Origin of the sequence: Mucilaginibacter rubeus, assembly GCF_014643835.1 — a bacterium.
Lineage (GTDB): Bacteria > Bacteroidota > Bacteroidia > Sphingobacteriales > Sphingobacteriaceae > Mucilaginibacter > Mucilaginibacter rubeus.
On the sequence record NZ_BMKD01000012.1, the window covers coordinates 1 to 57671 of the forward strand.

The following is a 57671-nucleotide window of genomic DNA, read 5'->3' on the forward strand; positions in this document are numbered from 1 at the left end:
GTAGGAGACTACTACGTTGATAGGTTACAGGTATAAAGGTGGTGACATCATAGCCGAGTAATACTAATTGCCCGAAGCTTTCTTCAAAGCAGAGATTAGAGGTTAGAGATTAAGAGATTAGTCGCTGCCTCTAATCCGAGACAAACAGATAATGAACAACAAAGCTGTTGTTTTCTCTTACATTCAATCACTTCTTTCAATAATATGTCATTTATGAGGCTGAAAGGCCAAAGGATAAAGGCGAAAGGTAAGAAACCTTTAACCTTTTACCTTTAAGCTTTCACCTTAATAAAAAGAAATTCAGGTGCCTATATCGGCGGTGTCTACCTCTTCCCATTCCGAACAGAGAAGTCAAGCCCGCCAGAGCCGATGGTACTGCGGTAAAACGTGGGAGAGTAGGTCGGTGCCACCCTTTATCACTTTCAATAGTGCTACATCGCAAAAGCCTTAGCTAATTACTAAGGCTTTTTGCGTTTACAAGCTTTTTCATAATTCTGCCTCAATCCCGCCAATCAACTATTTACGGATCAAGCAGAAAAATTATGGGGGAATTAAAAAAGTATTTACCCGGTGGCCCGGCGAAGGCATCGTCACCGGTAAAAAAACTGTCCCATTTTATAAGGCTGAACACTTGTTAAATTTCGCGCAATAATGATATTTATAAGCAGATTGTTACGAACGGGCCAAAACCTCCTTTCGGTCGACATGAACAGATTGCTATTGGTAATCAGTAAGTTATAAAACATCATTCCATTAGTAGAACACCCTGTTTTTAACATTGGAACACTGACAATATAGTATCACCACTTTGATTAAAAGGCGTGGTAATTGTATCACCTTTAAGATATACTCAATATTCGGGGCTTATAGTAGCTAACTGATAATTCGACAATAAAAAAATTACTCCAATTAAAAAAAGTAAGTTATATTCACGGTGTCAAATTAAGTGTTAATCTCACACTCAGTATAAACCAAATCAGTGATAATCATGATGTTTAAACAGGTATTTCATAAAGGCGCAAAAGTTAGGCAATCGATTGCGTGGTTCATTTTTCTTTTGGTTGGCTTGTCCGCCATGCCGGCTATGGCAGTTATTAAATCTTTCAAAAAATCGGCTGATGGCGTTACTTTCACGCTCGACAAAGGTTTGATGAAAGTGCTTATCCGCAGGGACGATATCATCGAAATAAAATATACCATCTTTGATGCTTTTGAGACCAAGCCATCATTGGTTGTGAATAATAAATGGGTTCAGCATTCAGCGTACCAGGTTACTGATGGGAAAACCGAGGTGGTTATTACTACGGCAAAGCTGAAAGTAAAGATCAATAAGGCCACCAATGCCATCACCTATACCGATTTGAAGGGTAACGTGATCACTGCCGAGGACAGCGACAATAAATCCATTACTCCGGCAACCATTGCGGGGATCAGCACTTATAACGTTACTACACAGTTTGCATCGCCGAAGGATGAGGCCTTGTTTGGTTTAGGCTGCCATCCCTTAGATTCTATGTCGATCAATTACAAAGGCCGTAACCAGGACCTGGCTATTAAATATCTTACAGGTGCTATCCCGGTGCTGTTATCAACAAAAGGCTATGGCTTAATGTGGGATAACTATTCGGCCAGTAATTTTTATGGTGCCGAAGCGGACAACACTAAATTTAAATATGTATCCGAAAGCGGTAAGCAGGTTGATTATTTCTTTTTTTACGGGCCGGGCTTTGACCATATCATCGATCTTTATCGTACCGCTACCGGCAAAGCGCCGATGTTTGGTAAATGGGCTTATGGCTTGTTTCAATCGCAAGACAGGTACCTGAGCGAGGACGAGATCCTTACTGTAAAGGATAATTACCGCAATAATCACATCCCTGTTGACGTGATTGTGCAGGATTGGTACTATTGGGACCCATTGCCGATAGGTTCACATGTAATGAAACCGGAACGTTACCCGCATCCGCAAAAATTGATTGATGCTTTGCACGCGGCCAATATCCACGCCATGATCTCTATTTGGCCGGTGTTTGGTAAAGGCACCCCTAATTATGATGCGCTGAACAAAATGGGAGGTTTAACCGATATCACCTGGGATAACGTGGTTACCCATACTTTTGATACTTATTACGATGCCCATAACCCTAAAGCCCGTGAGCTTTACTGGGACCAGGCCCGCGACAGCCTCATTAAACGTTACGGCTGGGATGCCTGGTGGATTGATCAATGCGAGCCGGATAATGGGGCGTTGCTTGACGCCCGCCGTCAAAGTAATTTTGCCATTGGCAAAGGCATCGACTATTTTAACACTTATTCATTACAGCATACTAAAGGCGTATACGAAGGCTGGCGCAGGGATATTCCGGGTAAGCGTGCTTTCTTTTTGGTAAGGCAGTCCTTTGCCGGCGAGCAGCGCAACGCGTCTACATTATGGTCGAGCGATATTGAATGTACTTTTCATGATTTTAAAGACCAGGTACCACAAGGTATTAATGCCTGTACCTCTGGCATCCCTTACTGGACGTCAGACATCGGCGGTTATCACTATCACTGGAAACCTGCCGATTGGTCGCAGCCGGATAAGCGCGAGTTATTTATCCGCTGGTTCCAGTTCGGTACGTTTTGCCCTATTTTCCGCATCCACGGTAAAGGTGAGCGCGCTATCTTCAGCAAAAACTGGGATGAAAATACAAGATCGATCCTGCTTAACTTTGATAAACTCCGTTACCGTTTGATGCCATACATTTACTCACTGGCAGGCCGTGTAACTAACGATAACTATACCATTATGCGTTCGCTAGCATTTGATTACCGCGGCGACAGCAAGGTTTACGGCATTCCTGACCAGTATATGTTTGGGCCGGCCTTTATGGTTAACCCGGTAACCGAGCAACTATATACTTCAAGTGATGCAGATAAAAAAGCCAAGGCCCGCCAGGTTTACCTGCCTGCCGCCAGCAAATGGTATAACTTCTGGACAGGCGAACTGCTTGACGGCGGCCAAACCATCAGCGCCGCGGCACCTATCGGGATTTTGCCATTATATGTAAAAGCAGGCTCAATTATACCAATGGGCCCGGATGTTGAATATGCTACCGAAAAACCAAACAGCAATATCGAGCTTCGGATTTACCCCGGCGCTAATGCCTCATTTAAGTTTTATGAGGATGAAAACGATAACTACAATTACGAAAAAGGACAGTCAGCTACGTTTACATTAAGCTGGAACGATAAAACACGTAAACTTAGCATATCCGATACTAAAGGTCATTTTCCGGGCCAGCTGAAAAGCCGCACGTTTAATATTGTGATGGTTAAAGGCGCTCATGGCTCGGATGTAGCTTTAACTGCCAAGGCTGATAAGGTTGTTAAATATGCAGGTAAAGCGATGGTAGTAGCGCTATAGCGCGTCATTGGGTCATTAAGTCATTGATCGAGTTAGCCTCACCCAAACCCTCTCCAAAGGAGAGGACTTTAAAAAATGCCGCTTTTTAAGTCTCCCTTTTTTGGGGAGACTTAAAGGGGCTAACGCGTTATCTATCCATGACATAATAAAAGAAGAGGTGTCATGCTGAGGTTCTCGAAGCATGTTGGGCAGGCCTCTGCGCGCGAGTCTTCGACGGGCTCAGACTGACAGGCCCCTTTTGTCATTTCTCCTTCAGAGGTAACCGGATTTAAATACTCACATTGAGATGTTTTTTATTATCCTTTCTTCACCACTTTCTTTCCCTTATTCGCTTTCATTTTTAAATTCAGCATCTCTACCAAAACAGAGAACGCCATGGCGAAATAGATGTAGCCTTTAGGGATATGCTGTTCGAAAGCTTCGGCCAAAAGCGAAACGCCAATCAGCAGCAGGAATGACAGGGCCAGCATTTTTACAGTAGGGTGCTTATTTACAAATGAGGCTACCCCGTTTGATGCCCACATCATAATGCCTACGGCTATAACAACGGCTAAGATCATGATCTCCACGTGGCTGGCCATTCCTACGGCGGTGATCACCGAATCGAGCGAGAAGACGATGTCCAGCAGCATGATCTGGATGATTGTGCCCCAGAACGAATGCTTTTTTACTGCGCCTTCGTTTTCTTCTTCACCTTCAATTTTATGGTGGATCTCGGCAGTACTTTTATAGATCAGGAACAGGCCGCCAATGATCAGGATCAGGTCGCGGCCGGAGATAGCCAATTTTTCAACCCATTCCGGGCTGGTAATACTCAAAACCGAACTTAGGTTAAACAAGGGGGCGGTAAGCGTCATTACCCAGCTAATGGATAATAGCAGCAGGATACGGGTGATCATGGCCATGCCCAAGCCAATCCGCCTGCCCTTGCTTTGCTGGGCGGCAGGCAATTTATCAGACAGGATGGAGATAAATATCACGTTGTCGATCCCTAAAACGATCTCCAAAAGCGTAAGTGTGATCAGGGAGATCCAGGACTCGGCCTGGGCAAACATTTCAAAACTCATAGGTAGCAGGTATTTGTTTCTCCCCAAAAATAACAAAACCCCTGCCGTTACTGGCAGGGGCTGGTAAAAATCTGATTTTATCCCTTATTCAACGGTAACCGACTTGGCCAGGTTACGGGGCTGATCAACGTTACAGCCGCGCATTACAGCTATGTGATAAGCCAGTAACTGCAGCGGGATGGTTGCAACTAACGGTACAAACGCCTCATTGGTTTGCGGAATTTCTATCACATAATCGGCCATGCCTTTTACTTCGGTATCGCCTTCGGATACAATAGCAATTACGTGGCCTTTGCGGGCTTTTACTTCCTGTATGTTACTGATCACCTTTTCGTACGATGAATGTTTAGTGGCGATGAATACTACAGGCATTTCGTCGTCAATTAAAGCGATAGGGCCATGTTTCATCTCGGCGGCGGGATAACCTTCGGCATGGATGTAGGAGATCTCCTTGAGCTTTAAAGCGCCTTCCAGGGCTACAGGGAATGAACTGCCCCTGCCCAGGAACAGGCAATTGGTCGAATCTTTAAACCGGGCCGCGATTTGCCGGATATGTTCGTTTGATTTCAGCGCCTCCTGTACCAGGTTCGGGATCTCGTTTAAGCCGGTTAAATATTCAACCATTTTGCTTTGGGTGATTTTACCCCGCTGCTGGGCTATATAAAAAGCTATTAGTGTTAATACGCTTACCTGGGCGGTGAAGGCTTTGGTGGATGCTACGCCAATTTCGGGCCCGGCATGGGTATAAACGCCCGCATGCGTTAAACGCGGAATAGATGCGCCGACCACATTGCAAATGCCGAAAATGGTAGCGCCTTTTTCCTTAGCCAGTTCAATGGCGGCCATGGTATCTGCTGTCTCTCCCGATTGGGAAATAGCTATCACCAGGTCTTTTTCGGTAATGATTGGGTTGCGGTACCTGAACTCGGAGGCATATTCAACTTCTACCGGCACACGCGCGTATTCCTCAATCAGGTATTCGCCTACCAACCCGGCATGCCAGGAGGTACCGCAGGCTACGATAATGATCCTGTCAACATTTTTAAGCTTCTCGGTGTATTCCTTAATGCCGCCCAGCTGGACTTTGCCCTGCTGAGGGTAAATACGGCCGCGCAGGCAGTCGCGGATGGAACGGGGCTGCTCATAGATCTCTTTCATCATGAAATGGTCGTAGCCGCCTTTCTCCAGCATTTCCAGCTTTAAGTCCAGTTCCTGGATATAGGGGGTTTGTACCGAATTGTCGATGTTTTTTACCAGCAGGTTTTCACGGTGTACATAGGCAATTTCGTTATCATTCAGGTAGATCACATTTTTAGTGTACTCCACAATAGGTGTAGCGTCCGAAGCTATGAAGTATTCGCCTTTGCCTACGCCAATTACCATCGGGCTGCCTTTACGGGCTGCAATAAGCAGATCGGGCTCATCGGCACTCATAATAACGATGGCATATGCGCCTATTACTTTGTTTAATGCCACGCGCACGGCGTCTTTCAAATCAAGGCCGGTTGCTTTTTGGATATCCTCAATAAGGTGTATTAAAACCTCGGTATCCGTATCGCTTTTAAAAACATGGCCTTTTGCCACAAGGGTTTCCTTGATCACGCCATAGTTTTCAATAATACCGTTGTGGATAATAGTAAGCCTCCTGTCGCCCGATGAATGGGGGTGCGAGTTACGGTCGCTCGGTTCGCCGTGGGTGGCCCAGCGGGTATGGCCCATTCCAATTGTCCCCTTCAGGTCAATCCCCTTCACAAAATTTTCAAGGTCCTCAACCTTGCCGGCCTTTTTATAAACTTTAAGGTCATGATCAAGCAGGGCAACACCGGCACTGTCATAGCCCCGGTATTCGAGCCTGTGAAGCCCTTTTATAACGATGGGATAAGCATCCCTGAATCCTATATAACCAACAATTCCGCACATAAAATAATCAAGTATAAATGTTAAACGCCGCAAAATAAACAGCTATATAACACATATCTGCAATAATTATTTTGATTTTTTTCGAAAATGAGGAAGTTTTAAAATACTTAAAAAAGTATTTTAAAAAGTGTATTTGCCTTAAACAAAAAAATCCCCTAAGCGGGGATTCTTTTGTTTATTGAGAGATATCTTACTTGCGAACCTTGGTATAAATGATGTTCATGCGGATGCTGTAACCCGGGGTTGACTTATCACTCCCTACTATCACCGTACGGGCTGCCGTTTGTGTTGACGGTGCCACGTCAATACCAGTTGTGGTGTTAATAAGTGTAGTATCAACCGGGGCAATGTAGGTACCGTAATCAACTGTTTTTTTACGGATCAGGTCCTGAACAAAAGCCGTAACCAGGAAGTGGTATTCTTTTTTGGTACGGTCATACCTGCCGCCAAATAAACTTGTTTGCGAACGCGGGTCACTTGCCGAGGCATCCTGTATCAGTGCCCGTTGTTTGGCTATATCCAGCTTGTACATGGTAAGCTTAGGTAAAGGCGCATAAGGTACACCTGAACCGGCACGTGGTGTTATTACAATTTCGGCACGGTTTAATACTATCGATGAGTCAACAAGCTTGTCGAGGCCCGGGAAACTAAGCTTAGCCCTTAAGCCTGCAAGCCCCTGGAGGTAAACCGTATTTTGCGATGTTGTTGTATTATTTAGTGCTGCCTGGATAGTAGTACTGTAGGTATGCGTAATTTCGGCAGCACGGTTAAAGAACGGCAGGGTTACCGATGCAGTATCAATAGTACTGCTTGTAGTACTGGTAGCAGCAGTAACAACTTTATAAAATACATCAATTTGCGATGAGGCCAGATTAAGCTGGATAATACCGCCGGCATCACTGGCCTGTGCCTTATCTAACGAAAGGTAAAGACCTTTTACAGTACTTTGAAAGGTTGTTGGTGATGCAAGTACAGCACCGCTTGCATTAAACAGGTTGTTATAGATAAAGGCTTTACTAAGCGGCACACGTAACTGAGGTGCTACGCGCTGAACGGTATCTAATGTATCGGTACGGATGCGGGCTATGGTGATACTATCGTGCGTACGGGCTGTGAAGGTCTTAGAGCCAAGCAAAGTGCCCAGATCGGCATCCCAGTGGTTATTACTGTAGTAGGTTTTGCTTTCTACCTTTTGTTGAAGCTGATACACGTTTATTTTATAGCGTGAAGCCAGCGAATCGCCATAAAAACCGTCAGAATATCTAAGCACAAGTACAGCCGAGTCAATTGTCAGAGTGCCTGCAGGAACAGTGTAAGCGGCGCCGTTAGGCAGGTTAACACCTAAAGCAACAATACTTTTTGTTGTGCCGAATACAGGATCGGTAAAGTTGGCAAGTGGTGTCCGGGTTTGACCCGAGGTAGCCACAGTATCATCCACAACAGTGTTAATAACGATGTTAGTATCAACTATCAGGTTGCCATTGATCTCGTTTTGATCATTGACGCCCAAACCAATACCATCCTGGCGTTTACAACTGTTCAAAATAAAAAGACTTATTAACAGGGTCAATAAGTCTAATCGGAAAAATTTCATATATAATATTAAGTCTTATGCAACATCCACCAATTCGTCGTTGGTAATTTCGTCGTAAAAATTGTAATAATTTTCGAAATCTGCGGTAGAATCAAATTCTAAAACCGATTTATTGCTGTTTTTAACATTATTTAACACATCTGCATCAATATCAGGGCTGCCCAAAACAATACCGTCTGAGTAGTGGATTGCACCGGCATACAAGGCCGAATTGGTGCCGCCTTTGTACGGCTCCACATGCTGCTCGTTCATATTGCTCATGATGGCTTTTGTAGCAAAATCATTGTGCAATTGCTCTTTAAAATCATTTTCATAAATAGAGTAAATGATTTTTGAGTGCTTAAATGTAGGATCGTCTTTGTAGGTTGTTTTCAGATAAGCAGGCACAAGCGCGCTCATCCAGCCGTGGCAATGGATCACATCCGGTGCCCAGCCTAATTTCTTAACAGTTTCCAATGCACCTTTGCAAAAGAAAATCATACGCTCGTCATTGTCGGCATAAAACTTACCGTCTTTGTCTGCAAATACATGCTTACGCTGAAAATATTCTTCATTATCCAAAAAATACACCTGCATACGCGCCGCCGGGATAGATGCTACTTTGATGATCAGCGGGTTATCATTATCGTCGATAATAATATTCATACCCGACAACCTGATCACTTCATGAAGCCTGTTCCTGCGCTCATTGATATTGCCGAAACGCGGCATAAGGATACGGATCTCGTAACCTTTCTCCTGCATGGCCTGCGGAAGTTGGCGTGTTATTTCAGCAATTTTTGTGAGTTCAAGGAAAGGGGACATTTCATGAGTTATAAACAAAAGCTTAGATTTACCCATCACTAAATCAGTATTTAAAATGTAAAGAAGTCAAAAAATTTGAGTTTGCAAATATAACTATTATTATATAAACTGCCAACGAATTATGCAAGTAACTTTTGGTTATTTTTAATCAATTGTACACCTTTGCCAAATTTTGTAACACCTATTACGTTGAAAATATTCAGCACTAAAAATGAGATAACCGATTATTTTAACCGTAAGCCGGTAAAAGTAATTGGCTTTGTACCAACCATGGGCGCATTGCATAAAGGGCACCTGGGTTTAATTGAACTGGCAAAGCAGCAAAGCACGCAGGTTGTTTGCAGCATTTTTGTAAACCCCACCCAGTTTAACGACCCTAAGGACCTTGAAAAATACCCCCGCCCTATTACTGACGATATCCGCCGCCTTGAGGAAGTTAACTGCGATATTTTGTTTAATCCGCAGGTTACCGAGATGTATGCTGATAATGAAAAATGGCATTTTGACATGGGCGATCTGGAATACCTGCTGGAAGGAAAATTCAGGCCCGGGCATTATCAGGGAGTTACTCAGGTAGTAAATAAGCTGTTCAATATTGTGAAGCCAGATATCGCTTTTTTTGGGCAGAAGGATTATCAGCAGTTTATGGTGATTAGTAAAATGGTTGAGGTGCTGGAGATGCCCGTTAAGCTGGTGATGTGCCCGATTGAGCGTGAGCCCGATGGCCTGGCCATGAGCTCAAGGAATATCCACCTGACCCCGTATGACAGGGAACACTCGCTCATTCTCTCCAAAGCACTTAACTGGGTTAAGGAAAACTTCGATATCAACAAAATTGACACCCTGCAGCAGCAGGCAGCCCAAATGATCAGCAACGAACCCGGCGTTGAGCTGGAGTATTTTGAAATAGTCGATGGCAAAACACTGCATCATGCCACCCCTGCATCCGAAACTATTGTTGCCCTTGTTGCAGCACGTGTAGGTAAAACAAGATTGATTGATAATGTGTTGATTGGGTAGCGTGTGGTTCATAGATCATGGTTCATGGTTTTTAGCAAAATTGCTGGTAGTGGGTTGGTTTAGAATAACCATAAACTATTTACAATCAGCTAACAATTACTATGAACTATCAACTATGAACCATGAACTAAATATTCCTAACTTTGCGCCATGATAATTGAAATATTAAAGTCCAAAATTCACCGGGTTAAGGTAACGCAGGCCGAGTTGAACTATGTGGGCAGTATCACTATTGATGAAGACCTGATTGAGGCTGCAAATATCATCCCCAATGAAAAGGTTCAGATAGTGAACAATAATAACGGCGCACGCTTTGAAACTTACGTCATCAAAGGCGAACGCGGAACAGGCACCGTATGCCTTAACGGCGCTACCGCCCGCCTGGCACAGGTTGGCGACATTGTGATCATTATGTCATACGCCTACATGGAGGTTGAAGAAGCCCGGAATTATGAGCCAATTTTGATATTTCCCGATTCAGATAATAAATTGATTAAGTAAATTAGCGGCGCCTAAGCCGCAATTTATGAAACCGCTTTTTACAATCGCCCTTTTTCTTCTTATTGCAACCGGGGCCTCTGCCCAGCGCCAAAACGTTTACTTTATAAAAAATAACGGTAAGTATGTTGGTATACGTGATAGTGCCGACTATATCCGTGTGGTGCGTGAGCCAGACTCGGCTTCAACGTTATATAATGTTTTTGAATTTTATCCCAGCGGCTCTCAAAAACTCATCGGAAAATCTGTAAAGATCGATCCGCCGCAATTTGAAGGGCAATGTGTTACCTACTATGCTAATGGCAAAAGGCAATCGGTTATTAGCTATAAAAACGGGGTAAAGGCAGGTGAGGATATGGAATTTTATCCCAATGGCAGGTTATACGCACAGTTTTCGTATCCCGAAGGTAATAAAGACCGTACAGCCGACAGGTCTGGCAATTACCTCATCATAGCCAATAAAGATTCATTGGGAAACGACCAGGTTTCTGAGGGTAATGGCTACTTTAAAGGTTACGATAACAAATTTGGTTATGTTGAAGAAGAAGGCCCTGTAAAAGGCAGTAAACGCGATGGACAGTGGAAAGGTGATTTTCAAGACTTCAAAACTACTTTTACCGAAATTTATGATAACGGGGTGTTAATATCAGGCACAGCTACAACTAAAGAGGGAAAAGTTAATACTTACCTGAAATCTCGTGGGTTGCCTCCGCAATTTAAAGGCGGACTTGAGCGGTTCGGCAGGTTTTTATCAAATAATATCAAATATCCCGATGATGCCCTGCGTAAGGGTATTGAAGGTACTGTGGTGCTTTCTTTCGTTGTGGAAAAGGATGGAACATTAACAGATATTAAAGTGAGTAAATCTGTTGCTCCCATTATTGATGATGAAGCTGTGCGGGTGCTCAATAACTCGCCAAAATGGGTTCCGGGAACACAATTTGGCGTTCCGGTTAAAGTTAGATACAGCGTTCCGGTTTCTTTTGCGATAGGCAGGTAAGCTTAATTAGCCGGGTACGATCCAATTCCCAACGATACTTTCAGGCTCGCATCAGTTGCCGTAGCTTTACGCAGGCGATAAACCATCCGGATGCGTACGCTTGGCTGCCGCACCAGTTCGTCTAAAAAGTGTGAGTTGTCAATGTCAAGTACTATGCTGTTGCCGGCGTTGGGTTGGATATCTTTACGTATAGCCACCATCACCTCTTCACTGCCATCATTTTTAGCCATGTATACCCTTAATGACGCTATATTGCCAATGTTATAATCTGATGGGTCGCTCGACTGCAGTTTGGCTGATATGATGCGTACCTCGCTTATCCTGCTGGCATTGTTGCCATCTTTAGTAAAATCCTGGTCAAAGCTGTTACCCGTGCTTATTGCGGTTTCAGGTTTATCAACTTTGGCCGACGCCGGGATAACCATAGTAGCGGTATACGGGAATGTTGATTTAACAACTGATTGCAGCATAGCACAGCTGCCCCAAAATAAAATAGCCGCAAGCAACGGAAAAACAGACTTCTTTATCATAGTCCTTAAATATAACGTATTTGCGCCCTGGCGCAATTACAGGTTCAATTGGAAATTACAGGCCGGGCTGTAAGTAAATATAGTGAGATTTTACGGAAATAGTAAGCCTATTGTTTTAAGAAAATGTGCTCCGAAACTTAAAAAAGGCCCGGTGTTATGGCGACAATATTAAATCTGAAAAAAAACATGAATGGTGTTTGTTAAAACTCTATCTTTGCACCCCGACGCTGAAGTCGGGATTTCTTGGCTTTCAGCGCATAGGAAAAACCGTTTAAAGGCTTAACAGCCTTTGACTTTTGACTTAGAACTTTTGACTTAAAAAAAGCCCTATGCCCAAAGACACCTCCATCAAATCCGTTCTGATCATTGGCTCCGGCCCAATCATTATCGGCCAGGCTTGCGAATTTGATTATTCCGGCTCACAAGCCGCTCTCTCGTTAAAAGAAGAAGGCATCTCCGTTTCTATTATTAACAGCAATCCGGCAACTATCATGACGGATAAAGTTATCAGCGATCATGTTTACCTTCTGCCGCTCACCTGCGAAAGCATTGAGAAAATTTTAACCGAACAGCAGATAGACGCTGTGCTGCCTACCATGGGCGGTCAAACCGCGTTGAACCTTTGTATCGAAGCGTCTGAACGCGGCATATGGGAAAAATATGGCGTTAAAGTTATCGGTGTAGATATTGCCGCCATTGAAAAAACCGAAAACCGCGAGGCTTTCCGCCAGCTGATGGTTGACATCGGCGTAGGGGTTGCCAAATCAAAGATCGCCAACTCTTTCCTTGAAGGTAAAGAAGGCGCGCAGGAAATTGGCTTCCCGCTGGTTATTCGCCCAAGCTATACACTGGGTGGTAAAGGCGCGGGTTTCGTTCACAAAAAAGAAGATTTCGACGCTGCCCTTAACCGTGGCTTACAGGCTTCACCAACCCACGAGGTATTGGTTGAACAGGCAGTATTAGGCTGGAAAGAGTACGAATTGGAGTTGCTGCGCGATAGCAACGATAACGTAATCATTATCTGCTCTATCGAGAACTTTGATCCGATGGGTATCCACACCGGCGACTCGATCACTGTAGCCCCGGCCATGACCCTGAGCGACCGCTGCTACCAGGAAATGCGTAACCAGGCTATCAAAATGATGCGCGCCATCGGTAACTTTGCCGGCGGTTGTAACGTGCAGTTTTCGGTAAACCCTGCAGATGAAGCGATCATCGCTATCGAGATCAACCCACGTGTGTCACGCTCTTCAGCCCTTGCATCAAAAGCTACCGGTTATCCAATTGCTAAAATTGCTGCCAAGCTGGCCATAGGTTATAATCTTGATGAAATTGAAAACCAGATCACCAAAACAACCTCGGCTTATTTTGAGCCTACTTTGGATTATGTGATCGTTAAAATACCTCGCTGGAACTTTGATAAATTCAAAGGCGCTAATAAAGAACTTGGCCTGCAGATGAAATCGGTAGGTGAGGTGATGGGCATTGGCCGCAGCTTTACAGAAGCCTTGCAGAAAGCCTGCCAAAGCCTGGAGATCGGTCGTGCCGGTTTAGGTGCCGATGGTCGTCAGAGCCGCAACCTCGAAGAGATCATGGCCAGTCTTGAGCATCCAAGCTGGGACAGGCTATTCCACATCTATGACGCCCTGAGCCTTGGTGTGCCAATCGAGTCGGTACGTAAAGTAACCAAGATCGACCGCTGGTTTCTGAACCAGATCCAGGAGCTGGTTAACCTGGAAACAGAGCTTCGCCGTTATTCATTGAACAACGTTCCCGAAGAATTCCTGTACACGCTAAAACAAAAAGGTTTCTCTGACGTGCAGATAGCCCACATTTTAGGCAACGTTACCGAGGAAGATGTGTACCAGCGCCGTAAGGCTTTAGGCATGCACCGCGTTTACAAAATGGTGGATACCTGCGCTGCCGAGTTTCCTGCTAAAACTCCATACTACTATTCAAGCTATGAAGGCGAAAACGAGTCGGTAGCATCTGACAGGAAAAAGATCATCGTATTAGGCTCAGGCCCTAACCGTATAGGCCAGGGTATCGAGTTCGACTACAGTTGTGTGCACGGTTTACTTGCTGCTAAAGAAGCAGGCTTTGAAGCCATCATGGTTAACTGTAACCCTGAAACAGTATCAACCGACTTTAACATGGCCGATAAGCTGTACTTTGAGCCGGTTTACTGGGAGCATGTACGCGAAATCATCGAGCTTGAAAAACCTTATGGGGTAATTGTTCAGCTGGGTGGCCAAACTGCGCTTAAAATGGCCGAGAAAATGCACGAGCACGGCATCCGGATCATCGGTACATCATTCAATGACATGGACATTGCGGAAGACCGCGGCCGTTTCTCCGACCTGCTGAAAGATCTTGACATCCCCTACCCTAAATACGGTGTAGCCGAAAGTGCGGAAGAAGCGCTTGAAGTTGCCCACAAGGTTGGTTACCCGGTACTTGTACGCCCAAGCTACGTATTAGGCGGGCAAGGTATGAGTATCGTGATCAATGACGAAGACCTGGAGAAAGCAGTGGTAAGCCTGCTGCGCAACCTGCCGGGCAACCGCGTGCTGATCGACCACTTCCTTGACCGTGCCGCCGAGGCCGAATCTGACTCGATCAGCGATGGTGAGGATGTACACATTGTTGGGATCATGGAACACATTGAGCCTGCGGGGATCCATTCCGGCGATTCATTCGCTGTATTGCCTCCGTTTGATCTATCGGACAATGTAATCCACCAGATAGAAGAATATACCAAAAAGATAGCTAAAGCGCTTAACGTACGCGGTTTGCTTAACATACAATTCGCGGTTAAGGATGATAAGGTATATGTGATTGAGGCCAACCCGCGTGCTTCACGTACCGTGCCTTTCATCGCCAAAGCTTATGATGTGCCATACATCAACATAGCCACAAAAGTTATGCTTGAGGCCAATAAGCTGAGCGACTTTACCATCGAACGCAAGCTTTGGGGTTATGCCATCAAAGAACCGGTGTTCTCGTTTGATAAGTTCCCTGAAGTTACCAAGGAGCTTGGACCTGAGATGAAATCAACAGGTGAGGCTATCCGCTTTATCCCTAACCTGCAGGACCCATACTTCAGACACCTGTACAAAGAGAAATCAATGTATTTGAGTAAATAATTAAAACATTAAATTGCAGCCTTTGTAGTTTAATTGCTAATAACGTGAACCTGCAACCCTAATTGCAGGTTCACTATTGTTGTATTTAGTTGCTATAGATTGAAAGTTAATACGGCTAATGGTCAGGAAATCAACCTGAAGAGTGTTGATCCTGAAGATATGGATGGTGTTTTAATGAAAATTGAAAAATCATTTAACATCAGTTTAAACGATACATCGGTAAACGATGTGCAAAACTTTGGTAAACTTTGCGACGTTGTTGTTGAAAAAGTAAAAAAAACAAATGATGGCTGTACCACACAGCAGGCGTTTTACAAACTCCGTAATGCCATCAATGCATCATCGGGGTATGATAAGGATATCATAAAGCCCCAAACCAAACTCGCTGATCTTTTTCCGCGCGATAGCCGTATTGAGGCTGTGGCCGCTATTGAAGAAGAGATGGGTTTCCAGATCCGGTTGCTTCAGCCCAAGCAATGGATAGTTAACCTGTTTTCCATGATATTGGTGGTTAGCTTTGTTTTGGCCTTTTATTACCTGGCCATAGGTATTGCCGGTATGGTAATAGCCGGGATAGGTTTAAGGCTGGCCGGACGTTTTGGCAAAGAGATGCATGTAAAAACCATCGGCGACCTGGCCGAAAAAATTGCCCGTGAACATTATATGAAATGCAAACGCGAAGCATCTGCAGTAAACAAAAACGAGGTTTCTGAAAAATTAAGGCAGCTCATTGTAACAAACGGGTAGGTGTTTATCCCGCTTGAATAGCTTTATTTATCTACCATTAATCCTTTTACTTCAAAGCTGACCCTTCGGCCGGGGTTGGTATTTACCTTATGCTGTTTTTTGCCGCTAACCGTATCGCCGGCCATGTGCTGCAGGTCGTCGGCAATAAATAGTTTGGCTGCTATCCCCGAAATGATTACCGTACGGCCCGCCAATTGCCTGGGGAGGTTTATCCCTGCATTGGTAAAATGGGCTGTTATAACCCGGTTGTTACCCGCATCCATTTCAAACCAGCCACCTTTTTCTTTGGTTACTTTAATAACCCTGCCGCTAACGGCCGTAGTGATCCGCGTTTTTTTCCCCATAAAAGCTTCCAGTTTGGAGGCGGGCATTAAGGCTATTGTGTCGGGCTTTTCGCCAAATATCATTCCGTGGGGCAGTGGTACATGTTTTTGCGCAATAGCTGTATTGGCTATCAAAATGGATATGAACAGCGTTATGAGTTTCATAGTAAATTAATAACAGGTATACACCAAAAATGTTGCCGGATTTTGATGGTTTTGCCCCCGTGTGGAAGCAGTTGACCGGTTTTATTTGTGTTTGCAGGGCGGCGGAGCCTTTTGGTGAGTAATAAGTATGTTAATATTTGTTAAAATGTTACTTTAAAGTAATTTGCTACGTATTGATAAGTTAATTTTGCTTACTTACTACATATAACTTTTAAACTAACTCGTGAAAAAGAGCTTTACCAAAACAATTTTATTTGCCGCGTTTTTATTTGCCGTTGCTTTGGCCGGCACAAGCTGTGGTAAAAAAGGAAACGTTACACCCGTAACCGTGCCTGATTTAACCACAATGGATGTGGTTACTACCGAAAGTGGAACCATAGCCTATACAGGCGGTTTATTTAATGGATCAACCGATGTAAGCCTGAGCAGCTACGGTATTTGTTACAGCGCCACCAATCAAACTCCTACCACTGCCGATAAGAAAACCACCGATACGGTAATTCTGTACGCTTATACTACAAAACTTACCGGTTTAAGCCCTAAAACAACTTATTATGCACGCGCATATGCTGTAAACAGCGCGGGTACTGGCTACGGTAAAGTGGTACAGTTTACCACCGGCGATGGTACAACATCAACTGGTGGCACAGTTAGCACATTGGCCGGTAATACGGCCGCCGACTTTGTTGACGGTTTGGGCGGCGCCGCTCTTTTCAACAGCCCACAGGGGATAACCGTGGGTGCCGACGGCAATATTTATGTAGCCGATTCATTTAACAGTGCCATACGCAAAGTTACTGCAGCAGGAGATGTCGCTACACTTTCCGGCAACGGTAGCATTGGCTATGTTGACGGCCCTATAGCCACCGCACAGTTTTATGCTCCGCAAAGTTTGGTTACCGATGCAACAGGCAATATGTATGTAGCCGATTATGGCAATAATAATATCCGTAAAATTACCCCGGCAGGTGTGGTAAGCACTTTTGCAGGCAGCGGCGATGCCGGATATGCCGATGGTACGGGCACCAAAGCAACGTTTAACAGTCCGCGCGGGTTAGCAATTGATGGCTCCGGAAATATTTTTGTGGCCGATTTGGGTAATAACCTGATCCGCAAAATAACCCCGGCAGGTGTTGTTACCACATTTGCAGGCAGCAGGGGCGCAAGTTACCTGGATAATGCAACCGCAACCAGCGCTACTTTCAATAAGCCTAACGGCATAGCTATTGATGCCAATAATAATATATATGTAGCCGAAACGCTTAATCATGCCATTCGTAAAATAACCCCGGCGGGCGTTGTTGCTACTTTTGTTGGCGGTAATAAACGGACCGGAGTTGTTGGCAACCCGTCGGCCATTGCGTTTGATAAAAGCTGGAATCTCTTCATAGCCGATCAGAATGGCAGGATTCTGGAGATTACCAAGGATAAAGTATTAAAAGTAATTGCCGGTAACGGAACAAGCGGTTTTGCGGAAGGTGTTGGCACTGCAGGGATCTTTAACTCGCCGCAGGGTATTGCAGTTGATGCCGGCAACAATGTTTACGTAGCCGACTATTATAACAACCGTATCCGTAAGATTGTGCTGCAATAAGATTTAATTGTTTAGATATTTTTTCAGCGCCATGGCATTTTATGTTATGGCGCTGTTTTTTGAAGGGTTATTCAGGAAGTAACAAGCTTTATTTTTACCATAGGACAGTTTCGTCCTTACCATGACTTAAATTAAATTAAGGTAAGTTACCCATGATAACTTAAAAAAAGGGGTGTCATACTGAGTGTTTAAATCCGTTGAATTCTGAAGGAGCGATGACATCTCCTCCACGTCATTGCTGAGTTACGAAGCAATCTCTTATAGGCAGACAAGGTGCTTAGTGGTATTGAACTTGCATCGTCGCGCTCTTGGCCGCGCGGGGCCAGATACTTTTGTCTTGACACAAAAGTATCCAAAAAGTCAAGTCAGCAGATAGGCTTCTTTGCGCTCACCAACTCCACAGCCCCGCCGGCCTTTGCCCTGAAAAGTGGTCAGAACCACGGGCTGCAATTATTTTGCCCCGCTGCGCTCGCGCTTTCCCAATGCTTCTGCAAAAACTTACTATGCCCCTTCCTGCGCTCAAGGCCACCATTGTTCTGCCCGCTTTCATCCGAAGCTTACCTGCTGACGGGAACATTCTTTATTTATTATGTCATGGGTAGCCTGTCGAAGCATAGCGGGCTGGGCCTCTGTGCGCGACCCTTCGACGGGCTCAGACTGACAAGCCCTCTTTGTCATCTAACCTTCAGAGTCCATGGATTTAAACACTCGGCATGACGTGCAGTGTAGTTCATTCACCTTCATGTAAACTTCCCTACCCCCCCTAATTCTTTTTAAAATCATATGCACCCCGCTCTACAAAATCAGCCACTTTTACGCGTACTCCCGTAACCTCGCCGTTTTGTACCATGAACGGAAATACAGCTTTCCCCAGTGTAGGGTCAGAAAAAGTCACATAAAAGCGGTTACCGCCCAGTGGTTTTAGCAAGGCATACATTTTAGGGTGATGCTCAAAGCGCATTTCGAGGTTGTTGCCCTCGCCCTGGGTAACCTCCATGCTGCCATAAAAATCGTTGCTGTACTTGCCAATATATTTGTTTGGCAGCAACATTGGTTTGGGGTTTAACAGGACAGAATCCCTCAACTTTTTATCTTCGGCCTGTTCGGTTGCGATATTGGCTTTGTATTGTTTTAAATAACCCTCGCTGTAATTGCGGAAAGGTTGTTTGAAGTAAGCATCTAAAATATCCCAGCGCAAGGCCTCAAACAACTGGTTCTGATCGGTATTGGTTAATATGATGATGCCCAGGTTATCCTGAGGCGAAAGCGTTACTGACGACAAATAGCCGTTAACCCCGCCATCATGCATCACCAGCCTGTGGCCCGAGTAATCCTGGATAAACCAGCCTAAGCCATAAAGCTCAAAGTTATTTTCGCCGTTCATATGATGAACACTGCTCACAATATCCTGTGGCACACGTGTTGCCTGGATAGCTGCGGAAGGGATCACCTGGCGCTGCCCAACCTTACCGTCGTTCAGTAAAGCAAGTGCCCATTTGCTCATGTCATTTACCGATGAGCTGATAGATCCCGCAGGTGCGATCCCATCTATCTGGCAATAAGGGATTGGCGTAAGCCTGCCGTCGACAATAGTATGCGGCACAGTGCGGTTTAAAGATGTTGGCAAATCCTTACTTAGGGCCAAAGTATTGCCCATGCCCAGTGGTGCAAAAATGGCTTCCTTTAAGTAAGCTTCCCATGAGTGCCCGTTGGTAACCTTCGGAATGATCTCGCCGGCCGTTAAAAATGCCGCGTTGGTATATCCCCAGCGTGTACGGAACGGATAAGTAGCTTTAAGCTTGCCCAAACGCTGAATTACCTCCTGACGTGTAAGGTTGGTATTGTAAAAAGTAAAATCGCCCTGAAATGTCCGGAAGCCGAGGCGGTGGCAAAGGAGGTCGCGCACTATTACCTGGTCGCTTGCGTTTTTGTCTTCCAGCTTAAATTCAGGTATGTATTTGGTTACCTTGTCATCTAATGAAAGTTTTTTGTTTGCCTCCAGCATGGCAAGCGCTGTTGCCGTGAAAGCCTTGGTATTGCTGCCTATCATGAACAGGGTATTTTCATCAACTTTGTTCATGAGGCCAAGCTCTTTAATACCATAACCTTTCATTAGCACAACCTTGTTATCTTTCACAATACAAACAGCTATGCCTGGCACGCGCCAGTTGGTTAAGGCCTTGCTGATATAGAGGTCTAAACTGTCTTTAATGAACTTGCTCCTGTCGGCCCGCTGGGCGTTTACCGATGCGAAAAATAACATGCAGGCAGCGAGCAATAGAGGTATTTTTTTCATTACAGAGGGCTTTAGAGTTCTTTATTGTGCTAATTTAACGCAAAATTTACAGTGACGTTATTTAATAAATAAAAATAACGCCGCTCTATTAATTCAAACTAAATGTATATGAAATTTTACCGTTCGGGATTATTTTTCCTTACTGCGCTATTGTTAATCTTACTGCAAAATACGGCCCTGGCGCAACGGGCCGCCGTTAACTGGACAAAAGACGGCTATCAGTATTACCGCATAACCGGCGGGCAGATCATCATGATCGATGCCCGCGATACCTCCAAAAAAACTGTTTTTATCACCAAAGAAGAATTGACGCCTGCAGGCAAAGCGCCTATCAGTGTTAAAAGGTTTACGGTGAGCGATGATAACAAAAAAGTGCTCATCAACACCAATACCAAAAAAGTATGGCGTTATGATACCCGCGGCGATTACTGGGTTTATGATTCAAACACCAAAAAACTTTGGCAGTTGGGTAAAAACCTGCCGGCATCATCACTGATGTTCGCCAAATTTTCGCCCGATGGCAGTAAAGCTGCTTACGTAAGCGGGCATAACATTTACATGGAAGATTTGGCCGATGGCTCGGTAAAACAATTAACTACCGATGGTACCCAAACGCTTATCAACGGTACTTTTGACTGGGCTTATGAGGAAGAGTTTGGCTGCCGCGATGGTTTCCGCTGGTCGCCGGATAGCAAATCAATTGCGTACTGGCAATTAGACGCCAGCAAGATCAAAACCTATTTAATGCTGAACACTACCGATTCGGTTTATCCCTATGTTGTGCCGGTTGAGTACCCTGTTGCGGGCGAAGATCCAAGCTCATGTAAAGTGGGCGTTGTTAACACCGCTACCGGTACAACTACCTGGATCAATGTACCCGGCGATGCTGTGCAGCATTACATCCCTAATATGGAATGGGCCGATAACTCAAACGAAGTTATTCTTGAACAACTAAACCGTGCGCAAAATGAAAGCCGCGTGTTTATAGGCAACGTGTCAAACGGTACCACCCGCGTAATCCGCGAAGAACACAACGATTCATGGATTGACGTTAAAGCACGTGTAGCCGGCGGCGACCCGGTAGGCTGGGGCTGGATTGAAAAAGGTAAAAGTTTTTTATGGCTGAGCGAAAAGGACGGCTGGCGCCATTTGTATAAAATAACCCGCGAAGGCAAAGAAAGCCTGATCACCAAAGGTAACTATGATGTGATTGGCATCGACATGATCGACGAAGCTCTGGGTTATGTATACTTTATTGCTTCGCCGGATAATGCTACACAGAAATATCTTTACAAAATAAAATTAAGCGGCGGCACGGCCGAGCGTGTTTCGCCTGCTGATGAACCGGGCACGCATAGCTATGATATTTCGCCGAATGGCAAGGTTGCGCTGCATAATTTCAGCAACAGCTATACCCACCCGCAAAGCGAGGTGATCAGTTTGCCAGCTCACAAGCATATCGGCGGTACCGTAATAGCCACTGATAAAAACGCTAAAAATAAACCCGAGTTTTTCAAAGTAAAAACTGTTGATGGCATTGAAATGGACGGCTGGATGGTAAAGCCAACCAATTTCGACCCCAATAAAAAATACCCGGTACTGTTTACCGTTTATGGCGAACCGGCCGGACAAACCGTAACGGATACCTGGGGGACAGGCCGTAACAGGCTGTATGAAGGCAGTATGGCCGATGACGGGTATATTTACATGTCGGTTGAAGGTCGTGGCGCTCCAGCCCCTAAAGGCACAGCCTGGCGCAAGGCTATTTACAAGAACATAGGTATCATCAACATCCGCGATCAGGCTATGGCTGCCAAAGAGATCATGAAATGGCCATTTGTCGATTCAGCCCGTATAGCAGTGCACGGCTGGAGCGGCGGCGGTTCATCAACCCTTAACCTGATGTTCCAGTATGGAGATATTTATAAAACAGGTATAGCGGTAGCGGCGGTAGGCAACCAGCTTACTTATGATAACATTTACCAGGAGCGTTACATGGGCGTACCAACAGATGATGCCGGCCGTGCAGTGTTTATCAAAGGTTCGCCGGTTACTTATGCTAAGAATTTGAAAGGCAACCTGCTTTACATTCACGGTACGGGCGATGATAATGTGCATTACAAAAATGCCGAGCTGCTGATTGATGAACTGGTGAAATACAACAGGCAGTTTCAGCTAATGTCGTACCCTAACCGTACGCACTCGATATCGGAAGGCGAAGGTACAACACAGCATTTGCGCACGTTATTTACACAGTATCTGAAAGCTAAATGCCCTCCGGGAGGAAGATAACATATTAACAGGCAAAGCCCTCATATAGTCCATTATATGAGGGCTTTTGCGTTTGCCGGGAAAAAGAATATGCTGCTGTATCATTACGCTTTTTTTGAGCGTAATCATTGATATGAAACAAATTACGAATCCTGCCAAAGTGTTAGGCTTGTTAGCCATTGTTTTAGTAACCGCTTTTTGGGGCTGCCATAAAGAGAGGGCAACAAACAGCGAGCTAAACATATCCGGAAAATGGATTGTTCCTGCTGCTTTTTCAAAACAATGGACACAATATGAATACGATTTTAAAACCGATCACACATTTGAAGGTACGGTGACCAGTATCGACTCGGTTTCCAAAAAGCTTATCGGAACAGCGTCAAAAAGGGTTGGAAAGTATAAGATCCAGAATTCGGTATTAACCTTGTATGATATAACCGATTATCAAAACAAAAACAATGTTTTTGGTCCGGTTTCCGAACTGGCGGCGGTTAGCAACGTCATTGCGGTAACGGCGAACTACACTATGGTTTTAAATGCCGGAGGGAATGTACTTACGTTGACATATATATGCGGACCGGCCGACGATTGTACCGCGCCGCAGGGTGTGAACTATTTTAAGCAATAACCGATTTATAATTCTGCGGGATATGAAAAATGCCAGTGACAAGTGTTACCGGCATTTTTTTGGAGATGTTTTAGTAAGTATCGGTAATTTAATAGTCTTCGGCATTTAAATGATCTATAAACGAGTCCCCATTTTTTGAGGGTGATTTTAACGGCTCGGTATCAAAATCACTCTTGCGGCCAAGCATAGTGAAGTTTTCGGCCACAATTTCGGTAGTGTATTTTTTTATGCCTTCCTTATCCTCAAATGAGCGGGTGCGGAGTTTGCCCTCAATATAAACCAGCTTTCCTTTTGAAAGAAACCTGGCCGCTACTTCTGCCAGTCCGCGCCACATTACAATATTATGCCATTCGGTTTGTTCAACCTTGCGGCCATCTTTGTTAAAAGTTTCGGAAGTAGCTAAAGGGAAACTCGTAACAGATACGCCACCTTCTAAATTCCGCACTTCAGGGTCTTTGCCTAAGTGGCCAACGAGTATTACTTTGTTTATTCCAGACATGCCATAAATTAACGCAAAATTATTTTACAAATTAAAAATATTTTTTAATAATATAAAAATGATTTTTGGTAAAGCTAACTCCGGCAGGTTCTGAACGTTGATTTTAACCCAGTTTTCGTGCGTTTTGAGGGGCTGGTTTTCAATTTTTATCAGCCTTACAAAAAGCCGCTGATGGGTAAGGATGTGTTTATGCACCGGCGAGATTTCAGTAGCTTCAATATCATCACCAAAAACAGCTAAAACTTCGGGGTGTTTCAATAGCGCTGTCAGGGTTAAAAGTGAGCTTGTTTCTACCATAGGTAAGTCAAACATATTGGCCCAGATGTCTTTATCGCCCCTTTTGTTCATCAAAACGGTATCGCCGTTGGTTACCAGGAAATAATTAAAAAAGCGCTCACGTACTTTTACCGTTTTTAATTTCACCGGAAGTGCGGCTACAGCATTGGTGTTGAAGGCCACGCAGCCCAGGCGGACAGGGCAAATACCACAGGCCGGATTTTTAGGTTTGCACAGCATGGCGCCAAACTCCATCATGGCCTGATTGTGCAGTCCCGGCATTTTCTTATTAAGAAAATCATTGGCAGTCTGTTGAAATGTTTTTTTACCCCCGGTTGAGTTGATTGGTTCATAGATACCCAGGTATCGCGCCAGTACACGATAAACGTTACCGTCTACCACGGCTTTGGCTTCATTAGCCGCAAACGAAGCGATGGCGGCAGCCGTATATTCGCCAATACCTTTTAGTTTTATCAGTTCATTATAGCTATCCGGGAAACGGCCGTTATGGAGTTCCTGTACCAGCCGGGCTGTTTTAAGCATGTTGCGCCCCCTGGAGTAGTAACCCAGTCCCTGCCACAGCTTCAGGATTTCATCTTCATGAGCAGCGGCAAAACTGCTTACATCAGGATATTTTTCCAGGAAGCGATAAAAATATGGCATACCCTGTTCTACCCGGGTTTGCTGCAGTATGATTTCAGATAGCCAGATCACATAAGAATCGGTAGTATTACGCCAGGGCAGGTTTCGTTTGTTGTTTAAGTACCATTGTACCACTTCGTCGGTAAAATTCATTGTTGTAAAAGTAATTAAGAAACAAGAAGGCAAGAAACAAGAAGGCAAGAATCAGGAATCAAGAGAGGAGGGCAGGAGGCATAGAGGGAGGGTCATGAGGCAGACAATCAAGAACCAACAAGAGGAGGGAGGGTTGGGAGATATGAAATTAAGATTCAGGAACCAGGAAGAAAGCCAGGAGGCCGGGGAGTTGATATTTAAAAATCAGAGATAAATATTGGCAACTAACCTGTGAAAGTACAAGCCCTTTACTACCAGTTGGATTGATAGATTTTCATACTTTTTTTCACACTTCTTTACACCGGCAAATTGATGTTTAACCAGTAATTTATAAGCCTCTCATACTCAAAATTGTAACGAAAATGTAGGTTTTACGGCCCTGGCAAAAAAAAACGGATAAATATTTCGCTGTTAACGGATAAAGCAATACTTTTGCAACCCCAAAACAGTTAAGTATTTATAAAATTAAATTAAGTAAATAAGATATGACTAAGGCAGAAATTATAACTGAAATCTCATCAAAAACAGGTATAGAGAAAGTAGACGTGCAGGAAACTGTTGAGGCGTTTTTCAAAGTTGTTAAAAGCTCAATGGTTGGCGGCGAAAACGTATATGTAAGAGGGTTCGGTAGCTTTGTGGTTAAAAAAAGAGCTAAGAAAACAGCACGTAACATTTCAAAAAATACTGCCATCATTATCCCTGAGCACTTTGTGCCAAGCTTTAAACCGGCCAAAACTTTTGTTGAGAAAGTAAAGTCAGGTAACAAAACCAGCAAAAAATAATTATAAGCCATCATGAATAAAAAACAAATAGTCGTTAGTGCAGCCGTAGTTGTTATTATGGGCTATTTGTATTGGTTGCCCGTAAAAGGTTTGGTAAAACCAAAAGACGATAAAAACGGCAAACCGGCCATGGCCGCCTCAGCAGGCGCTGTTAAACCGGCAGCTAATGTTACCGTTGATATGGTGTCGGCCCCTGCCAAAGCAGCTATTGGGGATGCATTGGCGGCTAAGATCAATGACCTTGAAGCCCAGCTAAAAAAAGCATCAGACGCAGATGCACCGGCTTTGCAAGTACAGCTTGCCAAGCACTGGGACGATGTTAACCAGCCCGCACCTGCGGCGTTTTATTACCAGGCATTAGCCCGTAAAGAAAACAAGGTACAAGACTGGATAAATGCAGGTAACCGTTTTAATGATGCATATAAACTTACACAGGATACTTTATTTCAACCTGCGTTTGTGAATGATGCTGCCGAAGCATTTCAAAATGCTTTGAAATTACAACCCGAAAGCCTTGAAGGTAAAACCGGGTTGGGCATAGCTTACGTTAATGGCGCAGCAGGCCCTATGCAGGGTATAGCGCTGTTGCTTGAGGTTGTTAAAAAAGACCCGAAAAATTGGAACGCTAACCTTAACTTAGGTATGTTCGCCATGAAATCGGGTCAGTATGAAAAAGCGGTAAGCAGGTTTAAAACACTGCTTGCGCAAAAGCAGGAACTGGAACCTACTTTCTATTTAGCCGAAAGCTATAAGCAATTAGGCATGAAAAAGGAAGCTATTGACGCTTACCAGAAATGCAAAGAAATGATGCCTGACCCTGTTTTCAGTCAGCGCATTGATGGATATATTAAGGAATTAAATAACTAACACACATTTTAAAATTATTATTATGCCGAGCGGTAAAAAACGTAAAAGACACAAAATGGCTACCCACAAACGTAAAAAACGTTTAAGAAAAAACAGACATAAAAAGAAATAAGCATTTATGTTAAGTCGATAGTTCTTAGTCTTAAGTACAAAGTCTTTTTTTCTGACTTTAAACTTTCGACCAACGACTTAAGACTAAACATTAGTGATTTTACCTGCCCCAAACCGGGGTGGGTACTTTTTATTTATTAGTGTTTTTTACCCACTTATTAACACACGGTTTTTACCGTTATAAGAAATGGAGTAGCAATTGATAAAGGAATTAATTATCGATTCATCCCCCAACGGGGCTACCATTGCATTATTACAGGATAAACAACTCGTAGAGCTTCACAAAGAACAGGTAAGCAACAACTATACAGTTGGCGATATTTACCTGGGCCGCATCAAAAAGATCATGCCCAGTTTAAATGCCGCCTTTGTTGACGTTGGCTATGAGAAGGATGCCTTTTTGCATTATCTTGATCTTGGTCCGCAGGTGCAGAGCCTGCTTAAACTAACCAAGCAGGTACGTAGCGGGGGATATCAGTCAAAGCTACTGGATGGGTTTAAGCTTGAGGCAGATATCAATAAAGGAGGCAAAATCTCCGAGATATTGACCAAAAACCAGCTTATCCCGGTACAGATAGCTAAAGAACCCATATCAACTAAGGGGCCGCGTTTAAGTTCCGACCTGTCGATAGCGGGCCGGTATGTTGTTTTAGTACCCTTTTCGGAAGCAATTTCTATTTCGAAAAAGATAAAAAGCAATACTGAACGTACACGCCTCCGTAAAGTAGTTGAAAGCATTAAGCCAAAGCATTTTGGCGTTATCATCCGTACAGTTTCCGAAGGTAAAGGGGTTGATGAACTACAGAAAGATCTGCTTGACCTGATCTCGAAATGGGAACAGTTTATTACCAAGCTGCCATCTGTTGAGCCTTCAAAAAAGGTATTGGGCGAAATTGGGCGTACATCAACTATCCTCAGGGATATTTTGAACCCCGATTTTCAGCACATTTATACCAATGACAATAGTATGTTCGAAGAAATTCGGTCATACATTCATGAAATCTCGCCCGATATGGAGAGCATAGTCCGCATGCACAAGCATAAGGAGCCTATATTTGACCATTTCGGTATCGAAAAGCAGATTAAAGGCGCATTTGGTAAAACAGTTAACCTTGCCGGTGGCGCTTACCTGGTAATTGAGCATACCGAAGCCCTGCACGTCATTGACGTAAACAGCGGTAACCGCACAGCCAGCAAAGAAAACCAGGAAGAGAACGCTTACCAGGTAAACAAAGAAGCTGCCAAAGAAATTGCAAGGCAGTTACGCCTTCGCGATATGGGTGGCATTGTGGTGATCGATTTTATCGATATGCACAAACCGCAGAACCGTAAGGAGCTTTTTGATTTTCTGCGTGCCGAAATGCAGTACGACCGTGCCAAGCACACCATTTTGCCTCCGAGCAAATTTGGATTGGTGCAGATCACCCGTCAGCGTGTAAGGCCCGAAATGAACATCGTTACCAGCGAGGTTTGCCCTACCTGTAACGGAACCGGAACGATAAGGCCAACCATTTTGCTGATGGACGATATTGAAAACAATTTCAATTACATCCTTACCGAGCAAAACGAAAAAGGAATAACTCTGTGTGTGCACCCATATATTGAAGCCTTTATTAAAAAAGGTATCTATAACCGCCAAATGAAGTGGTTTATCAAATATGGCCAATGGATAAAGGTTAAAAGTAACCCATCGTACCAGATCACGGAATTCCATTTCTTCTCATCAAAAGACGAAGAAATTAAACTGTAAAAATTCAGAAGTGCAACTGTTTGAAAATGGCACAAAATTAAAGATCTTTAAAAAGAGCAGGTGTTGGATGAGCATCTGCTCTTTTTGGTTTTTAGGGTACCTTAAATCCAATTCAAAACAGTGTTACCTGTCGTGGCTGTTGCTGTGTTCGGCATATGTATCAGGTGCAATAGCCTTATGGCAGCAGAGATGACGTCAGCGTTATGTTGGTTAGCATTTAGAATAAATAACAAACCTTGCTATTGCCAGTCTTTAATCATATCTTGCCCATCAATGATCAATTATCACATAACCAAACTCAATTGGTGGCGTCACAGCTTTGTGCAGCCGGTATCATAACGACTATCAGGTATTAGTCCTTTTTTCAGTATCCGTCTGGCAGTATCATTATATAGGTCCGTCTTTTTTATCTGTAACAAAAATTATAATAATGGCTTTTGAACTAAATAACGTTGTGCCCTGGGGCCGCACGTTTACCGAATATCAGCAAATGTTTAACCTCAGCGCCAATGATGTTACCAAAAAGATTGTCAGTATAGGTGATGGTCCGGCAAGTTTTAATGCGGAGATGCACGCAATGGGTAAGCAGGTTACCTCCATCGATCCTTTATATCAATTTTCGACTGATGATATCAGAAAACGGATTGATGAAACCTGTGTAGAAGTGATAGGCCAGGTGAGGGCTAACGCCGATAAGTTTGTTTGGAACAACATTAAAGATGTGGAAGAACTGCAGGAAATAAGAATGACCGCAATGAACCATTTTCTGCGGGATTTTGACCAGGACTGCTTTCGGCAAAGATATATTAAACATGCCATGCCCGCTAAAACCTCTTTCGCTGATAATGCATTTGAGTTGGGCCTAAGCTCTCATTTTTTATTGCTGTATGATAATCTGGGGTTAAAGTTTCATACGGAAGCGATACAGGAGATCATGCGCATATGCCCCGAATTGCGGATCTTCCCAATATTGAACCTCAATGCCGGGGCTCCCCTGTTTTTTGACGAATTACTTGAGGTGCTTGGCGGCGATTTTAATATTGATATACAAAAAGTGGATTACGAATTTCAAAAAGGAGGTAATCAAATGTTGGTTATTAAAAGCAAGACATAAGTAAATGTGAAAAATAGCCCGATTTGATCTGATGTTTTTTAAAACCAATACATTTATTTTTGAGATATGGAGATAATTGATAAAATAAAAGAGATTTTCGAGCCTAACTTCGAAGTTTTAAAGGTAACGAGATCAGGCCCTGATAGCTTAAACGCTGAAGCCTTTATTACTATAGAGGCGAAGCACGAGGGGAAATCACATAAACGTGCTTTTAGGGAGACAGAACTTATAGCGTTAAACGCCGAAGGCAAGTTAGCTGAAACCATAAGAGCGCTGTGCGCTGTAATGCTAACATCAGAAGAGTAAATACTTGTTTAAATACCGGTACGTTTCCTTCACACAGATAACGTTTAATTAATAATAGTTGTCGTATTGCTTCCGGCTTGGTTCGTGCCGGCAACCCTCCTGGTCGAAGGTGTGCTGGCTGCTTAACTCCGACCAGTAGGGGCATACAGTCTTTTCAGGCTGCCTGATGATGTACCAGGTCTGCCAACTCGTCCACATCGGTTTTATGTTTTTTCTTTTTGGGGTGCTTGGCTTCAAGATAGTCCTGGACGTGTTCTTTTTGTGGGCCGGCTGTTTCATCTGATTTTTTGCCACGGAAGTAAAACCAGATCCCCGCGCCTGCTGCCAAAACTCCTGTTATGCCGGCTGTGATCCATAATCCGGTATTGTTTTTTTGTGCAAATAGGTATTTCATAGCTTTTTCTTTATAGCTGAACAAGCCACATTTCATTTAGTTGTAATTAATTTAAAAAAACAATTATTTGCTCGGTGGTTAAAACTATTGAAATGTGGCGTTGTTAATCTGTTACATCTAATAAGAAAAGCTATGTCAAAAAGAGGCGTAAAAGTGGAAAGGAACTCTGTATCAGAGCAACCACACGAATTGAACTATGAAGCGCGCAAAGAAGGAACCACCGCAAAAAAGGTGGAAGCGGCAAAAAAATCAGCGGGCTCCAACCAACGTAGTGCGGTTGAAAAGAAATTGAATAAGTAAGGTATTAATTGGTGGTCTTGTACTGGTCGAAGTTCAGCGACAGCGTACTTCGACCAGTACAAGACAAGTTCTGGGCTTTTATTTGAGATTCATTAAAATATACTCTAAAAATGGCATTGATTTTACAGAAAAAATCACTTTAAAATAATGTGCTTCATCAATGCCCCAGCTTTTAGTTGCATCATGAAGTACCTCTATATATGCTTTTAGTTTTTCTTCGGTAAGCATGGGCATAATATTATGCACCAGTACAACTCCTTTCTTTTCTATCCAATGAAAATCACACAGGCAATCGTAAACGGCATTCCAGTTATGTCCAAAATAACCGGGAAATTTAAGCACCGCACTCAGCTCTTTTAACAGTTCATCTTCTCCGTCAATTTCAGGAAGGCAGGCTATGAATTCATCTTTATCAAAGTATAGACCAGGTTCATTTATAAAAAGAATGTTTTTCATATCGTAGATCGTTATCTTAAACCTATGCTTTCCGCTGTAGCAAGGCCGCGCTGTGTGGTTCGCATGCAAAGTATAAGTCATGTATCACCTCAGCAATCTATCGAAAAATCCCGTACTTTACTCCGATAAAATAGTCTGCTGTTTCAATATGTTTAAATCTCTTGGTTGGCTTACAGTTATAGTTTTGCTATCTACATTAACCTCCTGTAAAAAACCCGGCAATGCCTCAACTGCATTCTATTACTGGAAAACCGGCTTCAAGCTCAACGAACAACAAGCCGGCTTATTAAAACAAACCGGCAATAATGTCTATATCCGTTTTTTTGATGTAAGCTGGAATGATCAGGAACAACGTTCATACCCGAATGCCGTTGTGCAACTCAATGAGCTCCCGGCGGGCTTAAATATTACCCCGGTTATCTACATCACCAACAAAACCTTTGAAAACACTGCCGATACCGCTGTTGCTGCCCTTGCCGGCCATTGCAATAAACTAATAAATGAGCTGTCCGCAGAAAAGAAGATCAGCTATACCAAAGTACAGGTCGACTGCGACTGGTCATTAAGTACCCGGGACAAATACTTCAGCTTCCTTAAAGCATTTAAAAAGCTTAACCAAAAACGGCTGGAGGCTACCATCAGGCTGCACCAGGTTAAATTTAAAGAGCGTACAGGTATACCACCCGTTGATGCAGGCGTGCTGATGTTTTACAACATGGGCAAGCTCAACGCCGATCTGCAGCAGCCTAATTCAATTTACAATGAAGATGATGCCGGTAAGTATATCGTTTACTTGGGCAGCTATCCCCTGAAGCTGGATATCGCCTTGCCTTTATTTTCCTGGGCTATTCATATCAGGGAGGGCCGGGTGATCCAGGTATATGGAAAAATAGGGCGAAGGCAACTTACTGATCGGGCTCATTTTGAACCAATTGAAGGGCCGGCAAACTACCGGGCCACAACAAGCTTTTTTCTTGATGGAATTTATATCAAACAAAATGATATTTTTAAACTTGAAGAAACGGACAGCAATACATTGAATGCTGCCGCCATACAATTAACACAGCATCTGCCTAAACAAAAACATACAACCATCATCTACTATGAACTGGCCAATATCGACCTTTCAAAATTTAACCAGGAAACCCTTACGCAAATTTCTGCTCGTTTTTAGTTTTTGTACGCTAACGATAGCGGGCGTAATCTGGGCCTGTGCCGACTCGTATGAGGAAGAATATTCAGTTTTTTCCCCCGAATATTTTGTCAACAAGCAATACTCCCCCTTCTTTTACACGGGTAACGAAGTTTACTATGGCTTAGGCTATACTGATGGGAGCAATACCTGGTATAACGATATTATTGTTGACGAATGGTACGATCATTTTAACCATCAATTCAGCAAAGCGTCACTTCAGTACCTGCTTATTAAAGCCAGTGCCGGCGCTGTTGATTCCATTTCCCGTAAATCAGCTGGCGCGCTCAAAGTATTGCCCGCTAAATACCCCGTTATGAGTACTGGTACTGTATCGGCAAAAATGCTCAAAGCTTTTTATAGCTACCTTAAGCTGGCCAAAATAAGTGAGGTTTATTCGGTAAACGATCAATATTATTCGTGGGATAAGGTAAAGCCCAATCATTCGCCGGTAAAGCTGGCTTCAACGCTGATTAGTGCCTTCGATGCCGAAACAGATCCTTTTATCAAGGAGCGTTTATGGTTTCAAGCCGTTCGTTATTATTACTTCCTGGATAATTCGTCGTCGGCAATAACTGTTAGCTTGTTTAATCAGTTCAAAGATCATTTTCCTAAAAACCTCATTTACTACCGTACAATGGGCTATGTAGCCGGATATTATTACAGGCAAAAAAACTACGCCCTATCAAACTACCTGTACAGCCTTTGTTATGATTACACTTATAAATTAAAGATCCCGAGCTTCTGGAGCTTCCACCCGCAAAATGAAAGTGATTGGAATGCCACACTCAGGCTTGCCAAAACGCCGGAAGAGAAAATAACCCTGTGGCATATGATGGGGGTACAATATGATGCCGCAAGGGCTATAAAAACTATCGCGACTATCAACCCAAAATCCGAAAAGCTGGACCTGCTGCTAAGCCGTCTGATTAATATCAGGGAGGCCTCATCAGGAGATGGTAAACCTGCCGATTCGGTAATAAAATCCGATGACAACGGCAAACGCCTCGTGGAGAGCATCGCCCTTACAAATAATACAGCCAAGCCTTACTATTGGAACCTCGCGGCAGGGTACCTTAACTTTTTGGATAGCAACTACACCGCAGCCGGTAAGTTTTACGCTACAGCAAAAAGCCAGTTCCCTGCCGGTGACAAAATGATTGTAGCACAGGGCAAGTTGCTCGACCTGATGTTATATATCAAAAACCTTAAAAAAATGGATGCCGCTGCGGAGGCAAAATTAACGGAGCCTCTTAACTGGCTTGCCAACCTACGCGATAGTAAGATTAAGATCAAAGACCTGCGGTTTGATAATGCCATTTCGGTTTGTAACCTTGCCATATCGCAGCTTTATAAAAAGCAAGGCAACCCAATCAGGGAGGTATGCTTTAACAACAATGCACAGGGTTTTTATGCGGATAGCGTCAGGGTCCAGCATATGATCGATCTGTTGAATAAGTCTGACAAAACACCATTTGAGCAAGCCATGCTGCGGTATTATCCTATAACACTTAATAATTTATATTATCATAAGGCTATTGTGCTGGCTTATCAGCAAAAATTACCGGAAGCTATTGCCCGGCTTAAAAAAATGAAGCCCGAAGATTTTGTGCTTGCCGGCAACCCTTTTGCCGGCAGGTTAGTTGATTGTCATGATTGTGACCATGCGGCTATGAAGATGAAAAAGTTTACACCATTAGCCTTTTTAGAAACGTTATATACAATGGATACCGATATTAAAAACGGGAAAAATATTTATCGTAATGCTTTTTCTGTTGCTAATGCCTATTATAACATTACCTATTATGGTAACGCGAGGCTGTTTTATGAGGGGGATGTAGTTGCATCGGGCCCTACCGGTCGTTATTATTATGAGGGAGAAGAAAGGATGGATGATAAGCTAACCTCCATGCGTACAGCTATCAGGTATTATGAACTGGCACGGAAAAACGCCGCGACTGACGAGCAACGTGCCCTTTGTACATTTATGCTGAGCAAATGCGCGCTGAATGAAATCTACAATGACCCAAACTTTAAAGGTGCCGACAAGTTTGCCGATATAAAAGCCAGTCAGCCTGTTACCGGCGCGTATTACAATTATTTTGCCGAGCTGAAAGAAAAATATAATAAAACGGCCTACTATAAAGAAGTGCTGAAGGAGTGTGGCTATTTCAGGATCTATGCAGATAAGAAGTAAAGGTAATTGAGTAGTATTTGTCAATGTGTTTTGCTAATTAATTTAGTAAAAATCAAAATAATCTGCATATTTGCACATCTGTAATCTGCACATCTGATTAATAATGGCCAAATCCAAGATCGCGTATTTTTGTCAAAGCTGTGGCTTTGAATCGCCCAAGTGGCTGGGTAAATGCCCGTCATGCCAGCAATGGAACACTTTTGTTGAGGAGGTGATTGAAAAAGGCAATGCAGCGGTACCTGCCTGGAAGCCTGCATCAACCAGTCAGCAGCGGGCCAATAAACCCGTGCCCGTAACGGAGATCACTTATACCGAAGAGCATCGTATGCCAACTCCCGATAAAGAGTTTAACCGCGTTTTGGGAGGAGGGATAGTGCCCGGTTCACTGGTATTGATAGGTGGAGAGCCGGGCATAGGCAAATCAACCCTGATGCTGCAGCTTGCGCTCAATATGCCAAACCAAAAAGTTTTGTATGTATCGGGCGAGGAAAGTGAAAGACAGATAAAAATGCGGGCCGAAAGGTTAGCTTCGCCCGAAGGGGGAGTCATAGGCGAGGGGGCATATATACTGACGGAAACATCCACCCAAAACATATTTAAACAGATAGAATCATTAGAACCTGATATGGTAGTGATCGACTCTATCCAAACTCTGCATTCGGCACATATCGAGTCGACGCCGGGTAGTGTATCACAGGTGAGGGAGTGTACTGCCGAATTGCTTCGCTTCGCCAAAGAGACTTCGACGCCGGTATTTTTAATTGGTCATATTACCAAAGACGGTATGATTGCCGGGCCGAAGATATTGGAGCACATGGTTGATACCGTGCTGCAGTTTGAGGGCGACAGGCACCACGTTTACCGCATATTGCGCACCATCAAAAACCGTTTCGGCTCGGCATCCGAATTGGGTATTTACGAAATGATGGGGGAAGGATTACGGGAGGTGTCCAATCCGTCGGAGATCCTGCTTTCGCACCGGGAAACACCATTGAGCGGCATCACTATTTCGGCTACCTTAGAAGGTATGAGGCCGATGCTGATTGAGACCCAGGCCTTGGTTAGTGCGTCGGCCTATGGAACGCCACAACGTACTGCTACAGGCTTCGATACCAAACGTATGAGTATGTTGTTGGCTGTATTGGAAAAACGCTGCGGTTTTAGGTTGGGTGCAAAGGATGTGTTCCTGAATATTACCGGCGGTATCAGGGTTGAGGACCCGGCTATTGACCTTGGTTTGGCGGCGGCCATCATATCATCGCATGAGGATATGCCCATTCCGTTCAAAACCTGCTTTGCTGGGGAGCTCGGTCTCTCGGGTGAGATTAGGGCGGTGAACCGTGTTGAGCAGCGTATTGCCGAAGCGCAGAAACTTGGCTTTAACCAGATCTTTATCTCTAAATACAACCTCCCTGCCAGCGGTCAGGATAAAAAGCGGATGGATCTGTCACGCTATGATATCGACATTAAGATTGTGAGCAGTATTGAAGAGGTTTTTAGCTTATTGTTTGGATAGGGCCGGAAGCTTAAAGCCGAACGCCCAAAGCGAAAAGCGATTAACTTGCTTCCTGCTATTCCTGCTTTAAGCTTTAAGCATTCCGTTTTTAGCTTTTTTTGCCTAAAATTTCAGGTTTAATTTAAGCCAGTTCTGCACATCTTCCTGGCTGGAGATTTCGGCCGGTAGCTTATCGTGGATCAGTTTTTCCATTTTATTGCCGGTGTTGGCAAAACGATAATCCCATATCATCATTAACTTGTTGATCAGGTATACCATTTCGTTCCCTTCATTTTTATTGAACGCAGTATGATCGGGCCTGCCATTTACACGTGGATCATTCGGGATGTAAGTAGTCCATTGGTAATCGGTGTAGTATAGATTTCTTTTTGAAAAAAGGATCATAAGCCGGCAAATTTCTTTAAATGTACATATAATAAAATGAATGCGACCGGATTAAGCCTTTTTAAATGGGGTTTAGGGGTTCTTTACGCTAACGCTTTTTAAACCTGCCACAATTAACATGTAGAAGTGAGCGAAAAAAAAATCATTTTATCCGCCTGCTGATTGCATTACCTATTTTAAGAACGATTTTCTGCATAATAATATTGATATTATTTTTTCGTGATTTAATAGTAATTTCAGCGCAGATAATTTAAGTTGATGAAAAAATTACTACTCTTTACCGCCGCCTCGGTACTTGCGTGCAGTGCTATGGCACAGCAGGAACCACAAAAAGCAATTTACTATTCCATATCATTCCCAAACGCCGCCCATCATGAGGCTGAGATAAGCATGACCATTCCGCAGGCACCATCAGGGGCTTTCAGGGTACGGATGAGCCGCTCATCTGCCGGCCGGTATGCAACCCATGAGTTTGGTAAAAATATTTATAACGTTAAAGCTACCGATGTTGAAGGTAAGGAGCTGCCTTTAACCCAAATTGAAGGCGATGTTTACGAAGTGGGAGAACACCCGGCAGCGGTGAAAGTGAGCTATACACTTTTTGGCAACTGGACCGATGGTACTTATGCTTCTATCGATCCGAGCCATGCCCACCTGAATATGCCCGCCACGTTTATGTGGGTGGTAGGGCAGGATAAACGTCCCCTTACCTTTGAGTTTAACGACATTGATAAATACGACTGGAAAGTAGCTTCACAACTTAAACATGAAGGCTCAAATGTGTACAGCGCACCCAATCTGCAATATATGATGGATAGCCCTACCGAACTGTCCAATTACAACGTTAGCAGTTGGGAAGTAGTAAATACCGATGGTAAGAAAGAAAAAATAAACCTGACCATGCACTCAGACGATAGCCAGGGTGTGATTGATAACTTCGGCAAGATGATCCAGAAGCTGGTGTTGGAAGAAAAAGCCGTATTTGGCGAACTGCCCACTTATGATTTTGGCGAGTACACTTTTGTTAGCGATGTAAATCCTGCTGTATCAGGCGACGGTATGGAACATCGTAACTCCACTTCTATAACTATTCCGGCACCCAAGGTTGAAGGATTTGAAAATAACCTCATGGGTGTTTATGCTCATGAATACTTCCATAGCTGGAATGTAAAACGCATCCGCCCAAAATCATTGGAGCCTTTTAACTTTGAACACGCCAACATGAGCAGTGAGCTTTGGTTTGCCGAAGGTTTTACGCAATATTACGGCGAATTATTACTTACCCGCGCCGGCTTTGTAACGGTTGATGATTATACCAAAACCATTGCCGGTTTGGTAAACCAGATCTTAAACACACCTGCCGCTGCCAAATATTCGGCCGCCCAAATGAGCCGCTATTCGGTTTTTGCCGATGCTGGTGTATCTATAGATCCTAACAACAACGTTAACGATTTTACCAGTTATTACACTTATGGCGGCGCCATCGCTTTGGCGCTCGACCTTCGCCTCCGCAGCGATTTTAACATGACGCTTGATGATTACATGCGTGCTGTTTGGCTTACACGCGGTAAGGTAATGAAACCGTATACCATTCCCGATCTCCAAACCGATTTGGGCAAAGTAACCAACAACCCCAAATTTGCTGCTGATTTCTTTAAGCGTTACATTAACGGGACCGATAAAAACAATTACGAAGAACTATTGGCTAAAGCAGGCCTGGTACTGCGTAAAGTACAGCCGGGCAAAGGTTGGGCCGGTCCGCTGGCAGTTACGCCGGGCCGTGGCCGCGCCGGGCAGGTACGCGCCGCGGATGCCGAAGGTTTGCCAATATTGTCGAGCACGACTATAGGCACCCCGGTTTACAAAGCAGGCATCGATGCGGGTGATGTGATCCTGAAAGTTGATGGAAAAGATATTAAAGATCAGAAAGGGTTTAGTGATGCCATTGCCGATAAAAAGCCGGGCGATAAGATCATGGTAAACTATAAAAACCGGACCGGTGCCCATGAAACTACGATAACGCTTGAGGAAAACCCCAACTTTGAAGTGGCAACCTTTGAAAAGGCAGGCAAACAATTGAGCAAAGAGCAGGAAACTTTCCGTAACAACTGGCTGCAATCAAAAGTCAAATAACTATGAAAAAGATCTCGATAATAACAGCGGCATTGTTAAGCGTTTCGGCTTATGGTTTTGCGCAAGATGTTAATAAACTCATTAGTAAAGATGATGTAACCCGGATTATCAAAACCCTGTCGGCCGATGATATGCAGGGCAGGGCCACTTTTACGCCGGGCATTGAAAAGGCCGCTACATTTATTGAGGGCGAATATAAAAAGGCCGGTCTTAAACCTATGGCAGGCAATACCGGTTACCGTCAAAACTTTACGATGGTACGGTCGACCCCTGTTAGCTTGACTGTAAGCATCGATGGTAAGACTATTGCTGCCGACAGCGCGTTTGCAAGCAGTACGGATTCGTTTAAATGGGCAAGCGATAAAGATGTACAGGTAGTTACCGTTGGTGCGGATAAAAATTTCAGGACCGAGTACCGGGCAGCTTCACAAAGCGGCAAAAAAACACTTTTGTTGATCGACCCTAAATTTAAAGACTTGTTTAGCCGGGTTAAGTCGTACCTGGGGACAGGCAGCACAAATTTTAAAGGCACAGTAAAGCAGCCCCTGGTATTTGTATTGGGCAAGTTCGATAACACAGCATTGTTTGATGTTAACTGTGATATCAAAAATGAAGAATTGCCGCTGTTTAATGTTGCCGGTATCCTCCCCGGGAAAACCAAACCGAATGAATATGTGGTATTTTCGGGACACTATGACCACTTAGGGATTATCAAACCTGATAAACCCGGCGTAACAGACAGCATTGCCAATGGCGCGGATGATGACGCTTCGGGCACAACCGCTGTATTGAGCCTGGCTAAATACTATAAAAAGCTCAACAATAATGCCCGTACGCTTATTTTCGTAGCCTTTACTGCCGAAGAAATTGGCGAATACGGGTCGCAGTATTTTGCCAAACAAATAGATGCAGATAAGGTAGTTGCCATGTTCAACATCGAAATGATTGGTAAGGCATCTAAATTTGGCACTAACTCGGCATTTATTACCGGGTTTGAAAGATCTGATTTTGGCAAGATCCTGCAGAAGAACCTGAAAGGCACAGCCTTTAAGTTTTACCCGGACCCTTACCCGGACCAGGACCTGTTTTACAGAAGTGATAACGCGTCGCTGGCCGAAGTTGGCGTACCGGCCCACACCATCTCAACCGACCAGATCGATATTGACAAATTATACCATACTGTTGGCGATGAATTTAGTTCGCTGGATGTGAATAATATCACTTCGACCATCCGCGCGATAGCCCTAAGCTCGCGCACTATAGTTTCGGGCCAGGATACACCAACAAGGGTTCCGAAGAAAACGGAGTAGAGGAGAGATTAGAGGTAGTCTGGTTTCGATAAAATAACTAAGCCATCGCTAAACGCGAAGGCCTTGTGCGATTCCCCTCTTGAGAGGGGTGGAGGGGTGTGTTTCTCTTCGCGCGAAGAACACACCCCTGCGGCCGCACCATCCACCGCGCCCCCTCCCATGAGGAGATTTTTATTTAATGTAATTTTACCTCATGAACAAAATACTCAAAATAGCAGTTGTAGGCCCCGAATCAACAGGTAAATCTACCATGTCTGAATATTTGGCGGCGCATTACAATACTCTGGCTGTACCCGAGTATTCGCGCGAGTATTGTGCAAACCTTAAGGGCGATTGTACCTGGCAGGATGAGGTGAACATGTTTCACGGGCAGCTGGCGCTCGAAAAAAAACTGCTGCCGCAGGCTAACGGGATCCTGATTTGTGATACCACTTTTTTAACAGTAAAGATCTGGAGCGAGGAAATGTTTGGCAGCGCCCCGCAGGAGGTGCTTGACGAATTGCCCCACCATCCTTATGATTTTTATTTACTCTTAGATATCGATCTGCCCTGGCAGGATGATCCCTTGCGCAATTTCCCAACCAAGCGCGCATATTTCATGAACGTTTGGCACCGCGAACTCCAGGCGCTCAACGCCCGGTATGTAGTAATATCAGGCCTTGGGCAGGATAGGTATGATAATGCGGTGAAAGCGGTGGATGAATATCTGAACCCTGATTTTTAGGATTAAAAGATGTTGCTGGATGATGTGCAGATGATGTTTAAAAAAGCCTCATTGGAGGAACCACCATGTGAAATCCTAAAAAAAGTGATAACGTGTACAATATATATTTTAGTGATGTTATGCGGTGGCCGCGTTAGTGATAGGAGCGGATACCGGCCTTGTGGCTAATGCCTGTGCAGTATGAGCGCATAGCACGGGCCGCAGGCAACGCCCAATATTTATAGAGTTGATTTTTAAAATATATTTAATAATCAATAACTTATGAGTGTATCATTAGGAGCGAAGCAATGACACGTCTTGATTATGCTGTTTTATCAAACTATTTTGTCAGGCATTTTTCAGGCGATTTGCTTATCTAAATCCATCTTAACTTAAAACTGTCAAAAAAATTATTCCTTATTAAAAAAATATTTTTCACATACGTGCAACGTTGCAAAATGCCTTGCGTCTATTAACCTGAAGCCGGTCGCGAATTTGGAAGCAATATATATTGATAAACATTACAACCTGGTAATTGAGTGCAAACAGGGGAGCAAAAAAGCCTGTTATGAGCTTTACCGTTTGTATTCGAAAGCTATGCTGAACGTAGCCTTTCGGATAGTGGGCGATATTGCCGAAGCAGAAGATGTGCTGCAGGAAGCTTTTGTGGATGCCTTTGCCAAGCTGAAGGATTTTAGGCAGGATACCACATTTGGCCTCTGGCTTAAGCAGATCGTTGTAAACCGGTCGATCAACCTGCTGCGCAAACGAAAGCTGGAACTGGTTGAGCTGGAAGATGGCCATCTTGAAAATATTGCCGATGACGAGAGCTGGGACGATGAAGACCTGCAGTACCAGGTTGCCAGGGTAAAAGAAGGCATGAAACAGTTGCCCGATGGCTATCGCGTGGTGATATCATTATATCTGCTTGAAGGGTATGACCACGAAGAAATAGGTCAAATATTGAATATATCAGAAAACACATCAAGAACCCAGTTTTTGAGAGCTAAAAGAAAGTTAATTGAAATTTTAAACAGGAAAGGACAAGTATCATGAGCAAGCGATTTGAAGATTTCATGCACGACAATAACGAGGAATTTAACGAAATAGAACCATCGGCAGATTTGTGGGGTAAAATTGAGGCACAGCTCAATTTTTTGGACCAGGAGCAGGAACAACCAAAAAAGCGGGAAGCAAAGACTTTTTCGCTGGGCTTCGTGCTAAAAGTGGCCGCATCGGTGATCATCATAATGGGCATAGGCTTCGGCATATATATACAAAGCCAAAAAGGCACAAAAGGCGTTGACCTTGCCGCTATTAACCCCGAGTACGCACAACAGCAGGTGCGCTATGCATCGCTTGTTGAAACCAAGCTTACCGAACTTAAATCAGCATCTAAAAATGATCCTCAGCTATACAAGGAGTTCAGCGCCGAGATAGCCAAGATGGATTCCACCTATAAAAAACTAAACAGTGATTTAGCCACCAGCCCTAACCAGGAACGTGTTTTACGTGCAATGATCCGGAACCTGCAAATACAAACCGAGGTGCTAACTCAGCAATTAAATGTAATTGAACAGTTTAACCAGATGAAAAAGGAACAAAACAATGAAACCAAAAATATTTAGTCCGGCCCTGCTTATGCTTATCGGCTTATTAGCCATAAGTACAGCAAACTTTGCACAGGTAAGTCCTGCAGCCCCGCCTGCGCCGGCAATGCCAAAATTGCCTCCTACACCGCCTCCCGCCGCTGAATTGAACGGGGATGGCTGGACTTCGGTAACCGACAGCAAGGAATATCAGCAAAAAATGAAGGAGCTGAACGCCAAAATGCGCGAACTGCAAAAGGAAATGAGCAACCTGCGCGTGCAGCAGCAAAAGCAATTGCATTTTAGAATGCAAAATATGCTGAAGCTGAACAAACAGCTTGCTTTTAAGTTTAAGGATAGCCTTAAACTTAAAAAGCTCGACACGCTAAAATTTAAAATGAAGTTTAAAGGATTTGACAGCTTGAAGTTTGCCGATAAATTTGAGATGCTTAGTCCTAATATAAACTTCGGCTTTAAAAACTTCGACCAGAACTTTAGCTATAGTTATGATGGTGATGAGAGTTATGAAAAACGGTTGCAAAACGGGGACATAGTTGAGAAAACCAAAAGCTACAGCAAAAGCTATAATATTGATGGCAACGATGTGATTAACATTGATAACAAATTTGGCAAGATCACGGTAATTACCTGGGCTAAAAGTGAGGTTAAGGTTGATGTACAGATTAAGGTTGGGGCCAATGATGAAGATAAAGCACAAAAACTGCTTGATAACGTAACTATCAGGGACAGCAAAGACGGCTCGGGTGTATCGTTCAAAACTTACATCAATCAAAACGATGATGATAACGGCAGCTGGAGCAACCTGTTTGGTAAGAAAAACTCTGTGCGTAAAATGGAGATCAATTATACCGTTTACATGCCCGCCAAAAATCCGCTTACCATTAACAACAAATATGGCAGTACCGAGTTGCCCGACCTGAGCGGTAAACTCAATATCAATAACTCATATGGCAGCCTTAGCGCCAAATCCTTAAGCAACCCAGCTTGCCAGATCAGGGTTAAATATGGCAGTGCAACTATCGGCAACCTTACCGGCAGCGATTTGGATGTAGCCTATGGCAGCCTTAATCTTGGTGATTGTGATAAACTCAATGCTGATGTAAGCTACGGTTCGGCTAAAATTGGCCGTATTACTACTTCGGGTAATATCAACGTTAAATTCAGTGGGGCGTTAAAGATTGAAGAGGTTGATAAAAATGTGAAAAATCTTTCGGTTAATTCATCATATTCAAGTGTAAAACTGGGAGTGAGCGACGGCCAGAATGCTGATTTTGATATCACTGTTCACTACGGTAGCTTTAACTATAGCGGCCATGATGTTAACATCACCAGTAAAACCCCTGCCGACGGTGAACGTGGCTATAGTCCGACAAAAACCTACAAAGGTCATTTAGGTAAAGGTGGTAGTGATAAAACCATTACAATCAGTACCAGTTACGGCAGCGTAAGTTTTGATTAAAAATGTATTAGATGTACAATAGAAAACGGCGTATCGTAACTGATGCGCCGTTTTTTTATTGATTCGCCTGCGTCTTGCAAATCTCCCGTATCCCTCATAGCTTTGGAGTAAACATCTCACCCATGTACCAGGATAGTGAAAAACAGATCTTTAATACCCTTTATGATCAATACAAGCACCTGGGCTTACCACTTGAGCTGATAAAACATACCGATTTTACGGTTTTTAACCTGAAAGATATTAATCAGCCGATGCCGTTTAAATCGCCCTTGAGCAGGCTTAACTTTTTTGTTTTTGCCTTCATTAAAGATGGGAGTGGTGATTATACCATTGATGAGCAAAATCATAAGCTGCAGCCGCGAGCTATTTACTTTACCAATCCGGGCCATTTCCGTTCGTTTAACTGGGAGCGTATTGGCGATGTATACCTGTTTACGCTGAGCGAATCGTTTTTGAAGGAAAACGTACACGCCAATATTTTTGATGAGTTTCCTTTTCTGCTGGCCGAAACATTTCCGGCCCGCGTGCTTACGCCCGAAGTTTTTGAAGAGTTTGATATTTTATACCATCAAATTCTGAAAGAGTATAATTCAGATAGCCCATATCGTTACCGGATCATCGGTAACCTGTTTGTGGTGGTGCTGTTAAAATTCAAAGAATATTTCTGGAAAGATTATAACCCGATATATGAAGGCAACCGGAGCTCGGAAATTGTAAAAAACTTTAAACGCCTGCTTGAAAAACATTACCGCGACCTGAGCAATGGTACAGCTGAACAGGCTTTCCGGGTGCAGGACTACGCCGACGCGCAAAGCCTTCATCCCAACTACCTGAGTAACGTTATCAAAATAAAAACGGGCAAAACCATCAGCACCTGGATTGCCGAAAAAACTATAGCTGAGGCCAAGGCCCTGTTGCAGAACTCGAAACTTTCCATTAAAGAAATTGCATATCGCCTGGGTTTTTCTGAAGCTACCCATTTCAGTAATTATTTTAAAAAGCATACGGATATGTCGCCGGTGCTGTTCAGGAAGGCGCATGCGGGGATATAGCTAATATCGCCGGGAATCCCTGTTTTTATAATCTCATCAGGACAGGTTGGTTTTTGTAGAGACGCATTACATGCGTCTTCCGTAGGATAAGCCGCGTTCCATAGGCAAGGCATGCGAAAATTGCATGCGGGAGACGCATGTGATGCGTCTCTACATTTGGAAATTATCGTTTTTAAATAGCTTCTTAGATATTCGTATGTAATGCTTTGATATGTGTATCATTCAGAGGCCTCGCCCTTGCCACCTTTGTATTGTCAATCAACGACAACAAAACACAAATAAAATAACAAAGGAAACCATGAACACATTAGCATCAAAAGTAGTATTAGTAACCGGCGCCTCAAGAGGTATCGGTGCAGCAGTAGCCCACAAATTAGCAGCCGAAGGCGCTAAAGTAATTATCAATTACGCAGGCGGTAAAGAAGCTGCCGACCAAACCGTAAACTCCATCAAACAACAAGGCGGCGACGCCATTGCGCTGCAGGCCGACGTTAGCAAGGCCGATGAAGTTGCAGCCATGTTTGACGCAGCGATAGCTCATTACAGCAAAATTGATGTACTGGTAAACAACGCGGGCATCATGATCACCAAATTAATTAAAGACACTACCGACGAGGATTTTACCCGCCAGTTTGAGATCAACGTTCGCGGAACATTTAATACCATGCGCGAAGCCGCAACTAAACTGGCCAATGGCGGCAGTATCATCAATTTTTCATCAACCACTACCCGCGTTATGATGCCAACTTATGCTACCTATGTAGCCACCAAAGGTGCGGTGGAGCAATTAACCCGCGTATTTGCCAAAGAAGTGGGCGCAAGGGGCATTAATGTAAACACAGTATCTCCCGGTCCAACAAATACCGAACTGTTTACCAAAGGCAAGCCACAGGAAATCATTGACCGCCTGGCATCATTATCAGCCTTTAACCGCATCGGCGAACCTGAAGATATCGCCAAAATAGTAACCTTCCTGGCAAACGACGACGCCAAATGGATCTCTGCGCAAAATATCGGGGCAAATGGTGCAATGGCGTAAGCCCCATAACCCCTGAAGGGGGAATGATAGAAGCAAGACGGCAAGAGTCAAGAAGCAAGACAGCGAGAGACAGGAATAATAATCATAGAATCATTAACGCAATCGGTGAAATCAAACTTCATCGGTGAAATCAAACTTCATCGGTGTAATCAAAAAAACAATCATGAACTCACTAAATAATAAAGTAGCGGTAATAACCGGCTCGGCCCGTGGTTTAGGTAAAGCAATTGCAGAACGTTATGCAGCATTAGGTGCCGATATCGTGATCAACTATTCGCGCGATAAAGCATCGGCCGATGAAGTAGTCAGCAACATCAAAGCGATGGGGGCGAACGTAATTGCTGTGCAGGCTGATGTAAGTAAGGTAGCTGATATTGAAAGGCTTTTTAAAGAAGCTAAAGAAGCGTTTGGTAAAATAGATATCGTAGTAGCTAACGCCGGTATCGAACTGGTGGAAACCCCGGTAACTGATTTTACCGAAGAACAGTTCGACCGTGTGTTTGGCATTAATACAAAAGGCACTTACTTTACTATGCAGCAGGCTGCCAAAAATGTTGAGGATAACGGCCGCATTATTTACATAGCCTCAAGCACCACCTCGTTCCCGGTACCCGGAATGGCAGTGTATGGCGGCAGCAAAACTACGCCAAGGTATTTGGTTGATATTCTTTCGAAAGAGATTGGTCACCGTGGTGTAACAGTTAACTCTATCATCCCATTTGCTGTTGATCATTCAGGTATCTTTGCCGAAGCTGATAGTTACCCCGCGTTAAGAAAACAATTGCTTGACAGTTGTCCGATGGGCCGCCTGGCCGAAGTTGAAGATGTGGCCAATGTGGCCGAGTTTTTCGCCAGCGATCTTTCATCATTTGTGAACGGACAGCACCTGTTGGTAAACGGCGGTGCAACAAATTAATGGTCAGTTTAGTAACATAGGGTAGCAGCTTATAGTCTTAGCTATAAGCTGCTACCTGTATTTAATTCAAAAAGCAGCATTATTTGATTATACATCTACCATGTCATGAAAACGCTTAATCATTATATCATATACGGCACATTAATTACTTCTGCAGTAAACGCTCAGGCAGCAAAAACACCTGCTGCAACTATCCAAAACATCAATACCATGGACACCGAAAAGTTAAGTAACCCGATAGTAAAACAAGCCATCGACGCCCTGCAAAGCGGAGATAAGCAGGCTTGGTTTAGCTTGTTCACCAATGATGCCCAGCTTTTTGATGATGGTAATAAAATGGACTTTAAAACTTTTTTTGAAAAAGCTTTAGGCCATGAACGATTTACCAGTATCGATAAGGTGGAACAAAACGGCCTGCACCTATACGGCAAATTTCACAGTGACCAGTGGGGCGGTTTTAAAACCTATTTTAAGTTTACGATTGGTGCCGGCAATAAGATCAGTAAATTGGAAATAGGGCAGGCGGGTTAACCCCACCCAAACCCTCCCCGGAAGGAAGGGCTTTAAAATGAGATAAATAAAAATCTCCCTCCGGGGAGATTTAGAGGAGGCTTGTTGCTTCGTTCCTCGCAAGGACTTTTTTTATTGATGCTTTTACTTCAATTTTACCTGATCTTTGTATCATGCAACAGCAACTTATAGCCAGGTTACAGCAGTTAAAACCTATCCCGGTTGATGATCAGGAGCTCATACTAAAAGCCTTTGAGCCAATGAAATTTAAAGAAGGGGATACGCTTTTGCAGCTGGGGCATGTAGCAAGACAGCTCTTTTTTATTACCAACGGCATACTGCGTATTATGGCGCGAAATGAGAAGGGGAATGAGGTTACTTATTTCTTTTTAAAGGACAATCAGTTTTGCACCATTCTGTATAGCTTTAATAACAACGTGATCGCTGATGAAAGTATTCAGGCCGCCTGCGATACAGAACTATTGGTTGTTAGCAAAAGCAACCTGCTGGCTTTATATGAAAAGCTGCCTTATCTCAAAGGAATGATCGATCAGATTTCGCAGCATACGCTTATGGAGAAGATAAAAACGCGCAACACCTATCTTGGTTACGACTCGTCGGAAAGGTACCGGTTGTTTTTGGAGCGGCAGCCCGAGGTTGCCAGGAGAGTGTCACTTACCGATATCGCGTCGTACCTTGGCGTAACGCCTCAATCGTTGAGCCGCATCCGCAAAAATATTCGGTAATTAGGTTTTTTGTCGTCTGTTTAGATGACTAGAAGAGAGAAATTGACATCAATAAAATCTATATAAAACAAAAACAAAATAGCTATTATGAATACAGTTAAAACAGGATGGATAGGATTAGGTAAAATGGGCGTTCCAATGTCGCAGCAATTAATTAAAGCCGGATATCCGCTCAGTGTTTATAACCGAAGCAAGGATAAGGAAGAGGCGTTTAAGGCACAGGGCATTGGTATAGCTGCTTCGCCTGCCTTATTGTTGAATGCTGCTGATGTTCTTTTTATCATGGTATCAGACGATAAGGCCATTAATGATATTTTTCATGGTGATGAAGGTTTACTTGCCGCAAAAGTAAGCGGCAAAATAATCATTAACATGAGCACAGTTTCGCCTGCTATCAGTAAGGAGATGGCAGCCGCATGCAAGGCTCAAGGTAATTATTACCTGGACGCCCCGGTATCAGGCAGTGTCAAACAGGCGGAGGATGCCATGCTGGTTATCATGGCGGGAGGCGAGGCGGGTGCATTTGAGCAGGCTAAACCTATCCTCGAAAAAATGGGTAAACTGGTTATGCTGGTTGGTGGCACCGGCGCAGGTAACGCGGCTAAGCTGGCCATTAATACTTTGCTTGGCATTGTTGCACAAGGCCTTGCCGAAACAATAACGCTGGCACAACAAAATGGCATTGAAGCCGAAGCACTAACTACGCTGATCGGTAACAGTGCCCTGGGCAGCCCGTTCATCAAAATAAAAGGCGATGCCATTGTTAATAATAATTATAGCGCAGCTTTTGCATTAAAACATATCGCCAAAGATCTGCGCCTGGCTAAAGACCTCGGTTTAGCTACCCCGCTTGGCGAAACTGCTTATCAAACCTACCAGGCCGCCGAAGCTGCTTTTGGCGAAGAGGATATTATCGCGGTGATAAAGCAGGTGGGAAAGTAGTAAAAACCTACTACGCGTCATGCCGAATTTATTTCGGCACCTCACATGCAAGGTGTAAGCCATGCGTGTGGACGACCTGTCCTGTGGGGTCCTGAAACAAGTTCAGGATGACGGTTAAGATAAAGCACTTGTTAGTAATGATTTACTCCAAATTAATTTTCTGGTGCTGATACGGGATCTCAACATGATGGAAACCGTGCGCTTTTATTTTCCCGGCAAAATGCTGCTGCACTTCGTACTCGCCGTGAACCAGAAATACGGTTTTTACCAGTGCTGGATCCTGGCAGGCCAGGAAATGGAGGAGGTCGTCATAATCGCCGTGGGCGCTCATGGATTTGATTGAGCGGACTTCGGCTTTTACCTCATAAATTTCGCCAAAAATATGTACCTCATGATCACCTCTCAATAACCGGCCGCCCAACGAATTTGGCTCAGCATAGCCTACCATTAAAATAGTGTTCTTTTGATTATTGATATTGTTTTTAATGTGGTGCTTTACCCGTCCGGCCTCGGCCATGCCCGATGAGGAAATGATGACACAGGGGCGCGGATCGTTATTCAGCGCCTTTGATTCCTCTACACTTTCAATAAAGCGCAAACCCTTAAATCCAAAAGGATTGGCATCGGTTTTTAAAACTTCCTGCACGTTTTTATTATAAACCTCGGTGTGGTTCATCAATACTTCGGTTGCTTTTTCTGATAGCGGGCTATCTACATAATAAGGAACATCCGGCAGGATGCCTTTCAGTTCCAGGCCGTTTAAGGCGTACAGTAATTCCTGCGTACGGCCAACGCTGAATGCCGGGATAATCACCTTGCCATTTTTTACTTCGCAGGTTTGTTTAATGATCTCCAGTAGTGACTCTTCAATAGGCCCCAGTTCTTTATGCAGCGAATCGCCATAGGTTGATTCCAGTAAAATATAATCAGCCTGCTCAAATGTTTGCGGGTTTTTCAACAGCAGATCGTCATAACGGCCAACATCGCCGCTAAAAGTAATGTGGGTATCCCTGCCGTTTTCTGTAACGGTAATATGCACTGCCGCGCTGCCCAGAATATGCCCGGCATCCGTAAAATTAAATTTTACGGATGGGGTAATTTCAAACTCTTCGCCATATTCAACAATTTTGAACAGGCGAAGGGCCTCCATCACATCTTCTTCGGTGTACAAAGGATTAAGCAGCGGCAAGCCTTTGCGGATGCGGTGTTTGTTACTATACTCGGTGTCCTGTACCTGGATCTTTGCCGAATCGAGCAGCAGGATGCGTGTAAGGTCCATTGTGGCCGGGGTGCAATAAATGTTTCCCTCAAATCCTTCGGCAACCAGCCGCGGAATTAAACCACAATGGTCAATATGCGCGTGCGAAAGGATCATGTGCGTTACACCTTTGGGATTAAAGCCAAAATGTTCGTTCATTTCTTCGGTTTGCTCGCCCAGTCCCTGGAACATGCCGCAGTCTAATAATATGCTGGTACCATCGTTTAAGCGGAGTAAATGCTTGCTGCCGGTTACGTTACGGGCAGCACCATGGAAGGTTATGTTCATGTATAATTAGATGTGATCAACTTAACGAAGATGGTGATTAAAAGTTTAATAAATTAATAACTAAAAATTTAGTTGCAAATATAAAATACATCCCTTACCTTAGTTTGACCAATTAAACACATTAATACACGAGGTATTAATATTTAAAGTACGCACATGGAAATTAAAGAGTTAACCCGCGCCGAAGAGCAGATTATGCAAGTGCTCTGGCAATTAAAAAAAGGGTATGTTAAAGACGTTATCGAACAGTTACCTGAGCCCAAGCCAGCTTACAATACGGTATCGACAATTATCCGGATCCTGGAAACAAAAGGTTTTGTTGGGCATGAAGCGTTTGGTAAAAGTCATGAGTATCACCCGGTAATCAGCAAGGAGCAATACCAGAATTTTGCTGCCGACAAATTACTGAGCGGTTATTTTGACAACTCTGTTAACCGTATGTTTTCATTTTTTGTAAAGAAAGAAAAGATCGACCTGAAAGAGGCCGATGAGATCATGAAACTGATTGAAAAATTAAAAGAAAAATAGTTATGAGCTGGTGGCAATATTTATTACTGGTAAACATATACCTGTTGCTGTTTTACGGGTTTTATGTGCTGTTGCTTCGTAAAGAAACCTTTTTTCAGCTTAACAGGCTTTACCTGGTAAGTGCCGCTTTACTATCATTTATGATACCCGTTATCCAGGCCAATTGGGTGCAAAATCTATTTATTACCCAGCAGGTAAAGTATACCCTGTACAGTAGCCCGGTATTGGTTTATCACTTTAAACCTATTGAAGAATCGCCTATTAGTATAGGGGAGGTGTTGTTTATTATATATGCGGCGGGTATCGTTTTTTTATCGCTCAGATTGATCTGGCAGTTGTTTAAGCTAAAAAAGGTGATTAGTCAGCCGCAATCACAGGTATCCTATTCCTTTTTCAAAACCGTGAAATTAAATGCCGATGGGGAGGCCAATGAAGCTATTGCCACGCATGAGGATGTACATGCCAAACAATGGCATTCGGCCGATGTGTTGCTGGTTGAACTGGTGATGATCATTAACTGGTTTAACCCGATTGTTTATTTCTATCGTCGGGCGATCAAGCATATTCACGAATTTATAGCCGACAGGCATGCTGTTGAAGCCGGTACTGATAAGGCCGATTATGCCATGCTGCTTTTAAGCCAAACATTCAATACGCCTTCACACAACTTGGTTAATTCATTTTTTAACAAAAGTTTGTTGAAAGAACGTATTATCATGTTGCAAAAAAATAAATCGCACCGCATAACGCTTATTAAATACGGACTGTCGGCCCCTCTGTTTATTTTGATGATGGTACTGTCATCAGCTACAATTAATAATAGTGATACCATTGCGGTCATCAACACTAAGGCCGATAAAGTTTTCTCGACGCCGGCCAGTAAAGTGGCGGAGATTACTATTGATGAGCCTCTTAAACTTGAAAGGCCGGTTGTAGCAGCTGATACCTCACCGGTATATACTGCGGTTGCCCGTTTGCCCGAGTTTCCGGGCGGGCTGGGGGCTTTTGGTAAATTTTTATCTACCAATATAAAATACCCTGCAACAGCCCGAGAACAAAAGATCCAGGGAAGGGTGATCATAACCTTTGTTGTTGAAAAGGATGGCACGCTTTCAAATGAAAGGATTGTAAAGGGTATTACGGATGATCTGAATAACGAAGCATTAAGGGTGATAAAACTATCGCCTAACTGGAAGCCCGGTATGCAGGGAAATCGTACGGTAAGGACTCAATATTCAGTGCCTATCAGTTTTACACTTGCTCCCAGCGATGATACGACAAAGACTACTGCACCTGTAACATTCTCAATAGCTTCGGCTCAATCAGGTTCTGATCCGGTATTTACATCAGTTGAGCAGGTGCCTGAGTTTAAGGGTGGGTTGGAAGCATTTGGAAAGTTCCTGATGACTAACCTGAGGTATCCCAAAGCCGCCCGTGATAATAATGTTCAGGGCAGGGTGGTCATAACTTTTGTTGTTGAAAAAGATGGGTCGTTATCAAACATGAAGGTTGTAAGAGGGATAGGCTCAGGTTGCGACGAAGAAGCTTTAAGAGTGCTTAGTATATCGCCGGCCTGGAAACCTGGAATTCAGAATGGCAAGCCGGTGAAAGTACAGTATTCTGTGCCGATAAGCTTTACACTGGCCGATGATAAATCTGCAAAGCCAGGCGAAAATAAAACCGGGGATGTTGTAAATCCATCTAACACTAATCGGCTAATATATGCCGGTCGGTTGGTTATTGATACTGCAAAAAAGTCAAATATAATTCTTCGCGATGGGCTCAAATACTCTAATCAGCCATTATTGATAGTTGATGGCAAAGCTCAGACAACAGATGAGATTATGCATCAACTTAATCCGGATTATATCGCCAGCATATCTGTTTTGAAAGATAAAAACGCAACTGCCATTTATGGTGAGCGGGGCGCAAACGGTGTTATACTGATCACTACCAAGGCAGAAGCAAAAAGGAAAGCCACTGAAGGGACTATCAAAGGATCTGTAATAAAGAGCAATTGATGTGAACAGCATATTGATTATGATCGCCTAAGGCAGAACAGGTTTTCTCATGCGGGGAAACCTGTTCTGCTTTAAACCGAAAGATGAAAAGCTACGTAAAACTGTTAAATTAGTCGCATGAAATGTAACCACTAATTACCGTCCCCTTCTTTTTTTGCACGCGGATATCTTCCCTTTGAAATTGGAGGATAAAACTATTGAAATGATAAAAACAGTTTAAGGATCGGTATTAGCAAGTACCAGGTATCGATTTTAACCACTGCGTTATCCTTAACTGCGAGTTGATTGTCACACAGATAAGTATTTATTCAATAATATATATATTCAGGTACCGGCTGGCCGCGATGGTGTTATCTATGTTATTATTGCCCAAAATCTCCTTTGATATTATTTATTAACTTTGTGCCTGCAAAGCATAGCCTTATATTCTCTGTAATCTGTAATGACTGAAAATCCGAACCGCGAAAATGTTGTGTCTTATTATGACGAGCACGTTAAAAACAAGCTTAATGATTATATTGTAGTTAACCCCCGTATTGAGTTTGGTTGGGAAACCATTAAACGTTTTACGCCGTCAACACCGGCCCGCATTTTGGAAGTAGGTTGTGGTATGGGCAATATCTGTTCGCGGATGCGTAAATACTGGCCCGATGCCGTTATTACTGGAATTGATATCAGCACAATGTCTATTCAGATTGCTCAAAAGCTTTTTGGCGACAGCAAGCTCAATTTTAAGGAAAGCATCCTTACCCCCGATACCTTTAATGAACAGTTTGATCTGATTGTTTTTATGGATGTGTATGAACATATAGCTGTTACAGACAGGCCTGCTGTTCATGCCGCGCTTGCAAAAATATTACGCAATAAAGGCCGCATTGTTTTAACGGTCCCTACACCGGCTAACTTAAAATGGTCGTTAGTTAATAAGCCCGAAACCATGCAGCCTGTTGATGAGCATATATCTTTTGAGGTTATTGGTAAATTGGCTGCAGATACCGGTACCGAGGTAATCCTGTACGAACTCAAAAACGTGTGGAACGTAGGCGATTATGCACACATCGTATTGGAAAAAAATGACGATTTCGAAGCCGCGTTCTTTCATCCAAAACCGGTAACCGCGTCACAACGCAGCCGAAGGATCTTTAATAAGGCGATGTATAAAATGGGCAGTTTCTTCCGCCGGTATTATGTCCGTAAAAAGTTAGGTTGAAATGAGCCAGGCGTATAATTTATGCATCATAAAGCCCAATAAGTCTGCTTTTTCCGAGACCTTTATACAAGCGCATATTGATGGCCTGGCTGGTAATAAAAAAGTTTTATACGGCGGCGCCTTTCCTGTTTATGATCATGAAGGTAAAACCCTGATCCGCTCAAAACTGGGCTTGCTGAGTTATCTCATCCAAAAAAGAATCTTTAAGAGGAAAAATATCAAGGTACGTACCTGCGCCTTGTATAAATATTTAAAAGAGCATAAAATAGATGCTGTATTTGCTGAATATGGCATGGTTGGCGCATCTGTTACTGAAGCTTGTAAATTAGCCGGAGTTCCCCTGATTATTCATTTTCATGGAGCCGATGTTTATCATCGCGATACAGTTGCTGAGTATGCCGAACTTTACCAGGATGCATTTAAGTACGCGAGTGCCTTTATTGCTGTATCGGTAGATATGGCTGCTACTTTGAAAGAAATGGGGGCTCCTGCCGATAAAGTGTTTACCGCTTCATGCGGAGTGGATACTGCTGCTTTCCCTTTACTTGATACATCAGCCTCCACTAAAGATTTTTTATTCGTAGGGCGTTTTGTTGAAAAGAAATCTCCTCAATCCTTAATTAAGGCTTTTAAAATTTTACAGGAAAAACACCCCGATGCCGGGCTGTGGATGGTTGGGGGCGGACCGCTGTTTGATGAAACCCGGGAGCTGATTGCCGATCTTGGGCTTAATGAGCAGGTTACGCTTACCGGGGTATTAAAGCCTGAAGAAATACGCACGTTAATGAAAACCATGCGGGCATTTGTACAACACTCGGTTACAGCGGCCAATGGCGACAAAGAAGGTACCCCGGTTACCGTGCTCGAAGCATCGTCATCAGGTTTGCCGGTAGTTTCAACCCGCCATTCGGGAATCAAGGAAGCTGTTATTGATGGCGAGACAGGCTTTTTGGTTGATGAATACAATATAGCCGGAATGGCCGAAAGAATGAGCATCCTTGCGGAATCGGTTGAATTATCCGTGCAAATGGGTAAAGCGGCGCGGAACCACATGATTAATAATTATGATATTCACATGCGCATCGCTTTGCTTGATCATATTATCCAAAGCAGCATCAGCAATAACAAAATTAAATGAACCTATTACAAAAACAGGGATTTTTTAACAGCCTCATATTGTATGCGGGAGTTGCTTTAGGTTTCTTTAACCTTATCATTCTTTTTCAGCGGATCCTTACCACAGAAGAGATCGGTTTTTTTATTTTAATGGGGACTATATCGCTGCTTTATGCACAGTTTGCAGGATTAGGTATTGGTAATATCATTCTTAAATATTTCCCTTACTATCGCAGCGACGATAAAAAACATGGCGGTTTCGCATCTTTTGTTACTGTTTGGAGCCTGATAGGTTTTGCGATCTTCACGGTGCTTTTTGTAGTTTTTAAGGATTTTATTATTAGTTACTATAAGAATAAGAATGGAGCTCCGCTACTGATCAGGTATTTCTATTACCTTATTCCTTTGTCATTTTTTACGCTGGTATTTTCTGTTCTGGAAAACCTGGCGCTTACGGTATTTAAAAATGTACTTTCTTCCTTTTTGCGCGAAGTAGGGTTACGTTTGTTCACAACTGCGGGCGTTTTGCTCATAGCCATTAAGCTGGTTGATTATCATGTTTTTTTGATGATATATATAACAGCTAACCTGGTGGCTGTATTGGTGTTGCTTGCCTATATTAGCAAAGGCCGGCACTTTAAGTTTTCGACTGTTGGTGCTCAGCTGCTAAGCGAAAGAAAAACGTTTTTGAGCTATGGCATTTTTACGGTATTAAGTGGCAGCTCCTTTGTAATGATCCAGAACCTTGATACCCTGATGCTGAGCATGCTTACCAAAGAGTCATTTAGTTATGTAGGTATTTATGGTACGTTTTTCGCCATTGCGGTAGTGATAAGTTTACCGGCCAAGGCATTGAGCCGCACCTCACTGCAGATCATAGCCCAGTCATGGGTTACTAATGATCTGGCCAAGATTGGTAAAATTTATTACAAAACATCAGTAGTACAAATGCTTATCGGCTGCCTGCTTTTCATAGGCTTGGTTATTAACAGGTCGTTTATTATAATGTTGTTACATAAACCTGAGTACGCCAATTATTTCAATGTATTTATTATAGTGGGCGTGGCCTTTCTGGTTGATATGACAGGAGGGTTAAATGGCTACATCATGAATGTGTCTAAATATTACAAGCTTACCACTGTTTTTATTGTTTCGGGGGTGGTTTTTTGTGTGCTGTCAAATTTGGTCCTGATACCTATGTTAGGCATGATGGGTGCTGCCTTATCATACCTGATCACCATGTTTGTACTAAACTTTGCTTATTGGCTGTTTGTTAAAATTAAGTTTAACCTGCAGCCTCTTGCAATGGCACACGTATATATATTATTGATCTTTACGGTTTGCCTGCTTATCGGGCTTTATCTTCCGTCATTAAAGAATGTATTTGCAGATATGATTTACAGATCGGTTATCGTGGGCGTGGTGTACGTGTTTTTGGCATATATTTTAAAAATTTCAGAAGATATTAATATAGTATTTGATCGCATCCTGAAAAAGGTATGAGTTAAGTTATATTAATTGCTATAGTATTCCAGGCCTTTATATAGTTTTATTGCCGCCGCGTTCACAATAATATTGCCGTTTATGTTATTAGCCGGGCTGCATTTACCGTTTATGCTTAATTAAATAAAACCGCTACCGGCGCAGGTTGCCCTTCATCAGGCCCTTATCCAATGTGTTTCCTGTAAATTGGGGCTATTAATAATTCATAGTTTTTCACATCATACACTAAACTGATACGGGTTTGCACTCACCTTTAAAAGGTAAAATTTGTAACAGCTTCAATTGCAGTAAAGCTTAGTTTGAAATTTTTTGATAATGTGAACATTATAATTAATTATATCGTAGAAGGGCTTAGGATACCGTTGTAATATAACGTTATTAATAAACCTGGATTAACAATAAAATAATTAATTAACATAACTGATTGGGTCAACTTAACGCTGGTTGGCGTTGAAACCGTTTGATTAGTGATTAAATATTTTGAAAGTTTAGTAATATGAAAGATAATTATTATCATTATCCGTTAATTTAAGCTATGCACCCTAAACCTGCACTTCTATATAAAATAGTATTATGGGCAATATTTTGCCTGTTTTTTCTCCCGTCCGCTGGTTTTAGCCGGGCATTTGAAACCCCATTGCCTGTTAACACGGAGCCGCGGTCTGTTGAACCACGGTTTACTACATACCATATTACGGTTGCCCCGCTGCAGGCAATTACCATTTGCTCCGCTGCTGCTGCTGTACTTAACGGCGATATAAAAAACCCCGTGCCCGACAGTTATCTATGGCAAATAAATAACAACGGGAACTGGGTAAATGCACCGTCGGCAAATACTCAAAAAGATTATATCACATCTTCGTTAACAAATACATCTGCTTCGAGTATTGTATACAGCCTTCGCCGCAGGATCTCTACCGCCGGCGTAGTAGATTATGATTCTTATTATGATGTTACCGTAAGGCCGATAGCAGCGGTAAACAACAATACGATAGTAGCGCCAGCTGTTACCCAATTTTGTTCAACTGGCAATCCGGGGGCTATTACGGGTAGTGTGCCCGGGGGGGGCGATGGTACTTTTTCATATCAATGGCAGTCATCCACAGATAACGCAACATTTAATGATATTCCGGGTGCTGTATCAAAAAACTATGACCCGCCGGTCTTAAAAAATGATACTTATTATCGCCGTATGGTTTCTTCCGGGGCATGTACAACTCCGGCGCTTAGTAATGTGGTGCTCCTTAAGGTTTCAACACCCCCACCTCCTCCATCGCCTGCAGCGTCAACAATAACCATTTGCCAGGGAACCCCGGCTACATTGACAGTTGCCTCGCCGCAGGCCGGGTTTACGTATAACTGGTATGATTCGTCGACTA

49 protein-coding genes and 2 rRNA genes (1 of these 51 running past the window's edge) are annotated in these 57671 nt (G+C 43.5%); 38 read left to right on the forward strand and 13 right to left on the reverse strand.

The window, feature by feature from the left end:
- The 3 genes from IEX80_RS26340 to IEX80_RS26350 form a co-directional block, all read left to right on the forward strand.
- Positions 1 to 87, forward strand: a 23S ribosomal RNA gene (locus tag IEX80_RS26340); the annotation flags it as partial.
- 213 nt (positions 88 to 300) lie between these two features.
- Positions 301 to 412: ribosomal RNA gene (gene rrf / locus IEX80_RS26345) — 5S ribosomal RNA — on the forward strand.
- A gap of 576 nt (positions 413 to 988) precedes the next feature.
- Positions 989 to 3406: a glycoside hydrolase family 31 protein gene (locus tag IEX80_RS26350; RefSeq protein ID WP_188834664.1), complete on the forward strand. Its 2418-nt coding sequence runs from the start codon at positions 989 to 991 to the stop codon at positions 3404 to 3406.
- Positions 3407 to 3702: 296 nt separating this feature from the next.
- Here IEX80_RS26350 and IEX80_RS26355 read toward each other — a convergent pair whose 3' ends face one another.
- The 4 genes from IEX80_RS26355 to IEX80_RS26370 form a co-directional block, all read right to left on the reverse strand.
- Positions 3703 to 4473, reverse strand: a complete 771-nt coding sequence (locus IEX80_RS26355) for a TerC family protein (protein WP_188834665.1) — start codon at positions 4471 to 4473, stop codon at positions 3703 to 3705.
- An 84-nt stretch (positions 4474 to 4557) separates the two neighbouring features.
- On the reverse strand, positions 4558 to 6393 hold the full coding sequence (gene glmS, locus IEX80_RS26360) for a glutamine--fructose-6-phosphate transaminase (isomerizing) (protein ID WP_188834666.1): 1836 nt from the start codon (positions 6391 to 6393) through the stop codon (positions 4558 to 4560).
- 190 nt (positions 6394 to 6583) lie between these two features.
- A complete protein-coding gene (locus IEX80_RS26365; protein WP_188834667.1) occupies positions 6584 to 7936 on the reverse strand; it encodes a DUF4270 domain-containing protein in 1353 nt (450 codons plus the stop codon).
- 66 nt (positions 7937 to 8002) lie between these two features.
- The gene (locus IEX80_RS26370) at positions 8003 to 8827 is read right to left on the reverse strand and encodes a glycogen/starch synthase (protein ID WP_176628769.1); all 825 of its coding nucleotides are present in this window, start codon (positions 8825 to 8827) and stop codon (positions 8003 to 8005) included.
- 153 nt (positions 8828 to 8980) lie between these two features.
- Here IEX80_RS26370 and panC point away from each other — a divergent pair, with 153 nt between their 5' ends.
- From panC to IEX80_RS26385, 3 genes are all read left to right on the forward strand, one after another.
- Positions 8981 to 9811 (forward strand): pantoate--beta-alanine ligase, encoded by an 831-nt coding sequence (gene panC, locus IEX80_RS26375; RefSeq protein ID WP_188834668.1) that lies wholly within the window; start codon positions 8981 to 8983, stop codon positions 9809 to 9811.
- 150 nt (positions 9812 to 9961) lie between these two features.
- Positions 9962 to 10312, forward strand: a complete 351-nt coding sequence (panD, locus tag IEX80_RS26380; RefSeq protein ID WP_090534618.1) for an aspartate 1-decarboxylase — start codon at positions 9962 to 9964, stop codon at positions 10310 to 10312.
- A 25-nt stretch (positions 10313 to 10337) separates the two neighbouring features.
- The gene (locus tag IEX80_RS26385) at positions 10338 to 11309 is read left to right on the forward strand and encodes an energy transducer TonB (protein ID WP_188834669.1); all 972 of its coding nucleotides are present in this window, start codon (positions 10338 to 10340) and stop codon (positions 11307 to 11309) included.
- A gap of 2 nt (positions 11310 to 11311) precedes the next feature.
- On the opposite strand, the gene IEX80_RS26390 is transcribed toward IEX80_RS26385, so the two are convergent.
- A complete protein-coding gene (locus tag IEX80_RS26390; protein WP_188834670.1) occupies positions 11312 to 11839 on the reverse strand; it encodes a hypothetical protein in 528 nt (175 codons plus the stop codon).
- 329 nt (positions 11840 to 12168) lie between these two features.
- Between IEX80_RS26390 and carB the strand changes: the two genes are divergently transcribed.
- Together carB and IEX80_RS26400 are read left to right on the forward strand one after the other, a co-directional pair.
- On the forward strand, positions 12169 to 14985 hold the full coding sequence (gene carB / locus IEX80_RS26395) for a carbamoyl-phosphate synthase large subunit (RefSeq protein ID WP_090534624.1): 2817 nt from the start codon (positions 12169 to 12171) through the stop codon (positions 14983 to 14985).
- Between the two features lie 99 nt (positions 14986 to 15084).
- Complete coding sequence (locus IEX80_RS26400) at positions 15085 to 15732, forward strand: hypothetical protein (protein ID WP_090534627.1); 648 nt, start codon at positions 15085 to 15087, stop codon at positions 15730 to 15732.
- Positions 15733 to 15755: 23 nt separating this feature from the next.
- On the opposite strand, the gene IEX80_RS26405 is transcribed toward IEX80_RS26400, so the two are convergent.
- Entirely contained in the window at positions 15756 to 16220 is a 465-nt protein-coding gene (locus IEX80_RS26405) for a DUF4920 domain-containing protein (RefSeq protein ID WP_188834671.1), read from the reverse strand.
- 223 nt (positions 16221 to 16443) lie between these two features.
- Here IEX80_RS26405 and IEX80_RS26410 point away from each other — a divergent pair, with 223 nt between their 5' ends.
- Positions 16444 to 17814 (forward strand): NHL repeat-containing protein, encoded by a 1371-nt coding sequence (locus tag IEX80_RS26410; protein WP_188834672.1) that lies wholly within the window; start codon positions 16444 to 16446, stop codon positions 17812 to 17814.
- Positions 17815 to 18577: 763 nt separating this feature from the next.
- Here the strand turns inward: IEX80_RS26410 and IEX80_RS26415 are convergent.
- On the reverse strand, positions 18578 to 20110 hold the full coding sequence (locus IEX80_RS26415; RefSeq protein ID WP_188834673.1) for a serine hydrolase: 1533 nt from the start codon (positions 20108 to 20110) through the stop codon (positions 18578 to 18580).
- 108 nt (positions 20111 to 20218) lie between these two features.
- On the opposite strand from IEX80_RS26415, the gene IEX80_RS26420 reads away from it, so the two are divergent.
- Complete coding sequence (locus IEX80_RS26420; protein WP_373290440.1) at positions 20219 to 22402, forward strand: S9 family peptidase; 2184 nt, start codon at positions 20219 to 20221, stop codon at positions 22400 to 22402.
- Between the two features lie 112 nt (positions 22403 to 22514).
- Positions 22515 to 23009: a hypothetical protein gene (locus IEX80_RS26425; protein ID WP_188834675.1), complete on the forward strand. Its 495-nt coding sequence runs from the start codon at positions 22515 to 22517 to the stop codon at positions 23007 to 23009.
- A gap of 88 nt (positions 23010 to 23097) precedes the next feature.
- Here IEX80_RS26425 and IEX80_RS26430 read toward each other — a convergent pair whose 3' ends face one another.
- Both IEX80_RS26430 and mutY read right to left on the reverse strand, forming a co-directional pair.
- Positions 23098 to 23508 (reverse strand): single-stranded DNA-binding protein, encoded by a 411-nt coding sequence (locus tag IEX80_RS26430; RefSeq protein WP_090534639.1) that lies wholly within the window; start codon positions 23506 to 23508, stop codon positions 23098 to 23100.
- A gap of 24 nt (positions 23509 to 23532) precedes the next feature.
- Positions 23533 to 24579, reverse strand: coding sequence for an A/G-specific adenine glycosylase (gene mutY, locus IEX80_RS26435; RefSeq protein WP_188834676.1), 1047 nt, complete (start codon positions 24577 to 24579; stop codon positions 23533 to 23535).
- A gap of 485 nt (positions 24580 to 25064) precedes the next feature.
- Between mutY and IEX80_RS26440 the strand changes: the two genes are divergently transcribed.
- The 5 genes from IEX80_RS26440 to IEX80_RS26460 all read left to right on the forward strand — a co-directional run bounded on the left by IEX80_RS26440 (position 25065) and on the right by IEX80_RS26460 (position 29509).
- Positions 25065 to 25361 carry an HU family DNA-binding protein gene (locus IEX80_RS26440; RefSeq protein ID WP_090534644.1) on the forward strand — a complete coding sequence of 99 codons (297 nt, stop codon included), beginning with the start codon at positions 25065 to 25067 and terminating at the stop codon, positions 25359 to 25361.
- Between the two features lie 12 nt (positions 25362 to 25373).
- Positions 25374 to 26228: a tetratricopeptide repeat protein gene (locus IEX80_RS26445; RefSeq protein ID WP_188834677.1), complete on the forward strand. Its 855-nt coding sequence runs from the start codon at positions 25374 to 25376 to the stop codon at positions 26226 to 26228.
- Positions 26229 to 26538: 310 nt separating this feature from the next.
- Positions 26539 to 28089, forward strand: a complete 1551-nt coding sequence (locus tag IEX80_RS26450; RefSeq protein WP_090534648.1) for an Rne/Rng family ribonuclease — start codon at positions 26539 to 26541, stop codon at positions 28087 to 28089.
- A 430-nt stretch (positions 28090 to 28519) separates the two neighbouring features.
- Complete coding sequence (locus tag IEX80_RS26455; protein WP_188834678.1) at positions 28520 to 29203, forward strand: SAM-dependent methyltransferase; 684 nt, start codon at positions 28520 to 28522, stop codon at positions 29201 to 29203.
- Between the two features lie 66 nt (positions 29204 to 29269).
- Entirely contained in the window at positions 29270 to 29509 is a 240-nt protein-coding gene (locus tag IEX80_RS26460) for a hypothetical protein (protein WP_188834679.1), read from the forward strand.
- A gap of 154 nt (positions 29510 to 29663) precedes the next feature.
- On the opposite strand, the gene IEX80_RS26465 is transcribed toward IEX80_RS26460, so the two are convergent.
- Positions 29664 to 29903 (reverse strand): hypothetical protein, encoded by a 240-nt coding sequence (locus IEX80_RS26465; protein ID WP_188834680.1) that lies wholly within the window; start codon positions 29901 to 29903, stop codon positions 29664 to 29666.
- 132 nt (positions 29904 to 30035) lie between these two features.
- Here IEX80_RS26465 and IEX80_RS26470 point away from each other — a divergent pair, with 132 nt between their 5' ends.
- A complete protein-coding gene (locus IEX80_RS26470; RefSeq protein WP_176628781.1) occupies positions 30036 to 30203 on the forward strand; it encodes a DUF3606 domain-containing protein in 168 nt (55 codons plus the stop codon).
- Positions 30204 to 30281: 78 nt separating this feature from the next.
- Here IEX80_RS26470 and IEX80_RS26475 read toward each other — a convergent pair whose 3' ends face one another.
- Entirely contained in the window at positions 30282 to 30659 is a 378-nt protein-coding gene (locus IEX80_RS26475) for a barstar family protein (protein ID WP_188834681.1), read from the reverse strand.
- Positions 30660 to 30807: 148 nt separating this feature from the next.
- Here IEX80_RS26475 and IEX80_RS26480 point away from each other — a divergent pair, with 148 nt between their 5' ends.
- The 3 genes from IEX80_RS26480 to radA all read left to right on the forward strand — a co-directional run bounded on the left by IEX80_RS26480 (position 30808) and on the right by radA (position 35564).
- Positions 30808 to 31833, forward strand: a complete 1026-nt coding sequence (locus IEX80_RS26480; RefSeq protein WP_188834682.1) for a hypothetical protein — start codon at positions 30808 to 30810, stop codon at positions 31831 to 31833.
- The gene (locus IEX80_RS26485; RefSeq protein ID WP_188834683.1) at positions 31763 to 34048 is read left to right on the forward strand and encodes a hypothetical protein; all 2286 of its coding nucleotides are present in this window, start codon (positions 31763 to 31765) and stop codon (positions 34046 to 34048) included. The genes IEX80_RS26480 and IEX80_RS26485 overlap by 71 nt, the downstream gene beginning before the upstream one ends.
- Before the next feature lie 103 nt (positions 34049 to 34151).
- Entirely contained in the window at positions 34152 to 35564 is a 1413-nt protein-coding gene (gene radA / locus IEX80_RS26490) for a DNA repair protein RadA (protein WP_188834684.1), read from the forward strand.
- Positions 35565 to 35666: 102 nt separating this feature from the next.
- On the opposite strand, the gene IEX80_RS26495 is transcribed toward radA, so the two are convergent.
- Positions 35667 to 35948, reverse strand: a complete 282-nt coding sequence (locus tag IEX80_RS26495) for a hypothetical protein (RefSeq protein ID WP_090534662.1) — start codon at positions 35946 to 35948, stop codon at positions 35667 to 35669.
- Positions 35949 to 36206: 258 nt separating this feature from the next.
- Here IEX80_RS26495 and IEX80_RS26500 point away from each other — a divergent pair, with 258 nt between their 5' ends.
- The 12 genes from IEX80_RS26500 (at position 36207) to IEX80_RS26555 (ending at position 48368) form a co-directional block, all read left to right on the forward strand.
- The gene (locus IEX80_RS26500; RefSeq protein ID WP_188834685.1) at positions 36207 to 38081 is read left to right on the forward strand and encodes a M61 family metallopeptidase; all 1875 of its coding nucleotides are present in this window, start codon (positions 36207 to 36209) and stop codon (positions 38079 to 38081) included.
- A 2-nt stretch (positions 38082 to 38083) separates the two neighbouring features.
- Positions 38084 to 39391: a M20/M25/M40 family metallo-hydrolase gene (locus IEX80_RS26505; RefSeq protein ID WP_090534667.1), complete on the forward strand. Its 1308-nt coding sequence runs from the start codon at positions 38084 to 38086 to the stop codon at positions 39389 to 39391.
- A gap of 193 nt (positions 39392 to 39584) precedes the next feature.
- Positions 39585 to 40115, forward strand: a complete 531-nt coding sequence (locus tag IEX80_RS26510; protein ID WP_188834686.1) for an AAA family ATPase — start codon at positions 39585 to 39587, stop codon at positions 40113 to 40115.
- A 474-nt stretch (positions 40116 to 40589) separates the two neighbouring features.
- Positions 40590 to 41150: an RNA polymerase sigma factor gene (locus IEX80_RS26515; RefSeq protein ID WP_090534670.1), complete on the forward strand. Its 561-nt coding sequence runs from the start codon at positions 40590 to 40592 to the stop codon at positions 41148 to 41150.
- Complete coding sequence (locus tag IEX80_RS26520; protein WP_188834687.1) at positions 41147 to 41722, forward strand: hypothetical protein; 576 nt, start codon at positions 41147 to 41149, stop codon at positions 41720 to 41722. The genes IEX80_RS26515 and IEX80_RS26520 overlap by 4 nt, the downstream gene beginning before the upstream one ends.
- Positions 41703 to 43163 (forward strand): DUF4097 family beta strand repeat-containing protein, encoded by a 1461-nt coding sequence (locus tag IEX80_RS26525; RefSeq protein ID WP_188834688.1) that lies wholly within the window; start codon positions 41703 to 41705, stop codon positions 43161 to 43163. Before IEX80_RS26520 ends, IEX80_RS26525 begins: the two co-directional genes overlap by 20 nt.
- 122 nt (positions 43164 to 43285) lie before the next feature.
- A complete protein-coding gene (locus IEX80_RS26530; RefSeq protein WP_188834689.1) occupies positions 43286 to 44215 on the forward strand; it encodes a helix-turn-helix domain-containing protein in 930 nt (309 codons plus the stop codon).
- Positions 44216 to 44513: 298 nt separating this feature from the next.
- Entirely contained in the window at positions 44514 to 45254 is a 741-nt protein-coding gene (locus IEX80_RS26535; RefSeq protein WP_188834690.1) for an SDR family oxidoreductase, read from the forward strand.
- Between the two features lie 163 nt (positions 45255 to 45417).
- A complete protein-coding gene (locus IEX80_RS26540; protein ID WP_091175750.1) occupies positions 45418 to 46170 on the forward strand; it encodes an SDR family oxidoreductase in 753 nt (250 codons plus the stop codon).
- Between the two features lie 105 nt (positions 46171 to 46275).
- Complete coding sequence (locus IEX80_RS26545; protein ID WP_229701773.1) at positions 46276 to 46701, forward strand: hypothetical protein; 426 nt, start codon at positions 46276 to 46278, stop codon at positions 46699 to 46701.
- Positions 46702 to 46853: 152 nt separating this feature from the next.
- A complete protein-coding gene (locus IEX80_RS26550) occupies positions 46854 to 47426 on the forward strand; it encodes a Crp/Fnr family transcriptional regulator (protein ID WP_188834691.1) in 573 nt (190 codons plus the stop codon).
- An 87-nt stretch (positions 47427 to 47513) separates the two neighbouring features.
- Positions 47514 to 48368 (forward strand): NAD(P)-dependent oxidoreductase, encoded by an 855-nt coding sequence (locus IEX80_RS26555; protein ID WP_188834692.1) that lies wholly within the window; start codon positions 47514 to 47516, stop codon positions 48366 to 48368.
- 142 nt (positions 48369 to 48510) lie between these two features.
- Here IEX80_RS26555 and IEX80_RS26560 read toward each other — a convergent pair whose 3' ends face one another.
- The gene (locus tag IEX80_RS26560) at positions 48511 to 49914 is read right to left on the reverse strand and encodes an MBL fold metallo-hydrolase RNA specificity domain-containing protein (protein WP_188834693.1); all 1404 of its coding nucleotides are present in this window, start codon (positions 49912 to 49914) and stop codon (positions 48511 to 48513) included.
- Between the two features lie 156 nt (positions 49915 to 50070).
- Here IEX80_RS26560 and IEX80_RS26565 point away from each other — a divergent pair, with 156 nt between their 5' ends.
- From IEX80_RS26565 to IEX80_RS26590, 6 genes are all read left to right on the forward strand, one after another.
- Positions 50071 to 50442 carry a BlaI/MecI/CopY family transcriptional regulator gene (locus IEX80_RS26565; protein WP_188834694.1) on the forward strand — a complete coding sequence of 124 codons (372 nt, stop codon included), beginning with the start codon at positions 50071 to 50073 and terminating at the stop codon, positions 50440 to 50442.
- A 2-nt stretch (positions 50443 to 50444) separates the two neighbouring features.
- Positions 50445 to 52463, forward strand: a complete 2019-nt coding sequence (locus IEX80_RS26570; protein ID WP_188834695.1) for a M56 family metallopeptidase — start codon at positions 50445 to 50447, stop codon at positions 52461 to 52463.
- A 442-nt stretch (positions 52464 to 52905) separates the two neighbouring features.
- Entirely contained in the window at positions 52906 to 53673 is a 768-nt protein-coding gene (locus IEX80_RS26575) for a class I SAM-dependent methyltransferase (protein ID WP_188834696.1), read from the forward strand.
- 1 nt (position 53674) lies between these two features.
- Entirely contained in the window at positions 53675 to 54811 is a 1137-nt protein-coding gene (locus IEX80_RS26580; protein ID WP_188834697.1) for a glycosyltransferase, read from the forward strand.
- On the forward strand, positions 54808 to 56292 hold the full coding sequence (locus IEX80_RS26585; RefSeq protein ID WP_188834698.1) for an oligosaccharide flippase family protein: 1485 nt from the start codon (positions 54808 to 54810) through the stop codon (positions 56290 to 56292). Before IEX80_RS26580 ends, IEX80_RS26585 begins: the two co-directional genes overlap by 4 nt.
- Positions 56293 to 56827: 535 nt before the next feature.
- Positions 56828 to 57671, forward strand: the beginning of a protein-coding gene (locus tag IEX80_RS26590) for a T9SS type B sorting domain-containing protein (protein ID WP_188834699.1). It continues 1991 nt past the right edge of the window; 844 of the gene's 2835 nt are visible here — the first part of the coding sequence; the start codon lies at positions 56828 to 56830; its stop codon lies off the right edge, out of view.

Excerpts from the sequence above, each read along its gene's own strand:
- IEX80_RS26575 (WP_188834696.1), top strand. The coding sequence starts at position 52,906 with ATGACTGAAAATCCGAACCGCGAAAATGTTGTGTCTTATTATGACGAG.
- IEX80_RS26455 (WP_188834678.1), top strand. The coding sequence starts at position 28,520 with ATGGCTTTTGAACTAAATAACGTTGTGCCCTGGGGCCGCACGTTTACC.
- IEX80_RS26545 (WP_229701773.1), top strand. The coding sequence starts at position 46,276 with ATGAAAACGCTTAATCATTATATCATATACGGCACATTAATTACTTCT.
- IEX80_RS26470 (WP_176628781.1), top strand. The coding sequence starts at position 30,036 with ATGTCAAAAAGAGGCGTAAAAGTGGAAAGGAACTCTGTATCAGAGCAA.
- IEX80_RS26485 (WP_188834683.1), top strand. The coding sequence starts at position 31,763 with ATGAACTGGCCAATATCGACCTTTCAAAATTTAACCAGGAAACCCTTA.
- IEX80_RS26520 (WP_188834687.1), top strand. The coding sequence starts at position 41,147 with ATGAGCAAGCGATTTGAAGATTTCATGCACGACAATAACGAGGAATTT.
- IEX80_RS26500 (WP_188834685.1), top strand. The coding sequence starts at position 36,207 with ATGAAAAAATTACTACTCTTTACCGCCGCCTCGGTACTTGCGTGCAGT.
- radA (WP_188834684.1), top strand. The coding sequence starts at position 34,152 with ATGGCCAAATCCAAGATCGCGTATTTTTGTCAAAGCTGTGGCTTTGAA.
- IEX80_RS26510 (WP_188834686.1), top strand. The coding sequence starts at position 39,585 with ATGAACAAAATACTCAAAATAGCAGTTGTAGGCCCCGAATCAACAGGT.
- IEX80_RS26370 (WP_176628769.1), bottom strand. The coding sequence starts at position 8,827 with ATGGGTAAATCTAAGCTTTTGTTTATAACTCATGAAATGTCCCCTTTC.
- IEX80_RS26550 (WP_188834691.1), top strand. The coding sequence starts at position 46,854 with ATGCAACAGCAACTTATAGCCAGGTTACAGCAGTTAAAACCTATCCCG.
- glmS (WP_188834666.1), bottom strand. The coding sequence starts at position 6,393 with ATGTGCGGAATTGTTGGTTATATAGGATTCAGGGATGCTTATCCCATC.
- IEX80_RS26445 (WP_188834677.1), top strand. The coding sequence starts at position 25,374 with ATGAATAAAAAACAAATAGTCGTTAGTGCAGCCGTAGTTGTTATTATG.
- IEX80_RS26525 (WP_188834688.1), top strand. The coding sequence starts at position 41,703 with ATGAAACCAAAAATATTTAGTCCGGCCCTGCTTATGCTTATCGGCTTA.
- carB (WP_090534624.1), top strand. The coding sequence starts at position 12,169 with ATGCCCAAAGACACCTCCATCAAATCCGTTCTGATCATTGGCTCCGGC.
- IEX80_RS26350 (WP_188834664.1), top strand. The coding sequence starts at position 989 with ATGATGTTTAAACAGGTATTTCATAAAGGCGCAAAAGTTAGGCAATCG.
- IEX80_RS26530 (WP_188834689.1), top strand. The coding sequence starts at position 43,286 with ATGTACCAGGATAGTGAAAAACAGATCTTTAATACCCTTTATGATCAA.
- IEX80_RS26505 (WP_090534667.1), top strand. The coding sequence starts at position 38,084 with ATGAAAAAGATCTCGATAATAACAGCGGCATTGTTAAGCGTTTCGGCT.
- IEX80_RS26390 (WP_188834670.1), bottom strand. The coding sequence starts at position 11,839 with ATGATAAAGAAGTCTGTTTTTCCGTTGCTTGCGGCTATTTTATTTTGG.
- IEX80_RS26495 (WP_090534662.1), bottom strand. The coding sequence starts at position 35,948 with ATGATCCTTTTTTCAAAAAGAAATCTATACTACACCGATTACCAATGG.
- IEX80_RS26560 (WP_188834693.1), bottom strand. The coding sequence starts at position 49,914 with ATGAACATAACCTTCCATGGTGCTGCCCGTAACGTAACCGGCAGCAAG.
- IEX80_RS26555 (WP_188834692.1), top strand. The coding sequence starts at position 47,514 with ATGAATACAGTTAAAACAGGATGGATAGGATTAGGTAAAATGGGCGTT.
- IEX80_RS26430 (WP_090534639.1), bottom strand. The coding sequence starts at position 23,508 with ATGTCTGGAATAAACAAAGTAATACTCGTTGGCCACTTAGGCAAAGAC.
- IEX80_RS26465 (WP_188834680.1), bottom strand. The coding sequence starts at position 29,903 with ATGAAATACCTATTTGCACAAAAAAACAATACCGGATTATGGATCACA.
- IEX80_RS26405 (WP_188834671.1), bottom strand. The coding sequence starts at position 16,220 with ATGAAACTCATAACGCTGTTCATATCCATTTTGATAGCCAATACAGCT.
- IEX80_RS26585 (WP_188834698.1), top strand. The coding sequence starts at position 54,808 with ATGAACCTATTACAAAAACAGGGATTTTTTAACAGCCTCATATTGTAT.
- IEX80_RS26440 (WP_090534644.1), top strand. The coding sequence starts at position 25,065 with ATGACTAAGGCAGAAATTATAACTGAAATCTCATCAAAAACAGGTATA.
- mutY (WP_188834676.1), bottom strand. The coding sequence starts at position 24,579 with ATGAATTTTACCGACGAAGTGGTACAATGGTACTTAAACAACAAACGA.
- IEX80_RS26535 (WP_188834690.1), top strand. The coding sequence starts at position 44,514 with ATGAACACATTAGCATCAAAAGTAGTATTAGTAACCGGCGCCTCAAGA.
- IEX80_RS26385 (WP_188834669.1), top strand. The coding sequence starts at position 10,338 with ATGAAACCGCTTTTTACAATCGCCCTTTTTCTTCTTATTGCAACCGGG.
- panD (WP_090534618.1), top strand. The coding sequence starts at position 9,962 with ATGATAATTGAAATATTAAAGTCCAAAATTCACCGGGTTAAGGTAACG.
- IEX80_RS26565 (WP_188834694.1), top strand. The coding sequence starts at position 50,071 with ATGGAAATTAAAGAGTTAACCCGCGCCGAAGAGCAGATTATGCAAGTG.
- IEX80_RS26355 (WP_188834665.1), bottom strand. The coding sequence starts at position 4,473 with ATGAGTTTTGAAATGTTTGCCCAGGCCGAGTCCTGGATCTCCCTGATC.
- IEX80_RS26540 (WP_091175750.1), top strand. The coding sequence starts at position 45,418 with ATGAACTCACTAAATAATAAAGTAGCGGTAATAACCGGCTCGGCCCGT.
- IEX80_RS26420 (WP_373290440.1), top strand. The coding sequence starts at position 20,219 with ATGAAATTTTACCGTTCGGGATTATTTTTCCTTACTGCGCTATTGTTA.
- IEX80_RS26415 (WP_188834673.1), bottom strand. The coding sequence starts at position 20,110 with ATGAAAAAAATACCTCTATTGCTCGCTGCCTGCATGTTATTTTTCGCA.
- IEX80_RS26480 (WP_188834682.1), top strand. The coding sequence starts at position 30,808 with ATGTTTAAATCTCTTGGTTGGCTTACAGTTATAGTTTTGCTATCTACA.
- IEX80_RS26425 (WP_188834675.1), top strand. The coding sequence starts at position 22,515 with ATGAAACAAATTACGAATCCTGCCAAAGTGTTAGGCTTGTTAGCCATT.
- IEX80_RS26580 (WP_188834697.1), top strand. The coding sequence starts at position 53,675 with ATGAGCCAGGCGTATAATTTATGCATCATAAAGCCCAATAAGTCTGCT.
- IEX80_RS26570 (WP_188834695.1), top strand. The coding sequence starts at position 50,445 with ATGAGCTGGTGGCAATATTTATTACTGGTAAACATATACCTGTTGCTG.
- IEX80_RS26475 (WP_188834681.1), bottom strand. The coding sequence starts at position 30,659 with ATGAAAAACATTCTTTTTATAAATGAACCTGGTCTATACTTTGATAAA.
- IEX80_RS26460 (WP_188834679.1), top strand. The coding sequence starts at position 29,270 with ATGGAGATAATTGATAAAATAAAAGAGATTTTCGAGCCTAACTTCGAA.